A 57,671-nucleotide genomic window follows, 5' to 3' on the forward strand; every position below is an offset into this window, starting at 1 on the left:
AGCTGGGGCAAAACCACGACCTATGGCAGGACGGCCATTGACACGGTCGTGAATGGAACAAACTCGGTCACCATCAATAATGAAATTAAATTATAGAAAAATATGTTAATAGTTTTTTAACGATTGAATATTTATAAAAAATTAGATAGTTTTGTCATTAAAATGATATGAAAATTAATGGAAATAAGTTAATAAGTTATTATACAAAACGTATAATATATATTATGCCAACTCATTTTATAAAAAATATATATTTTTATCAATTAGTTCTTTAAAATTTTAAATATGACTCCAACCTAATTTCCTTAATTTGATTTCATTATCATATTCATCCAAAATGTGTATTTGACCATTGTTATATTCTGTGCAATAACCAATTTTTGTTAATTTGATACCAACACGTTTAGATTCTTCAAGTGCTTTATTTTCTTTGTTAACAGGTATTGTAAAAATAAGTTCATAATCATCACCGCCTGTAATATACGTTTGAAAATAATCCTTTTGAAATTTTTTAGCCTCATTTGATAATGGTATTGAATTGGTATATATAACTGCGTCAACCCTACTTTCTCGAGTTAAGTGACTAAGATCCTGTACAAGACCATCTGAAATATCCATGGCCGCTGATGCAATTTGATTTAATGATAATTCAATCCTGGGTTGAGGTATATGATAACGATCAATAAAATACTGATTGGTAGATATTTTACCATCCAAAGCTAATAAACCCATGGCAGCATCACCAATGGTTCCTGTTACCCAAATCCCGTCAGTTGGTTTAGCGGTATTTCGACGTATTGCTTGACCTTTTCTAACTTTTCCTAACATTGTTACTGATAAGGTCATATTATTCAAATTTTTTGTTGTATCTCCTCCAAATAGAGAAAGACCATATTTCTTTTGATCATGGGCCAATCCTTTTGTGAAAAGATTCATCCACTGGTGATTAAAATATTGATCTGGAAGTGATAATGCCAATAAATATCCATATGGTTTTGCCCCCATTGCAGCTATATCAGAAATATTACATCTCAACAATTTGCGAGCAATAAGATCAGCTGGATCATTTTTGAAAAAATGGACACCTTCAGACATAGCATCCATAGTCAAAACAATTTCTTCATTTTGATTCAAAGATACTATTGCAGCATCATCTGTGAGATCAAGAGCTTCAGGGCCACTTAATTTTTTAAAATATTGATCAATGATCTGAAATTCGGGGGGCAACTCCATAAATTAGGCCTTGTTTTCCATTTCTTTCCTTAAACGGTTGGCAAGATTATTAAGAATTCCATTAATCAATACAGATTCATCACCATTACTAAACGCATGTGAAACATCGATATATTCATTGATAATAACTTTTTTTGGTGGTTCAATATTATCAAGTAAAAGTTCTGTAACTGCAGCTCTTAATATGGCTCTAATAATAGGATCCAACCGTTGAAAAGGCCATTCATTTGGTAACGATGATTTAATTATTGTATCAATTTCTGGAGATCGATGTACAAATCCCTGAACAACAGAAGTAAAAAGTGGAATGTTAGGGATATGGGTTTTACCATCAATATAAGTTTCATCATGAAAATCAGGTGAAATACGATAAATCAGAAATTGCTCTATCAATAAATTTGCAGCTTTTTCAATACCCTGTTCCCATTGAAAAATAGCCTGGACAGCTGCAATTCGGGTTAACGTTCTTGGCCTCTTCATTATATTTTTTTGGTCGCTCATTATCATCCTAAAATTAAAAAACTTATATTAATTATAATTTACTATTTTTCATGATGTTCAAGGGTAGGAAGAAGTTCGGCAAAATCTTCAATAACCTGAAAATCACAGTAAACACTGGCAAAACGTATATAGGCAACCTTGTCAATTTTTTTCAGCATTTCCATGGTTGCAGCACCTATAGATTCAGATGAAATAACATTGTCACCTAAATCAACAAATTGTTTTTCTAGTTTATTGGCAATCTGATCAATATCTGTAGCTCTAAAAGGACGTTTACGCATTGCAAGTTCGATTGAACGCACAAGCTTTTCTTTATCAAACGGAACTCTTTGTCCATTTCGTTTCAAAACCATCAAGTCTCTTGGTTGAATTCGTTCAATAGTTGTAAAACGCTGATTGCATTTAATACAAATGCGTCTACGTCGGATGGCAGTCCCGTCCTCTGTGGAGCGGCTATCCTTGACCTGGGTATCTTCATTTCCACAAAATGGACAGAACATTTTTTAACCTATATCCCTAATAAAATAATGAATGTAATAATATTTTATTAATAATAACAATAACGGATTAAAATACGGATATTGATATTCAATTTAGCTTTAACTTAATAAAGTACATTGAAATCAAATATCAAGGTTTGCAACGGTCAACGCATTATCAACAATAAAATCTCTTCTTGGTTCCACAACATCACCCATCAATGTTGTGAAAATTTCATCTGCATTTTCAAGGTCCCCCACTTTTACCTGCAATAAAGTCCGTGTAGCAGGATCAAGAGTTGTATTCCAAAGCTGATCATCATTCATTTCACCAAGCCCTTTAAAGCGATTAATGGCCAAACCTTTTTTTCCGTTATTCATTAGCAATTCATATACTGAAGATGGACCGCTCACTTTTTCATCTCTTTTATCAATGGACAAGTTTGCAGGTTCATTAAAATCAGTAATCAATTTTTGCCTGTGCTGATTAATCCAAGCAGCATTTTTACTTTTAATAATGGATAAAGGTATAGAATAAGATTCCTTGACACCTCTCACTACACGATGAATTTTCATTCCATCTTCAACACTGATTTGCCATCCTCTTTCTGATTTTGCGGATAAACTGTCAAGTCGATCTTGTAATTCCTGGCGACATTTTGAATCATTCATATTATCTTCGTTTAAAACACCGCACATGACCGCTTGTTCGAGAATCCATAAAGGTGCATATTTTTCAAAAAATCTCAAACGATGAAGTATAGATGAATAATCTTTTACATGATTTTCAAGCTCGTTTTCTCTAAGCTCTGTTCCATCGGCCAAGTACAAAGCTGTATTATTTATCGCTTTTTTCAATAGATAATCTTCAAGCGCTTCATCATTTTTTAAATATCGTTCGTCATTACCTCTTTTTGCTCTGTATAGTGGGGGTTGCGCAATATAAACGTATCCCTTTTCAATCAGTTCAGGCATCTGACGGAAAAAGAAAGTTAATAATAATGTACGTATATGTGATCCATCCACATCCGCATCTGTCATAATAACAATCTTGTGGTATCTTAACTTTTCAAGAGAAAAGCCACCTTGTTCAACGTCTCCTCTACCAATACCTGTTCCAAGGGCTGTTATAAGCGTACCAATTTCAGCAGAATTTAACATTCTGTCAAATCGTGCACGTTCAACATTCAAGATTTTGCCTTTTAGTGGCAAAATTGCTTGAAAACGGCGATCCCTTCCCTGTTTTGCAGTACCACCAGCTGAATCACCCTCAACAATAAAGATTTCCGATTGTGCAGGATCTTTTTCCTGACAGTCAGCTAATTTACCGGGTAAGGAAGAAACGTCCAAAACGCCTTTTCTTCGGGTAAGCTCTCTGGCTTTACGTGCTGCTTCACGAGCTGAAGCAGCATCAAACGCTTTGGAAATGATTAGTTTTGCTTCTTTTGGATGGGTTTCAAACCAATGGCCAAGCATATCGGATATTGAATTCTGAACAGCGGGTTGAACTTCCGAGGATACAAGTTTATCTTTTGTTTGAGATGAAAATTTAGGATCAGGAACTTTTACAGATAATATGGCGGTCAATCCCTCACGCATATCATCTCCTATTAATCCAAGGGATCCTTTTTTATTATTATTTAAAACTTCATCCGCATATTTTCCCACTATACGTGTTAGGGATTGACGAAAACCTGCGAGATGAGTTCCACCATCCTTTTGGGGAATATTGTTTGTGAAACATAATACATGTTCATTATAGGTATCATTCCATACCAAGGAACATTCCACTTTAATGTTGGTTTTTTCGTTATAGAAACTACCGGTAATGGGATCAATAAGGTTATTTTTCGATTTAGTTAACCATTTGACAAATTCACTTAGACCACCCTCGTAATGGAATTCTTCCTTTACAACTTCATCTTCACGTTCATCTGTAACGATTATTTCCATACCTGAATTCAAAAAGGCCAGTTCACGTAGGCGGCGAGTTAATATTCCAAATTCAAATACAATATGCGTAAAAATTTCTTTACTTGGTTTAAAGGTGACTTCAGTACCAGTCGGTTCTTCACTTGATCCTTTTTCCGTTAAAGATTGAACTGTTTCACCATTTTCGAAACGAATAAAATATTCCTTACCATTTCGCCAGATACGTACTTCCATCCATTCAGACAACGCATTGACAACTGCTGCACCCACCCCATGGAGCCCACCTGAAACCTTATAGGAATTCTGATTGAATTTTCCCCCTGCATGCAATTTTGTCAACACTACCTCAGCAGCACTTATTCCCTCTTCAGGATGAATATCAATGGGTATGCCACGACCGTTATCCCTGACTCTTATGCTGCCATCTTTACATAACGTTAATATACACTGATCGGCAAATCCGGCTTGGGCTTCATCAACGGCATTGTCAACGATTTCAAATACCATATGATGCAATCCGGATCCATCATCTGTATCTCCAATATACATGCCGGGTCTTTTCCTAACTGCCTCCAACCCTTTTAATACAGAAATTGAAGAGGCATCATATTCATTATCACTATCATTATTTAAATGAGATGAATGAATTGAATTATCGTTAGTATTAACCATGTTCAATGGGGCTCCAGAAATAATTAAATTTATATTTATTTTTATTAAACAACAGATGGGTAATAATGCGCATAAAAGAACATTTATTTTACCAGAAAGAATAAATAATCATACTATTTTTCCATGATTCAAGTTTAAAAAATCGTAGTTTTTCTCAAAATCATAAAAATCAGATATCTCGTTCCCTGTGATAATAACAAAACTATCAATATCAAGAAGACTGGAAAGTAGAATTTTCCTATGATAGGAATCAAGATGCGTGAGTGGTTCGTCCAAAAGTAACAAAGGTTGAATTTTCTTATTTATTTTAATTAATTCAAGCAGTTTTAATATAACACTAATTAAAATCGCTTTTTGCTGACCTGTACTCGCCATCTGCGCAGAAATATTACTTTTATTTTCAAAAAAGACAACATCCATCCGATGGCAACCTAAAGCAGTTGATCTATTCTCCGCATCTTGATCTCGATTGATTTTCCATTTCTGTTTCAGATAGTCTTCCGTTACCAAGGCAGGATGTTTCATAAGATAATCTGCAATGGAACAATTTAATTTTAACAGGGTTTCAGGAAAAGCTTTTTGTATAATATTTATTTGATTTAATTGCTGGATAAAATTAATTCTCGCTGCAGTTATAGCCACGGCATGTCTTGCCATTGATTCTTCAACTGCTTTCAGCCAATTATGATCCAACACATTTGCTGAAAGTAATTTATTTCTTTGAAAAAGTGATTTTTCATAAGCTGCCAATTCTTTGGCATAATATCCCTCCAGACTAATTATAAGTTGATCAAGAAACCGTCTTCGACCAGATGGACCTTCTAAAAATAGTCGATCCATTTGAGGTGTTAACCAAACAGCCGCAAGATAGTGGGTAATTTCATTCTGATTTTGAATTATATTGCCGTTAATCCTGTATTGTCGTTTTGATGAAAAAGGAAAACAGCCCGTAGAAAGTGTAAAATTGCTATCATATTGCTGATTTGAAAATTCACCTACTATCCCCCATCCCTGAGTTTGATTATTATTATTGGCCAAATCTTCAATTCTTGCTTTACGTAATCCTCTACCAGGAACCAACAAGGACAACGATTCTAATAAATTTGTTTTACCACTTGCATTTGGACCGTAAGCCACGATTTTTTGGCTTGGAACAGTCCAAACAAGTCGTTCAAAATTACGGAAATTTGTTAAAGTAAGACGTTCTAGCTTCGTCATACTCATTATATAAGCATCTAAATAAGAATATTAAACCCGCATTGGCATTAATACATATAATGCAGAAGGATCATCAACATCACGAACAATTGTCGGGGCTGAATTGTCAGCAAGAATAAATTCTACCTGATTGTCAATCTGGTCGGTTATGTCATTTAAATATCGTGCTTGAAATCCAATTTCCAACGGCGTGGATTCATATTGAACTTGTGAACCGTCAAGTTCTTCCTTTGCATTGCCTTGGTCAACGCTGCTCGCAGATAAAACAAGGGAATTGTTATCCAAAGACAATTTGACTGGACGGGATCTTTCCATACTAATTGCAGCCACTCTTGCCACAGCTGTAGCAAAATCTTGTTTTCCAACCCGTAAAACCTTTGTATTGTTTTTGGGAATGACCCTTTCATATTCCGGAAATGTACCATCAATTAACTTGGACGTTAATGTGACACTTCCAAAATTTAACTGAATACGGGTATCGGATAACATGATCTGGATATTTTCTTCCGCTTCTTCCAGCAATTTATATATTTCATATATAGTCTTGCGGGGTATTATTATACCAGGTATGTTTTTTGCACCTTCAGGCATTGTACATTCGACCTTGGCTAGACGATGACCATCAGTTGCGACAGCGCATAATTTATTTTCGTTTTCACTGTTTGTAATATGAAAATATATGCCGTTTAAATAGTAGCGCGTTTCTTCAGTTGAAATAGCAAATCTTGTCTGTTCAATAAGTTTTCTGAGCACCTCAGTTGAAATCTGAAAATTATGGGGAAAATCACCAGACGTCATGGAAGGAAATTCTTCTACATCCAATACATTCAGGCTCGTTACATACTTACCCGCCCTTAGCGATAATGGCATATCAATACTTGTATGGGTCAGTTCGATTATAGCACTGTCAGGCAGCTTGCGTACAATTTCATATAAAACCGAAGCCGGTGCCGTAACAGCGCCATTTTCCAATGATTCTGCTTGAATGGTTTCAACAATTGCGATTTCCATATCTGTCGCAGTTAATGTCATTTGTCCATCCTGAACCTCAATTAAAACATTGGCAAGAATGGGAATAGTATTACGTTTTTCAGCCACACTTTGAATATGCGCCAGGGCCTTAAGTAATATTGTACGATCAACCTTTAGTTTCATTAACTAAAACCTATTCAAGATATATATAAACAATATAAAATGCTATAAATTATAATGTTTAGCAGTATTCTAAAACAAATACCACAGGAAAATGTCTTAAGTTTCCAACATTCTGCGAAGTAACTCCACATCTTCAGCAAATGAAGAATCTTTTTCCATCAATTCAGCCACTCTACTAATGGCATGCATCACGGTAGTATGATCCCTGTTCCCGAATTTTCTGCCAATTTCAGGTAATGACCTGCTTGTTAATTGTTTCGCCAAATACATTGCGATCTGTCTTGGTCGTGCAACTGCACGGGCTCGTCGGGCAGATGTCATGTCCGTTTGACGAATATTGCAGTGTTCAGCAACCTTTCTTTGAATTTCCTCAATTGTAACACGTCGTTCATGGGATTTTAAGATATCATGAAGAACTTCTTGGGTTGCTTCCAGTGTTATGGGACGTCCGAAAAGATTTGCATGTGCGATTAAACGGTTTAGAGCCCCTTCAAGCTCTCTTACATTTGTAGTAATTTTATGAGCCAGAAATTCCATTACTTTTGGTGAGATAACTACCTTGGCGGATGCCGCCTTAGCTTCTAGAATGGAAATTCTTAATTCATAAGTTGTAGCATGAATATCAGCAACCATTCCGCACCCTAATCGTGTACGCAAACGATCTTCAAGCCCCGATAAATCAGAAGGTGATTTATCGGCAGATACGATGATTTGGCGACCCGCATCAATCAAGGCATTGAATGTATGGAAAAATTCCTCTTGTGTATTGTCTTTGCCAATTAAAAACTGTAAATCATCAATCATCAAAACATCAACCGATCGCAATTCTTCCTTAAATTCTATTGTAGATTGAGAACGAATAGAGGCAATAAAACGGTACATAAATTTTTCAGCTGACATATAGGAAATTGAAATATTTCCTGCCTTTGCCAATTCAAATCCGATTGCATGCATTAAATGGGTCTTACCCAATCCTACCCCACCATATAGAAATAATGGATTAAACCCTGTGCTTGAAGGGCATTCAGCCACTCTTCTTGAACACGCATAGGCAAATTCATTTGGTTTACCGACTATAAAATTTTCGAAGGTAAATCGTGGATCTAACTGTAAATGTAAAGGAAGCTTATCTTCTTCTTTTGCCTTATCTCCCAAACTGGTATCATTATTAATAACATTTATAGAATGGGCTTCCTTAACATGATTGAGTTTAGTATCTGATTTTTGTTGGTTTGAGAATTCTGTTTTAATATTATCTATGCCAGAATATTTTTCCGCATCGGAACTGTTTTTATGAGATAAAATTTGATCATTTTCAATTTTTGAAGCCAGTTTTAACTCTACTCGACGAATTTGAGGCAGTTCAGCATGCCATAACTGACTTAACTTGTTGTTGTATTGAGCTCTAACCCAATCTCTTAGAAAACGGGTGGGTAGATATAAGGTCAGTTCATCTTCATCAATTGCGCCAAGCGTTATTTGCTTCAACCATGTACGATATTCCACCTCACCAACTTCAACCTGCAGGCGGCTACAAATACGCCCCCAATGTATTTCCAATATTGATTTAAGCGTATTGGGGTCTGCATCCTGAAGCGATAATTTAAATTCTTGAGATTCGTTTGTGGGTTCGGACATACGTGAAGAAAACTTATTGAATATGAAAAGTAAGCAGATGTTTTATAACGGTTTCTTTAAAATACACCTCTTTTATACTTTTATAAAGTACCAAAATTTTCCTGATTATAATTTATTATTTCAACATTTAAAGTAAAAAAAACCCGATGAATGATATTCATTCGTCGGTTTTCTTTTATAAAGCGAGTTACAGCAAAATGTGTAATTTGCTGTATATATTTAAGCCAATAACTAAGCTGTTTTTAAATTCTTGATCTTTCCTGCCAAGCGAGAAATTTTACGAGCAACAGTATTTTTGTGCATAATACCTTTTGTGCATGCTCTTTGCAATTCTGGCTGTGCATGACGAAGTGCTTCAACAGCGCCTTCTTTGTTTCCTGCCAAAAGAGCTTCTTCAACTTTTTTTACAAAAGTACGAACCCGCGACTTGCGAGCCTTATTACGTTCAGTGCGTTTTAAAGTTTGACGTATACGCTTACGCGCAGATGCGATATTCGCCATGGATTTCCTGTTTGTCTATTTTCGTTTAAATGGATTAATACTACACATTAATGCATGTTATTAATAGCTTACTGTTCATACGTCAAGCGAATTATTCAATGATTTTTTCATTTTTGGCAAATTTCGCAATAAAAACTTGAACGCCCTGCCTGAACCGTTCTTTTTATAACTGTTTTTCTTCCCTTTTGTAAACAGTAATTACACAATTCGCCTTTTTTACCATAAACATTCCATTGCATTTGGAAATAACCTTTTTCACCATTTGAATGAACATAATCACGCATACTAGATCCTCCCGCCTCGATCGCTCTAAGCAAAATGGATTGAATGGATTGAATCAATAATAGAATTTCTTGTCTTTTTAATTCACACGCACTTTGAAAAGGTGAAATTCCAGCAAGAAATAAAGATTCACAAACATAGATATTACCTAACCCAGCAACAACACGTTGATCAAGCATTGTATTTTTAATACATTGTTTTTTAAGTTTAAATTTTTCATGAAGATAATCACATAATATCGCCTGGTGAGAGGAAACGTTAATCCCTGTATCGGGCAAAGGTTCGGGTCCCATCATTTTTAAAAGATTATGTATCGTATTTGTTGGAAACAAATCTATTATTCCAAAACGCCTTGGATCTATAAACTGAAGACATTCACCTTCATGGGTTAATATCGTTAGATGTTCATGTTTTTGTTTTTCATAACCTGATCCAGAAGGTTGCACGATAATTTTTCCAGACATTCCCAAGTGAAATAAAACGGTCAATCCGTTGTTTAATTCCATTAAAATATATTTGCCACGTCTATTAAATTTTACAATTCTGGTATTTGCCAAGCATGTTTCTAATGTTATAGGTATAGATTGACGTAGGTTAATTCGATGGCGTTGAACGCTTTGGATTGTATGATTAGTCAATTTTTTTTCCAATCCACGTCTAATTATTTCTACTTCGGGCAATTCTGGCATAAGTTTTTCTGAAAATTAATCGTATGAAAAATAATAATGATACCGCTTTTCAATCCAACGAACATATTACCGATTTTGGATTTCGACAAGTTAATGATAAAGAAAAACCTTCAATGGTAAAGGCTGTTTTTGATAGTGTCGCACAAAAATATGACATAATGAATGATTTAATGTCATTGGGCATTCATCGGGTTTGGAAACAGATATTTATTCAAGAGCTACATCCCACTCCCAATTTAACATTACTTGATTTGGCTGGAGGTACAGGAGACATAAGTTTTGGTTGGTTAAATCGTGGAGGTGGCACGGTTTTTTTAACAGATGTTAATTACAGTATGCTTCATGTAGGTCAGGAACGTGCACTTGACCGTGGATATGTGGACAATATCCATCTTTTTTGTGTTGATGGGGAGAAAATTTGTTTGCCTGATCGATCTGTTGATCGTGTAACTATTTCATTTGGCTTGAGAAATTGTACACACAAGAATCAAGTTCTAGAAGAGGCAAGACGGGTATTAAAACCGGGGGGGAGATTTTTATGTCTTGAATTTTCTAAATTGATTATTCCCTTTTTACGCCCTCTATATGATGCATGGTCTTTTCAGGCATTGCCACGTATAGGTCAAATTATTGCCAAGGATCGTGATAGCTATCAATATCTGGCAGAAAGCATTCGTACTTTTCCAGATCAGGAAACACTTAAATCTCTGATGGAACAGGCTGGATTGGAACGTGTTACTTATCAAAACCTTTCCGGTGGAATAGCAGCAATCCATTCAGGTTGGCGCATATAATTAGTTACAATTTGAAAAAAATTCCATGGTACCCAAAAACATTTTACTAATCATTTCTGGCGGAATAGCAGCCTATAAAGCTTTAGAACTCATAAGTCTATTTCGCAAAAATCATCATAATGTAAAATGTGTTTTGACGCAATCAGGGGCTGAATTCATTACTCCCCTTTCTTTGCAAACCTTAAGTGGCAATGAAGTTTATCAAGATTTATTTTCATTGACCCAAAATCATAATATTGAACATATTTCATTAACCAGAGAAGCGGATCTTATAATTATCTATCCCGCCTCTGCCAATTTGATTGCAAAAATTGCCTTGGGTATTGCCGATAATCTTGCCAGCACTATTATTTTAGCTGCTCCACCAACTATGCCTGTTCTTATTGCTCCGGCAATGAATGTTCATATGTGGGAAAATCCTATTACACAAAATCATATACAAACACTTAAAGAAAGAAATATGGTCATTGCAGGACCCGCAAAAGGAAAGATGGCCTGTGGAGAGTATGGTTATGGACGCCTTATCTCTCCAGATAAATTTACAGATCATATTCGTAATATCTTGGCGCCTGATCGCCCCTTGGAAGGCAAGAAAGCACTTGTCACAGCTGGTCCAACTTTCGAACCGATTGACCCTATCCGTTTTATAGGTAATTATTCATCAGGCAGACAAGGTTATGCCATTGCAGAAAGCTTACGGGATGCTGGTGCAGAGGTTACCCTGATTTCAGGACCCGTATCACTATCACCACCTGACAATATAAACACCGTAAAAATTAAGACAGCTAATGAAATGCTAGATGTATGTCTTGCACATTTACCTGTAGATATGGCTGTTATGACTGCTGCAGTTTCTGATTGGCGAGTCAGGAATGTTGCCAAACATAAAATCAAAAAGACAGCGGATATTCTCCCACCAATTCTGGAAATGGAAATCAATCCTGATATTCTTGCAAAAATTTCTCAACTAAAAAATAATCGTCCAAAACTTGTTATCGGATTCGCAGCGGAGACTGAAAACCATTTAAAAAATGCAGTTGATAAAAGAATACGTAAAGGTTGCGATTGGATAGTTGTTAACGATGTCCGATCTTCAACAAATATCATGGGGGGCTCAGAAAATGAGGTGACAATTCTGTCATCCTCTGGTAAGCAGCATTTTGAGAGAGCCAGTAAAGAAAAGATTGGATATCTTTTGACGCAGGAAATCATTACATTTTTCAAATCAGAAAATAGGGGGTAATTAACATGTCCTTGGCACCCTTTCCTAGAATTCGAGTAAAAAGGCTGGCACATTCCATAGAACTGCCACTCCCTTCCTATGCAACCATTGGTGCGGCAGGAATGGACTTACTGGCTGCCATTAATGAACCGATTACAATCTTATCGCAAGAAATAGCGCTTATTCCTACAGGGTTACAGATAGCTTTACCCCATAATTATGAGTTGCAAATCCGTCCCAGATCAGGATTGGCCCTGAAACATGGAATATTACTTCCCAATTCTCCCGGTACGATTGATGAAGATTATCGTGGTGAAGTTAAAGTAATTTTATTGAATACAGGGAAAGAATCCTTTGTGGTCGAACGTGGTATGCGCATTGCGCAAGCTATTATAGCCCCAGTTATTCGGGCAGTTTGGGAAGAAACAGATATTCTCGAAGAAACGGAACGATCGTGTGGAGGTTTTGGAAGTACGGGTGTCTGATCATTTTTTATATAATATGATCGAGTTTAGTTAATAATTATCGTTCAATCTAACAATAAAATACAATTAAGAGGACTAGGCGGGCAAATGAAAAAACAGAATATTCCCGCCAGCGTAACTGTTCAATCAAAACCAAATATTTTTGATGCAATCACCATTATATGTGTGATTGCACTAGGGGTATCGATTGCAACAGCTACACGGCACGTTATACAACCCTTGAATATGCCAAATGCGCAAATTATACACCTGGATCCCATCTATTTGCCAGGATATGCCATGCGTACAACTTTACGCATGTTTGCCGCTCTTTTCGCTTCTTTACTTTTTACCTTTGGATATGCAGTCTTGGCAGCCAAAAGTCGTAAGGCGGAAATGCTGCTAATTCCTGTTCTCGATATATTGCAATCTGTGCCCATTTTAGGATTTTTAACCTTTACAGTTGTCTTTTTTATGGGATTATTTCCCGGCAAAATTCTTGGTGCCGAACTGGCTGCAATTTTTACGATTTTTACCAGTCAGGCATGGAATATGGCATTTAGTTTGTATCAATCCCTCAAAACGATACCTCCTGATATGGAAGAAGCCGCACGTTGTTTTGGTTTAACTGGATGGCAACGTTTTTGGAAACTGGAAGTTCCATTCGCTATTCCAGGATTGATCTGGAATATGATGATGTCCATGTCCGGTGGCTGGTTCATGATTGTCTATTCAGAAACAATCACTGTTGGAAATACAAACATTGTTTTGCCTGGAATAGGATCGTATGTTGGAATGGCAATTGAACAAAGAAATCTGGCCGCAATTTTTTATGCAATTGGAGCAATGTTGTTTGTTATTTTGGCATATGACCAATTACTATTCCGTCCCTTGGTTGCATGGTCATCAAAATTTAGATTTGAAACTACACAAAGCGAAACAGACACTGCTCCTTGGTTTTTACGTCTTATACATAAAACCTATTTTATTCGGTGGGTAATGACCTTTATTGGTAAATTAATGCATAAGATTGCCAACCTGCCTCTTGGCAGGAAAAATAATTTCTTCAATGAAAAATTCATTGTAACAAAAACATCAGATGTCATTTATATTTCTGTATTATGTTTTCTGGGCATAATCGCTGGTTTTTACATTTATCACACTGTCCATAACCAATTGACCATTCATGAAATTTTATATGTTATCTGGCTGGGATTTTTAACACTTTTAAGAGTTATAAGCATGATAATTCTGGCAAGTATCATTTGGGTACCTGCAGGAATATGGTTGGGATTACGTCCCAAATGGGCAAAAAGAACACAGGTTATCGCGCAATTCATGGCTGCCTTTCCAGCCAATCTGTTTTTTCCGTTTTTTGTTGTTGGAATTGTTCATTTTCACTTAAGTAGTAATATTTGGTTGACGCCATTGATGATATTGGGAACACAATGGTACATTTTATTTAATGTTGTTGGTGGTGCCTCAAATTTTCCCGGTGATTTGAGAGAGGTGGTAAACAATTTACAAATCCATGGAAAACTATGGTGGTTTAAGGTTATGTTGCCTGCCATTTTTCCCTATTATGTTACAGGAGCACTCACTGCATGTGGAGGAGCTTGGAATGCTTCCATCGCTGCAGAATTAGCAAGTTGGGGCAATACAACCTTGATTGCTGAAGGTTTGGGATCATATATCGCACTTGCAACAGAAATGGGCAATACATTTAAGGTCGGACTTGGCATGGTTGTAATGTCGGCCTTTGTCATTCTTTTCAATCGGATTGTCTGGCACCCTTTATATAGTTTTGCGCAACGACGCTTGTCCTTTATCTAAGGAAAAAACCATGAATCAAAAACAGGATATTTTACTTCAAATCAAGAATTGTCAAAAATCATATAAAAAAGATAATAATTCTGAATTGGTGGTTTTAGATAACGTCAATTTAACCTTGAAACAAGGGGAGATTGTCGGATTATTGGGACGCTCTGGCTCTGGAAAATCCACTTTATTGAGAATTATTGCTGGTTTAACTCCACCAAGCAAAGGAGAGGTAAAATGGAAAAACCAATTATTGTCAGGTCCGGCAAAGGATGTAGCAATGGTTTTTCAATCTTTCGCTCTTTTTCCATGGTTGACTGTACAAGATAATGTTCAGTTGGGACTTGAAGCAAAAAACACCCCACAAAAAAATATGGAACAGTTAAGTGAAGAGGCAATAGATCTTATTGGTTTAGGGGGTTATGAAAAGGCTTATCCAAAAGAGCTTTCGGGTGGAATGCGTCAACGTGTTGGATTGGCAAGAGCGTTGGTAGTGCATCCAGATCTTTTATTGATGGATGAACCTTTTTCTGCCCTTGATGTTCTTACAGCTGAAAATTTAAGAACTGATCTTATTGAACTGTGGGTAGAAAAAAAATTACCAGTAAAATCCATTTTGATTGTTACACATAGTATCGAGGAAGCTGTATTGATGTGTGACCGTTTACTTATATTTTCTTCAAATCCGGGTACAATTGCCCACGAGTTGGAAGTTACGTTTCCTCATCCCCGTAATCGGGAAGATCCGGCTTTTCGACAATTTGTTGACCGGATTTATATTCTCATGACTCATCGTGATCCAATCAATGTCGATCCAAACAATATCGATATGAAACAAGCGGTAAATAATCGTTATGCAGCGCTTCCACGTATGTCAATGAATCTTATGATCGGTATGATGGAAACATTATATACAGAACCCTATTGTGGAAAGGCAGATTTGCCTCAATTGGCCAAGAGTCTGCAAATGGAGCTGGATGATTTACTGCCTATTGGTGAAACCTTGCAAATGCTTGAATTCGCTGATATGGCCGAAGGTGATATCCGCCTAACTGAACTGGGAAAAAAACTTGTTAATTCTGAACTAGAAGAACGTAAGGATATTTTCCGTAAGAGTTTGATAAAGAATGTTTCATTGATTCGTTCGATACGTTCCATTCTGGATGAACGACCCAACCATAGAGCAAGTGCCGAAAGGTTCCGCGATGAATTGACTGATACCATGTCACCAAATTCAGCACGTCAGACTTTGTTAACCATTATTGGTTGGGTCAGATATGCAGAAATTTTTGATTTTGATGAGGAAACTGACCAGTTTTTCCTTGATGAAGATGACAAGAATATTGATAAATCATAATATTATTTTTTTAGGTAGTCGATAAATTTCTGTCGGAATTTTCGGACTTTTGGTTCAATTACAGCCTGACAATAAGCCACTTCAGGATGTAATTCAAAATAATTTTGATGTTCTTTTTCAGCTGGATAGAATTTATCCAGCATTTTAATTTCTGTTACAATTGGATTTTTCCATATTTTTTCATTTTGAATTTCTTTTTTAACTTTATAGGCAATTTTTTCCTGCTCTACAGATGCGGGTAAAATTATTGAACGATATTGCGAACCGATATCTCCACCTTGTCGATCTTTCGTCGTGGGATCGTGAATAACAAAAAATAATTTTAATATGTTATCAAGACTAATAGTATCAGGATCATAAATGATTTTTACCACTTCGGCATGCCCAGTTTGATTGGTGCATACCTCCTTATAAGTTGGGTTTTCAGTATATCCTCCTGAATAACCAGGTATAATAGTATGGATACCCTTAACATTTTTTAAAATTGCTTCTATACACCAAAAACATCCGCCACCCAAAACTATATTGTTTGTTAATTGATTTTTTTCATTTCCATGCATATTTTTTCCTTTATACAAGATAAATTTTTTTGATGAATAATCAATTATAATATTTGTAAATATTTGTACAATTAAAAGGATATTGAATTACCTTTTCAACATCCTTAATAGTTGAAAATTTTACTTTTAATTTAAATGCAATAAAGCGGTTTTAAATCGCTTTTCAGATTTTACCAACTGTTTTAACCGTTCACGATTTTCTTCAACAATTTCAGGTCTTGCCTTACTAAGAAAATTCTGGTTGGATAATTTTTTATTCAGCTGTTCAATTTCCAATGCGATTTTTTCGATTTCCTTTGTTAAGCGTTCTTTTTCTTTCTTTATATCAATAATGCCTTGTAAGGGTAAGACCAAAATTGTATCATCTATAATTGTTTGAATCGAACCAGATGGTATTTCATTCTGTAATTTGGCAATAGATTGCACTCTGGCCATTCTGCCAATGGCATCTGACCATTGTTCAATAATTTGGAAATGTTTTTGATCAATATCTTTAACCAGAACAGGTATTAGTTTTGCTGGCGGGATATTCATTTCAGCTTTTAAAACACGAATTTCAGTTATTAATTTTATTATAAAATCTATTTCATCTTTTGCCTTTTGAGAAATAGCTGTCTCCAATTCATAACTTTTTGGCCATGAAGACGTGATCAGGCTTCCTTTTTTACCAAATCCAAATTCAGCCCAAATAATTTCTGTTACAAACGGAATAACGGGATGTAAAATTTTTAATAAATTCTTTAATACAAAAGCAGTGATTGTTCTAACTTCTTTTACTGTATCGTGGTTATTTTTTTGAAACGACGATTTTGCAAATTCTAAAAACCAATCACAAAATTTATCCCATGTAAAATGATAACAAACAGAAGCATATTCATCATAACGAAAATTATCCAGAGCAGCTGTGGCCTGTCTAATTGTTTTTGATAATTCTGCTAAAATCCATTGACTTAGGGATAACTGAATATCGGATAGTGAAAATTCGGTATTTTCAGTCACTTGATTCATTTCGCAAAATCGCGCAGCATTCCATAACTTGGTGATGAATGTACGATATTCCTCAATACGTTTTTTACCTAGTTTGATATCTCGACCCGGCCCTGTCAAAGCGCAAATAGTGAATCGCATTGCATCAGCACCGAACTCGTCGATTATTTCAATAGGATCGATACCATTCCCTTTGGTTTTGGACATTTTTTGACCTTTTTCGTCACGTACAAGTCCATGTAAATAAATGGTTTTAAAGGGAATATCTTTCATAAAATGCATTCCCATCATCATCATTCTCGCAACCCAAAAGAAAATGATATCAAAACCTGTTATTAACACGTTTCCGGGATAATAACGGTCTAGTTCTATTGTTTCATTTGGCCACCCCAATGTCGAAAATGGCCACAATGCGGATGAAAACCATGTATCCAAAACATCTTCATCTCTTCGTAATTCCTGCTTACATCCATAATATTTTAATGCTTGCTGTTTAGCCTCGTTTTCATCATAGGCTACAAAAACAGTATTATCAGGACCATACCACGCGGGTATTTGATGCCCCCACCATAATTGGCGACTTATACACCAGGGTTGCAGATCCCTCATCCAAGCAAAAAAAGTGTTTTCCCATTGTTTGGGAACGAATTTCATCCTTCCCGATTGTACCGCCCTGATAGCAGGTTCAGAAAGCGTTTTTGCGTCACAATACCATTGTGTGGTTAATCTAGGTTCAATAACTGCCCCTCCACGTTCAGCATGAGGAACCTGATGTTTATGCGATTCTATTTTTTCAATATATTCAAGCCTTTTTAATTCTTCGACAATGATTTTACGTGCTTTATCACGAGGTAATGATTGTAAAGAACATATAAAATCTGATTTTTCATTTTCAGATAACTCATTTAGATCAATTGCAGCACTTTCATCCAAAATTGTTATCAATTTCAGGTTGTGACGACGACCTACTTCAAAATCATTAAAATCATGAGCAGGTGTAATTTTCACTGCTCCTGTACCTTTTTCAGGATCTGAATATTCATCGGCAACAATTATAATTTCACGATTAGTTAATGGAACAACAACTTTTTTGCCTATTAGATCTTTATAACGGTCATCTTCTGGATGAACAGCGATTGCTGTATCACCCAACATTGTTTCTGGACGAGTTGTTGCAATAACGATAAATTGAGTATTATCCTCCACTAACGGGTATTTGATATACCAGAGATTTCCCTGTATTTCTCTATTCTCGACTTCAAGATCGGAAACGGCAGATCTGAAAACAGGATCCCAGTTCACCAAACGTTTATCCTGATAAATCAATCCTTCTCGATAAAGCGTGATGAAGACTTTTTTGACAGCTTCAGACAAACCTTCATCCATTGTAAAACGCTCTCTCCTCCAATCAAGAGATGCACCAACCCGTCTCAATTGTTGGGTAATTTGACCACCAGATTCCTCTTTCCATTGCCAGACACGTTCAATAAATTTTTCCCTGCCCAAGGTTTTACGATCAATGCCTTGAGCTGTTAATTGACGATCAACAACTAATTGAGTCGAAATACCGGCATGATCCGTACCTGGTTGCCACAATACATCATATCCCTGCATACGACGAAACCTTACAAGGGTATCCTGTAAGGTCATCGTTAGGGCATGTCCTATGTGCAAGGTACCCGTCACATTTGGTGGCGGGATCATTATGGCAAAAGGTTTTCTTTCATTTATTTCCGGGTTGGCTGAAAAAGAACCATTTTTTTCCCATATATGGTATAAATCGTTTTCACAAGCAGATGGATTAAATTTTTTATCTAACATTTATTATTTTTATTATACTAAAGAAAAATTATTAACGTCCAGGTTGATCCTGTGCGTAGTCACTCATACCCCACCATCTGTTTTTAACAGCATTATAATATGCTGTATAATCATAATGGGGAACATTCAGTTTAAGGTCTTGTGCTGTTAAACGCCCAATGGCTGAAGCAATACTATAAGATGCCGTTACCATTGAGCTTAAATTCTGAATAAGTGTGGTTTGTGAATTTAACAAGGTTTGTTGCTGTTGTAACATTTCCAATGTTGTACTTGTTCCAACAACAGCCTGTTTTTCAACACCAGCTAAAGCAATAATATTTGACGCAATGGCGGCACGGTTGCTTGCTATGGCTGCTTTGGCTGCCATTAATTTTTGCCAGTTTGTAGAGGCAAGTTGCATGGCACTTCTTCGTTGAGAACTGACTTGACGATGTGCAGCCTGAGCTAACTGTTTTGCTTCACGTATTTTAGAATATTCCGCACCACTTTGATAAATGGGAATGTTTAATTGCAACATACCCATTTTTTGATCTGATGTATTTTGTCCTACTCCTTGATTGACCATGCGTTGATAGGATAAAGAAGCATTAAGCTTAGGCATAATTTCCGATATAGCCACATTTACATCATCTTTTTGTGATGCTTCAGTAAACAGGGCTGAAATCACGTCTGGATTGTTTGATGCTGCCTGTGCAATTGCTTCCTGTTCTGTTTTGATCGGTAAAATCAGAGGTTGAGGTGGTTTGAGATTAGGAGCTGGCGCAATCCCCACAACTTGGGTATAGGTTGCCTCAGCACCCCGCAAATCTCCTTCAGTCGTTTGACGCTGTGCTCGTGCTGCGGCTAATGCCGCTTCCGCCTGTGCAGAATCGGTTCGCGTAACTTCTCCAAGATTAAAACGCTGATGTGTGGCCTTGACCTGTTCAGCCAGAATTTTTTCATTGTTAATATTAATCTGTAACAGCTGCTGATATTGTATAACAGCTACATAAGCATCAATAACCTTGCTAAAAACCTTTTGTTCAGTTGATAAAAGTTTTGCCCTTTCAGCCATGACTTTGTTTATTGCTTCATGCGTTTGAGCAGTCGTTTTCCCACCCTGATAAATAGGTTGTGTTATATTAACATTTGCACCATATCCAAGTCGTCCACCTGATTTTTGTTCTGTAGTAGATTTAGGATAATGAACCCCTGCAGCACCTAATGCCGGTTCGGAAACACCTAAGTTATAACCCTCTGTCACAACACCAGTCAAACCTGTCGTGATAGTTGGTCTCCAACCTGCATGTGCAGTCGAAACCTGTTCATCCACGGCTCTCAAGCTGGCACGTTCCTGTTGCAAATCTGGATTGGTTAGATAAGCTGTCGCCAGAGCTTCTTCAAGCGTATGCGGAATAAAACTTGGCATACCTGATCCATCATAATTTTGAGCATATACAGTAGTCGATGCAAAAAATGTTAATAAACTTATTCCAAAATTACGATTGACGATCATGATAATACCTTATTAATAACACTTCAAAATAAAATAGCAGCTAAAAAATATAAATTATTTCATGAATTCTGGTAAATAAGGTAAGGCAGCATAAAAACTTTTTTGTATTACTATACCTTCATCAGTCTTTTTTGCTGTAACTGCATGACCTATATCACCATCTTTTTTTAATACCGTAATAATATGACCATTTTTATTTAATTGATCAATCAGTTTTTTTGAAATTTCCTTAATACAGCCGTCAATTATTATGGCATCATAAAATTTATTTTTTGGATATCCATCCTGTAATATTCCATCACACCATTGCACGTCAGATGCATATTCATTACAGAATTTTTTTCCAATAACAGACAACTTTTCATTTTCTTCCAATGCATATACTTCCGCACCCATTAAGGAAATAATGGCTGAAAGATATCCTGTCCCTGCACCAATAACCAATATTTTTTGCTTTGCCTCAATATTTGCTAGTTGAACAAGTCTGGCAAGCACTCTTGGCTCACTAAGATACCGTTGATCAAAAAGTGAAATATTAATATCTGAATAAGCCATTTCTTTTTGGTTATTCAGAACACAATATTCGCGTGGTAAAACACGCATTATTTCTATTAATTTAACATGACTGACTTCAGCTGGACGTAACTGATTTTCAATCATGTTTTGCCGGGCCTGAACAAAATCAAAATTCGGATGGGTCATTGTTTATAAAATCTCTATATCTATGCTTTCAAAATTAATACCATGAACTACTCAAATATGAAAAGTAAAGTTTTTATACATTTTTTTCTTGACCTTTTTACCAATTTCATTGATATAGGCAATAGCTTGATCAAATGGTCCGGTGGCAGAGTGGCTCATGCAGCGGATTGCAAATCCGTTTACGGGGGTTCAATTCCCTCCCGGACCTCCAGATCTTAAGATTGTTTCACTTTAAGACGAGAGAGAATAAAGTCTTTTAATCTGTTAGGCATAACAAGATCAATCCATTTTAGATAAACAAACAATTTAGGCATAATTAGCTCTGTTTTTCCCTCATCAACCGCTTTAATTATTTTTTGAGTTGCGGTTTCTAATGAAATCATAAAAGGTTTGTTACATTCCAACCTTTGGCTCATGGGTGTATCGACAAATCCAGGAGTGATTAAAGTGATTTTTATATTCCATTTTTTCACGGAAATTCTCAAAGAATCAACAAAACGACTTAAACCGGCTTTTGAACTACTATAGGCAGTTGCAAAAGGCAATGAATGAAATGCAGCAACCGAACCGACAAAGACCAATTGTCCATAAATTCCACGATCAATCATTTGTTGAGCTATTTTATTACCCATGACACATGGTGTTACATAATTCAAATGCATCAGTTTCAATAATAACTCATCACTTTCCAAATTGTTTTTATCCTCCCTTATATCCCCTGAACCGGCAGCCATGATTGCCATATCAATTGTATAATTGATTAATAATGTTTCCAGTTGGCGTAAGCTATTTTTTGAATCTGCAAGATCGATACTAAATATTTGAACCTTTGCCCCTTTGTTTAGACATAATTGTGCCGTTCTATCCAACTTTTCTTGAGAACGACCCCATAAAAAAAGAGTTTTGCCTTTGTTTGCACATGCTATTGCCAACGATTGGCCTATTCCACTGGAAGCCCCGGTAATCAGAATATTTTTTGCAGAATTAAATTGAGTTTTTGGTTGATAATTTAAGGTTTGATTGTTTTTTGATAAATTTATATCTATCAAGACAAAATCCTTTTATATATAAAAGCAGAAAATGCTATTTTATAGTTTACATTGGTAAAATTCAAAAATAATAATTCATAATTTCTATGGTTTTTACATGTCCTTTAATTCTTGCTCCATCAATAATATTGATATTGTTCCTGTTCAAACCAAACAACAGCTTAAACTTTTTATTCAATTGCCACGTCTTCTATATAAAGGTTTATCTGGATATGTCCCTCCCTTGGACTGGCAAGAATCAAGCTTATTAGATCCAAAAAAATCAGCTTTTTTTCGATATGGTTCAGCAAAATATTTCATAGCATATAAAAATCATCAACCTGTTGGACGTATTTCTGCACAAATTGATCCGAATGCGTTAAGACAATGGAAGGAACCTGTCGGTTTGTTCGGTGCATTGGATGCAATTGATGATTTATGCGTCGTAAAAAAATTAATAGACGCCGCAACCAAATGGTTGAAACATAATGGCATGGAAAAAATCAGGGGACCTTATACTCTAAATGCCAATTCTGAAATAGGGATAATGATAACAGGACAAAATGTCTTACCAACCGTTGCCATTCCCTGGCATCCAACCTGGCTTCATCACCATATTGAAGCAGTCGGTCTTGAAAAAGCCATGGATCTACTTTCATATCAGATGAAATTCGGTCCACGAGCTAAACAGGCCCATAAAATACCTGCAGGTTTGAAAATGGGATGTGGAAAATTGGGTAACATTACAACCAGAAAATTAAATACAAAAGAAATTGCGCGGGATGGTGAAATTCTTCGCCAACTTTACAATGATGCATGGCATGATACTTGGGGCTTTGTTCCTCTCACCTCAATCGAGATGTCTGTATTAATTAAAGATTTAAAATCCATGCTAAAACCTGATAATTTTGTTCTGGTTGAACAAAATTATATTCCAGTGGCTGTTGCTTTGGTAATTCCCAATATTTATGATTTAATCATTGATATCGGACCTGATCCATCCCTTTTGGGATATAGTAAATTGATTTATCGAATCTTGCGACACCAATTTCATTCAGCCCGCGTTATTTTGCTTGGTATAAGTGGATCCATAAGAGATACAGCTCTGGGAGCTTTGATGCCATCATTGGTTATATCCGAACTTTTTGAACGTGGAGAAGCCTTACCCTATAAAACAATTGAATTGGGATGGATTTTGGAAACAAATCATGGTATGCGAAACTTAATTGAACGGATTGTTCAAGAACCCAATAAAATTCATCGAATGTATGAAATGAAAATATAAAAAAATTTTAGTACGTATAAAGCTGTTCAAATCGAGCTCTATCTATAGGAGAAAGTAACAGCGTTACCTGAATGATTTTTTCGCTATCATGACGCTCAAGAATTTCTCCATGATCATAAAGCCATGCTAAAGCTGAACCATCAACAATATCAATAGCATATGTCAATTTTTCCATTGAACATTGCAATCTTTGATCAATTTTAGAAATGAGCGAGGGTAGATTTTGTCCTGTCAAGGCAGATACACCGACAATATTATCATTTTTGCCTGTTAATTCAGTATAATCTACGAGGTCGATTTTATTGAGAACTTCAATTGTCGATGACCTCCAGTTTTCACTCAATACATCATCTTTCACCATCATGTCCAATACAGAAGAAACATCTCGTTGTTGTTGACGGGTCTCTGGATGTGAAATGTCTCTTACATGTAATATGATATCCGCTTCGGAAATTTCTTCAAGCGTTGCTCTAAAAGCAGCTATCAATTCGGTTGGGAGGTCGCTAATAAAACCAACTGTATCAGAAAGAATGACTGTTTTTCCTGATGGCAGATCAATCTTGCGCATGGTTGGATCAAGTGTAGCAAAAAGTTGATCCTGAGCATGAACAGAAGCCCCTGTCAAATGATTGAATAAAGTGGATTTTCCTGCATTTGTATAGCCAACTAAGGCAATTATAGGAAAAGGGACTTTTCTTCGAGCCTTACGATGCAATCCTCTTGTCCTTCGAACCTGTTCAAGATCTTTTTTTAAACGAGTAATCCGTTCATCAATCAGCCTTCTATCTGCTTCAATTTGGGTTTCACCGGGCCCCCCCATAAACCCAAACCCTCCTCTCTGCCTTTCTAAATGAGTCCATGATCTAACTAGTCGGCTACGCTGATATTGTAGGTGGGCAAGTTCAACCTGTAACACACCTTCTCTGGTCTGCGCTCTTTCACCAAAAATATCCAGTATTAAGGCTGTTCGATCTATAACCTTGCAATTAAGTTCTTTTTCAAGGTTTCGTTGCTGAATTGGACTTAAACGTGCATCAAAAATAACAACTTGAATCTTTTTCTCAATAATAACAGATTTTAAATTTTCGATATTTCCCCGCCCTATTAAGGTTGAAGAACGGAATGACCGAATATTTATAATCTCTCTATAGACAATATCAATTTTAATAGATGATACTAATCCAACAATCTCTTCAAGCCTAGATTTAGAATTCCTATCATTTTGTTTTAGATTTACATCCCATGGAACAATGACTGCAGCAAAATTTGATGATTTCACTGAATCGGATTCAATCATAAATATAAATTCTCACTTTTCTTCAGATGTTGTGGAAGTTGAAGTCGCTGCAGGTGCATTAAAGGGGAGTTGAACAGGTGACGAGGGCATAATCGTACTTACAGCATGTTTATAAACGAGCTGCGCATGACTTTCTCTACGTAATAATATGGAAAAATTATCAAATCCAGAAATGATTCCCTGTAATTTCACGCCATTCACTAAGAAAACAGTAACTGAAACTTTGGAACGGCGGATCTGATTTAAAAAAACATCTTGAATATTTTGATATGTATCTTTTGACAAAATAAAACCTTTACCAATCACTTTATGAAATTGAAACTTGCATATATTAACAGTTTAATTATTTATATTATTATTATTTCTTTCTTCTGATCCGGTAACTCCTAACTGTTTCAATTTTCTGTGTAAAGCACTTCGTTCCATTCCAACAAAACCAGCAGTCCGACTGATATTGCCACCAAACCGCATTAATTGAGCTTGTAAATATTGCGTTTCAAAAATATCACGAGCCTCTCTTAATGGAAGACTGATGATATCAGTTTGTGTATCGATTTTCAATAAACCCGGTGCGTTTTGACCGACATTTGATGGCAACATATCAGTACGGATGGCTTCATTAACATTTCCAGGCATCATGATTAATAGCCGTTCCATTAAATTGCGTAATTCACGTACGTTTCCTGGCCATTCATAAGTCTGTAAGGTTGTTAGAGCATCTGCTGATAATTCAATGACTGGCACTCCGGTTAATTCAGAATAATGCTTCAAAAAGAAAGTTGCGAGTTCAGGTATATCTTCTCTTCTTTCTTTCAAGCTTGGAATTTTCAAAGGCACAACTGCAAGACGATAATATAAATCCTTGCGGAATCTTCCATTGGCAATTTCCTGGTTTAAATCCTTATTCGTAATGGCAATAACCCTCACATCAACCTTAACGCGGCTGGAACCGCCAACACGTTGAAATGTTTGATCCTGTAATGCTCGAACAATCTTTCCCTGTGTTTCAAGAGGCATATCGGCAACCTCATCTAACACCAGCGTACCTCCATGAGCCTTTTCAAGAACACCGGTACGTCTTTGCAAATTATTTAGTGTATTGCCCTCAATACCAAACAATTCTTCTTCAAATCTTGTTGGGGAAAGGGTTGCGCAATTTAATACAAAAAAAGGCCCCTCTGCTCTTTTGGATAATTTATGTATAGCTCGAGCAGCCACTTCTTTTCCCGTACCCGGCGCACCATAAATTAAAACTCGAGAATTCGTTGGCGCAACACGCTCAATTTGACTTTTGACAGAATTGATAGTTTGACTTTGTCCATTTAATTTAACTTCGTATCCACTTCGGAAACGTAATTCTTCATTTTCCCTTGCCAATTTTGCAGCTTCCAGAGCACGACGGACTACTACTAGCAGATGATCTGTCTTGAAGGGTTTTTCAATAAAATCATATGCACCATGCTGAAGTGCGGAAACAGCAGTTTCTATTGTTCCATGACCTGATATCATGATAGTGGGAACAGCAGGTTTTTCATTTTGTATGAGTTTAAGAATTTCCAAACCATCCATTTTTGACCCTTGCAACCATATATCAAGAATAACTAAGGAAGGTCTTCTTGCATGAAAAGCCTTAATCGCTGAATCCGCATCCCCGGCAAGTCGAGTTTCATACCCCTCATCTTGTAAAATTCCCTCAATGAGTAGTCTAATATCTGGCTCATCATCGACGATTAAAATTTCATGCGTCATATTGTCCTCGTATTTGAAAAGTCAAAATTGATATTGTTCCCCGACCTTCGATCCGATCTTTTAACTGCAATGTCCCATTATGTTCTTCCATAATTTTTTTTACAATAGCGAGACCTAATCCTGTTCCCTTAGGTTTATGGGTTACATAAGGTTCAGTTAATCTTAACCTACCCTCCTGTGGAAGACCAATTCCATCATCTTTTACTGAGATGATAATAGTATTCTTATTTGACTCTAATGTAACCCAAATATTTCCTATGTAATTTTCATGACCGTTACTTTTTTCATTTTTCATATTTATAGCATCTGATGCATTTTGAAACAAGTTAGTCAGAGCCTGACTTATCAATCGCGCATCACAATTCATTTCAATTTTGTCATTGGGCAAATCCGTATGATATCTTATTTCACAATGTGCATTCTGCTGAAGAAATAATGTTTCCCTAATAATGCGTGTCACTTCGTTTGTTTTGATAACAGGTTGGGGAAGTCGAGCAAAAGATGAAAACTCATCCACCATTCTACCTATATCACCAACGTGACGTACAATTGTATCAATACACTGATTATATATATCCTGATCTTTGGATATCTCTTTAAGAAAACGTCTTCGAAGTCGTTCTGCAGAAAGTTGGATAGGTGTTAAGGGGTTTTTGATTTCGTGCGCAATTCGACGGGCGATATCTGCCCAAGCGGCTTTTCTCTGCGCCGCTTGTAAATCCGTTATATCATCAAAGGTAATTACAAATCCCTCAATTTCATTTCCCCTGATTTCTGGCCCAATCTGAGCAAGCAACATTCTACTCCCAGCAGAGGTTTTGATCTGAATTTCCTTTTGAATTAATTTATGATTGTTATTGATGATATCTATTTCTTCGGAAATAATTGATAACAAAGGAGAGAATTCTGGTACAACATCCGTAATTTTATGTCCTATATAATTCATTAAATCAATAGATAGAAGCTGATTTGCTGATCGATTAGGCAATTCAATTACTGCCTGCTTGTCCAACCCAATCACTCCACTGGAAACACCGGATAAAACCGCTTCGGTGAAGCGTCTGCGTTCATCAATTTGCTGATTGGCCTCTATAAGTTCTTTATGCTGGACAGAAAGTTGATTGGTCATTTGATTAAAGGCACGTGCCAAATCGGTTATTTCATCATCCTTACCATATTCAGGTACCCTAACATTTAGGTTACCCTTACTGATTTTTTGTGCGGCTAACGTCAATAACCCGACAGGACGAGCAATTTGATTGGCAATAAAAAGCCCTATCAAAATCGCCACTAAAACAACAAGCAATGCAATCAATGCAAATATAATTACAAACATCACCTGAATTTTTGAACTTTTGTTGTTCAAATCATTATACTGCATAACAACTTTTTCAGTTTTATGCATATGATTAAGAATAACTGGATCAACAGGCCTTATAATCAGTAAAACGAGCGGCGGGGTATCGTTAATAGAAATGGCAGCACGAACTGTTTCCTCATCAGGTGAATCCAAAATTGCCACATCATTATGCGACATCAAGGTCGCTGATCGAGGTAATTGTTTGGCGTATGATGTATTATTGAATAAACCACCCGACGCAATTATTTTTTGGGTAAAAGAGTTGTAGACAAAGGCAGCGTTTAATCCTCTTAATGTTGCTTGAGAATCAAGAATCTGATCGAGGCTATTACCATCATCATATAGATCCTGACCTGCTTGAGCGTAATTGTTTTGAATACCTTGTATATAATTGGCTAAAGAAAAGGCTTCAGTGCGTATATTGTCATTATGTTCCTGTAAATAACCTTTTGAAGCTAGCAAAGCCTCGTTAAGCGCTGTGCTTACCCTGTTATTAAACCAGTTTTGAATGCCAAAATGAAATAAAATTGTCGCAAAAATTCCAACCAAGATGGTTGGAACTATAGCAATAATACTAAATAACACAATTAGCTTGATATGTATTTTTGAACCAACCAAACGTCGTCTATGTTCGGAAATCAAACGAAATATACAAAAGAATAAAGCTAATATCAATAAAACAAGAACAAATCCGTTAATACTTAAGATAACAAATTGTACAGATGATTTATGAGATGTAACAATTCCACCTGAAAGAATAACAAAAGTTATGATTGTAAAAATCAAGGCCAGCACAACCAAGAAAATAGTGGCTTTTCTATTAGAAAATTTTTCAGTAACCTTATTCACTTTCTGTTTATAGATTTTTCCAGACATGTTGAGCCTTTATGTTTTTTACTCAATTCGAGAAGATTAAACATTTTCATTTTTTTACGTAATGTATTTCGATTTATTCCCAGCATCGAAGCCGTTTTTATTTGATTACCCTCAGCTTCCACAAGGGCCATTTCAATCAATGGTCGCTCAACTTCCATTATAATTTTTTCATGTAAATTTGAAATTGGTTGACCTTTATTTTCAATAAAGTAACGGTTTAGATGACTTTCAATCAGTTTTGACAAAGGTTTTAATCTGTCCAACTTGAATGATTTATCAATCATGGAAGAATCATTTAAAATCTTTTTTACAAAATCAACCTCGATTGTTTCATAGGGATATAAAATCAATAAACGAGTTATGATATTTTTTAATTCACGAATATTTCCTGGCCAACTATAAGTCAAAAAATAATCCATAGTTTCGTTAGAAAAATTTATAATATTTTGATCATTTTTTAAAAAATGTTGGATAAGTAAAGGTATATCCTCAATTCTCTCCCTTAAAGGTGGAAGATATAATGGTGCAATATTTAAACAATAAAAGAGATCTTCTCTGAAATGCCCGGTTTTAACCAACTCAAATAAATTGTTTTTTGACGTCGCTATGATACGGTATTTTTTTGTTTTTGAATTATTCGTTGAAAAACAAAAATTTTTTTCAAGAAATTTCAAAAGATGAAATTGAGCAGATAGTGATAACTCACCTATTTCATCCAAAAATATTGTACCATTATAGTTTTTCTCCAGATTGTCTACTTCTTTTTTATTTTCAAGAATAAAAGGAGTATATTTCAAAAGCTCATTTTCAATATCATCATCCTGTAAAATAGCCAAATTTATCGTTATAAATGAATTGTTTTTTCTATTACCATAATTGTGTAAAACTTTTGCAACGAGCTCTTTACCTGTTCCGCTTTCTCCCGTGATAAGAACAGTCAAATCAGATTGAATTAGCCTAGCGATCATACGATACAATTCCTGCATCGCTGTTGACTGACCAATTAAGGGTAAATTTTCTTCATGAATAATTCCGTCAAAATTGTAAAAATTGACCTTTAAGGATTTTAATGCTTTTTGTACCGTTGCAATTAACTTATTAAGGTCAAATGGTTTTGGGAAATATTCAAAAATATTCTTTCTTTCAACCTCTAATGCCGTTGAAAGTGTTGATAATGCACTTATAGCAATAATGGGTATGTCAATATTAAATGATTTAATCCTATCAATAACATCAAAGCCATTTATATCAGGCATCATTATGTCTGTTATGACAAGATCAACTTTATTTTTCTTAACCCAATCCAATCCCAATTCAACTTTTGACGTTGCCATTACATTATATTCTAGTCGTGTAAAGGCCTGACTTAAAACTGTTCTGATCGAGGTATCATCATCCAGAATTAAGATTGTTGATTTTTTTATAACCATTTTTAATTAATTACAACTTAATATCTCAGGTTCGATTTGGATTGTTTGATGGGAAGATATATCTTAAAATCAGTGAATTTCTTATTTCGTTCAACATCAATCATACCTCCATGATTTTGAACAATTTTTTTACATAAAGCTAATCCGATTCCCAATCCATTTTCCTTGTCACTAATAAACGGATTAAAAAGATGATCTTTTATTTTTTCAGATACGCCTGCTCCAGTATCTCTAATAACAATCAATAATGGTAAAAAATTATAGTGATGACACGCCTCTTTTATCATCAAATCTGATTGATATTTAGTTATTATACTTATTTCATCTTGATTATCAAAATTTTGCAATGCTTCTGAAGCATTTTTGATAAGATTAAGAAATAATTGTATTAATGCATCTTTATCGCCCATTATTAAAGGTAGAGATGGATCGTATAATGCATTGATTCTGATATCTTTAGCAAAACCGTTTTTTGCGATTTGAATAACATGATTCAAAATAGCATGAATATTCAACTTCGAATATTTGATATGTTTATGCGTTTCATCAATATATCTATCAAGCATATTACTTATCCGCTCAACTTCTGTACAAATTAAGCCGGTTAGCTTTTTATCTTCATTTGCAACAGTTTGTTGCAGCAATTGTGCCGCACCACGAATACCCGATAATGGATTTTTTATTTCATGCGAAAGCGTTAGTGCCAGGTTTTTTTCAATCTGATTGAAATCAGTTGTTTCCCGTGAATTCCTGATTATATTGAGTAAGGAATGATCATGAAATGTAACGATATATAAATCATCATTATTTTCAACTGGGGCCAGAGAAAGAAAAAATTCTTTATTATTACTACCGTTTTTCAATCTTAATTTCATTCCGTATTGCGTAACAATACGTCTATTTTCTTTTACTTGCGAAAACAATGTTGAAAAAGATATATTTTCCAGAAAAAAATCATTCAATTCACAACAATGGGCAGATTTTCTGGAAATATTCAAAAACAATTCTGCCTGATGATTCAGATAAACAATTTTTCCGAATTGATTGATAATCACCAATGGAAAAGGTAAAGCCTCAATTATCTCATTACTATCTGTAAAAACATGAATATTTTTGCTCATCATAAATTTCAATTAACAAATTCATGCCTTATTAAAAATTCATCACTATGGATATCATAAAATTCGTTAATTGCATAAATTACATCCCTGGCGTTGTCCATTTTATTAATTGACGCTCTGAATGAAGCGGAATCAGGTAAGCCCGCACAATACCATGATAAATGTTTACGGGCCAATCTTAATCCAGAATATTCCCCATAATAGGTTAACATGGAATCATAATGAGATAGAACGATCTCTTTTTCTTCCTGCAAGGTTATAGGTGCTGGAATATCCTTGCATTGCAGGTAATGGATAATCTTGGATAAAAGCCAGGGTTTTCCGTAAACACCCCGTCCAATCATAATTCCGTCAGCCTTTGATTGTTGCAAAGCAATCACAGAAGTATTGAAATCAACAATATCACCGTTAACGATTACTGGAATTTTAACAGCTTCCTTAACATACTTCACAAAAGACCAATCTGCTTTCCCCTTATATAATTGCTGTCGTGTTCTGCCATGCACTGTAATCATTTTAATCCCACATTCTTCAGCAATTCTGGCCAATTGCGGGGCATTTAGGGATTGATGATCCCATCCCATACGCATTTTAAGCGTAACCGGAACATCAACAGCTTTAACCACTGCTTCCAATATAATTGATGCTTTTGATTCATCCTTCATCAGGGCTGAGCCAGCTTGTTGACCCACAGCCACTTTCTTGACGGGGCAGCCAAAATTAATATCAATAATATCAGCGCCTTTATCAACAGCGATTCGTGCCGCCTCAGCCATGGCTTGAGGATCTGAACCGGCCAATTGGGTAGAGTTCAAGCCCTTTGTAATGGGTTCAGCCATTTGCAACGTTGTCTTGTTTTCACGAATCATGGCCCATGAAGCTATCATTTCGGAAACAACCAGACCCGCACCGAATTTCTTGACCAATTGTCTGAATGGAAAATCTGTCACTCCTGCCATAGGTGCCAGAATAACAGGATAGTTGATTATTTTATCCCCAGCAAGGCAAATCGGTTTCAAATAAGGAATGTCTTTAGCGGTATCTGTAATCATTTTCGGTATTTTTTTCAATTTGATTTAGTAAAATTTATCACAATTGATTTATTATTTAAAACATGATTAATAAAGCCTTTTACTTTAATTATAGTTTAACAAAAATATCTTTTTTTATACAATTCAGTTATTATGCGCATCGCCCTTATTCTTCTATCTGCCGGTTCAGGTAAACGGTTCAATCAAAATGGAACGTTACCAAAACAGTATGTTCAATTGCTGGGTCATCCTGTCATCTTTCATGCCGCCAAAGCATTTTTACCTCATGTTGATCTTGTACAGCCCGTAGGTGATGCCTCATTGCTGTCTCCAGTTTTAAATGATCTAAAAAGTAATAAGATTTTACCAATCATTCAAGGGGGGGAAGAACGACAGGATAGTGTAAAGGCCGGTCTGGAAGCATTGTCAAAACTTCCCGAACCTGAACAGCCTGATATTGTTCTAATACATGATGGAGCAAGACCGAATGTATCATCTGAGATTATTACAAAGGTAATTGACGCTCTTAAACAATATCCTGCAGCTATTCCCGCCATTCCTGTTGCTGAAACACTTAAAAAATCTAAACAAAATATTATTGAGTATACAGTTTCGAGAGATGATTTATATCGTGCACAAACACCTCAAGGATTTAATTTTCGCCAATTACTTAAAATTCATCGCGGTTCATTCTCCAAAGGAGCGACAGACGATGCAGCGCTTTTTGAACAGGCGGGATTACCCGTTATGTTGGTCATGGGTGATGAAAACAATATTAAATTAACCTACAAAAATGATTTGAAACGATTGGAATGCCTTATGACTAAAGTGATGATTCCGAGAATAGGTTCCGGTTTTGACGTGCATGCTTTTGAAAAAGATCGTCCATTGATCCTGTGCGGTATTAATATACCCTATGAACATGGATTGGCAGGTCATTCAGATGCCGATGTTGCTCTGCATGCTTTATGTGATGCTATCTATGGTGCTTTGGCTGAAGGGGATATCGGCAGTCATTTTCCTCCCTCTGATCCTCAATGGAAAAATGCGGATAGCCAAAAATTTATTGTTCATGCCGGAAAACGCATAATAGAACGTGGTGGTAAAATAAGTAATCTGGATATTACCCTGATTTGTGAAAAACCGAAAATGCGTCCGTATATCGATTCAATGAGGCAAAAGATCTCAGAATTGTTGCAACTCAAACTTTCAGCTATATCCGTTAAAGCGACAACTACCGAAAAACTGGGATTTACAGGCCGCCAGGAAGGTATTGCCTGTCAAGCGGTAATATGTTTGCTTATGCCAGAAGAGGAAACTTGGTCTAAAATTTAACTTTCAATATATTTTTGAGGTTTGATAATCAATTTATTTAAACCTCAATTATTGATATATTCAAGATAATCTACACATTCATTGATTTCTTTCTGTATAAGGTTTAATCTTTGTTGTTGTTCTGCATCATAACCCCAAATTTGAGATTGAATATGTTCATCCAGATAAGCATACTCAAATCCTTCTTGTGCTGATAACTTTCTTTCAAAAATGGCAATTGATAATACAACACTTCCCAATAATGGTATAATTACAGCAAAAAAAGTCAATTCTTCATCAGAAAGCCTCATAATATATGTTTTTATCTTATTGATTGTTTGTTTATCCTGCACAATAGGCATAACCCCTTTTGTCACCCTAAAGGTTATATGTAAAAACTCTTCAATCCATTGCAAAATAGGTTGCCATAGCTGATTTTGTTTATTTACTAATTGTTTAGGTTTTTCCGCACGATAGCAAAGCAATTCACCATTTACATAGGGAAGAAGGACATCAATATATTTCTTACGATCAGGTTTGATTTTTTCAATAAGAGTACTGATTATTCGCGTAATGGGTAAAGAATCAAATGAAAAAATATCTCCTTTTTTACAACCGGCATTTTGCCATTCATCTACTATTCTTTTTGCTAGCGTTTCGTTAGATACTTTTAGTATCGATTTCTGCGGAAGACGTAATAATTGTTTATCAAGATATATCCTAAAACCATCATCATCTTTGATATAAGTTGCCTTATCCCAAAAACGGCGCAATTTTAATGGTTTGTTCATATAATTTTTCCAATATCAGGTATTTATAATTATTGTGCTCTAGCTTTTGATAAGGAATCTGAACAATAATCGGTGCGTTCAAGCATTTTTTTTATCGTATTAATACTTAGGGTAAAAACCTTATCTTTATTTTTTTCAAAGTTTATAATCGGTTTGTCAAGATTGCCTTTAATAATGATTGGCACGGAGGCACTGAATGAACCCAATGAAATATCGGGAACAATATGAAAATCAATTTGATGTGCGGGTATAAAATAATACCCTGTTCCATTCAGGGCAAATTTTTTAGCCTGAAGTGTAAATGTATCAAAATATAATTGATCATTTTTCAGGTTAAGATGTACCGCCAAGCATTGCGTTGAAAGATTTTTTTTCAATGGCAAAGTATCAGCCGCTTTACCTAGATAATGTCTTAATCCTTCAGCCTTGACGATTCCTCCAATTCCGGCCATTCCAACGCGTCCAACCATTGAATGAATCCACTGATCATAATTTGAACCTTTAGCTGAAATATTTCCAGTCACTTCAATAGGACCACTATACAATTCTGCCAACTTATATCTTTGTTCCAGCCACTCCATCGGAAAAACGGATGGATGGATCGTAACATACAGTTTTTGATCATCATTGTTATGATTATAGGAGATATCAAGATTAAGATGATTTTGTTTATTAATGAACTGTGCATTGTTAATTTTTAACTGATTGTTATTCCAATTAAAATATCCTGAAAAATTATTAAAATTATATTGATTAAATTGAAGATTTTTACCGTTTATATTACCTTCTGCACCCAAATTGTGCAAAATTTCATCACGAATATGATTGATTGACTGAATGTCAACTCTAAAAGGCAAATATATTTTACCACTATAAAATATATCATGTGCTTCAACAAAACCATTTTTAGAAGATTGATGGTCAATTTTTAATGCATTTAATTTTATTTTGAGAGATGGATTTTTTCCTCCCACTGTCCCGTGAATCTGTGCTGAATAATTATCTGATGATAAATTTCCCTTTATGGGTATTTCCTTGAGATTATCTGAAAACAATATTTGTTGAAAATTATTCAATGTTCCCAAATCGCCAGCCCAACTGAATATATTGTCATTCACTTTTCCCTTAAACTGGATATTTATATTTTCATTAAACTGATTGGCTATGATTTGGACATTCGTCAAATCGAAATCTTTGTATGATTCCCTAATTGGAATATAACCCATATTTAATTGTAACAGTTTTATTTTTGGTTTTGAATTTTTCTCCGTTTCTGTATCAACATCTTCAAGTAGCGTATTGAAGGTAATATTTTCAACCAATGGTAAATTGGCATGTGGGAATAACAAATTAAGGTTCTGCAGGTTTAGAATCGCGCCTCTTGCCGATATTGAGAAATTTTTCAAATTGATAGAATCTTTTACAGTTCCATTGACATGTATATTTCCGACATTTTGATTTTGAAAATACTCTGTTAAAACCATTTGGAATTTAACAGGAAATGAAGAAACTACATTTCTATGCAATAGCAAAGCATCCGCATGATTGATACGCCCAGATAATGAAAAATTCGCTTGATGATTATGTCCATTAATTTCAAAACGTATCTTATTACCTTCAAACTGATCAATATCAACAGTTTTCAAAAGAAAATGGGCATGTTTATTATTTTTAAAATTATCGTAACATGTCTGAACATGACTGAAATTGATTGTCCTGAAATTAACTGTCCATTTTTTCTTATTTTTTTTCTTATTTTTTTCAGACGGAATATCTGATTTTTTATAGGGATGAAATTCCCAGTTTTTTATACCTTCTTGATTTTCTTCCAAATTTAATTTTACATTTGAAAGTTCCAATGCATGAATATTGATATTTTTTTTTAACAAAGACAATAAATTAATTTTCGCTGAAAATTTCCCTGCATGAATGAAATAATCAGCCTTGCCATCTTTTATATTTGCCAAAGCAATATCTGATGCTTTGATTTCAGGCCAGGGAACCAATTGAAGAGACAAATGATTTAAATGGACTTTTCGTCCTGTTTTTTTTTCAATTATTTCTGATAATTGATCATTGATTTTTTGCCGGTCAATCATGTAATTGATTGCAAGGTTACTTCCCGCTATCAATAATACAGAGGCTCCCAAAACACCAATAAATATCTTTTTCTTTTTTAGCATCATTAATCTTTGGATTCATTTAATAATGGTAAGTTAAAAATATAAACTAATCAGAAATAACATGATGGTTTTTTTATGCAATCATAAAACAAAACTAATTTTTCAAATGAAATATTTTCAATTACATTTTTTATCTTTTATTAACTTTGACACAATTACCGGATGGCATATCAAATCCCAATCTCTTAAATGTTTCTTTCATATGGGATGACAATTCAACTTCAACCTCCAGATATCCACCCTGGGGATGAGGAATGATTATTGCGCGGGCATGAAGATGTAGTAATTCTGGAAAACCTTCGAGTGAGCCATTCACTTGATTATATTTTCTATCCCCCAATATAGGACAATTCATGGCCGAACAATGAACACGAAGTTGATGCATGCGTCCAGTAAGGGGATATAATTCGACCCAGGCAAATTTCCTGGCGGCATAATCTTTAACCATATATTCCGTTACAGCTTTTTGCGCATTTTTACTGTCTTCTGAAACAACGACATATGATTCGCCCGGACGTTCAACTTTCAATAATGGAAGCGTCACCCTACCACTTGATGAAATGGGACGACCTGATGTAATGGCCCAGTATATTTTTTTTACTGCCCTGCCTCTGAACGCAGCAGTTAGTTTTGCTGCAGCAGCTGGATGACGAGCAATCAATAATATACCGGAAGTATCTTTATCCAAACGATGAACCAAACAGGGACGATAGTTACTATTTTCCCTCAATGCTTCAAGCATTCCGTCAATATGATATTTTACATTACTACCTCCCTGAACAGCAATACCGGACGGTTTATTGATAACAAATAAATCACTATCTTCATAAATAATCCAGCTTTTAACTTTTTTTGAAAAATTGTAATCCATGTCATGATTTTTCTTGGAAAATAGAACATCTTTTTCAACAAGAGGAAGCCGAACAACTTTTCCAGTATTCAAATGTGTAGATGCCTGAATTCTTTTTTTATCAACCCTTATTTGACCGGTTCTGCACAATTTTTGAATCATGCCCTGCGTAAATTGAGGATAATTTCTTTTTACCCAACGATCAAGACGCACTTCACCATCTTCATCTTTAACTGTAATATTTAAAATTTTCATATAATCTATTTATTTCTAAGTTTATTCCACTGTTCAAGACGTTTTGAAATGATCTCTTCTGTTCCCCGATGTGTGGGAAAATAAAACTGTTCACGTTTCATACGATCAGGAAAATAGTTTTGTCCAGAAAATCCCTCTTCTGTATCATGATCATACTGATATCCCTTGCCATAACCAAGTTCTTTCATCACTTTGGTTGGCGCGTTCAATATATGGGCTGGTGGCATCAAGCTTCCCGTTTTTTTTGCAACCGCTCTCGCTTTGTTATAGGCTTTATAAACAGCATTGGACTTTGGTGCTGTTGCCAAGTAAACTACCAATTCAGCCAATGCGATTTCCCCTTCAGGTGATCCTAACCGTTCATAACTCTCCCAAGCTGAAATTGCCAGTATCTGAGCATTAGGGGAGGCTAATCCAATATCTTCCGATGCAAAACGGGTCAATCGTCTTGCAATATATCTTGGATCCTCTCCACCCTCCAACATTCTCGCGAACCAGTACAAGGCAGCATCGGGATCCGAACCTCGAAGTGATTTATGCAGGGCTGAAATCAAATTATAATGCCCATCCCTATCCTTATCATACAATACTGCTTTTTGGCTTAGTAATTCATTTAACGCATTTTCATCAATTTTATGATCAAAATTTTGTTTGATTAATTGTTCTACCATATTCAAGAGATAGCGACCATCTCCATCTGCCATGGCAATAAGAACATGTAAGGCTTTATCCGTAAGAGGCAATTTCTTTTCAGTATTAATTTCAACACGCTGAATGAGTTGTTTCAACGCTTCTTCATCAAGACGTTTCAGTACCATCAATTGGCAACGGGATAACAAAGCACCATTTAACACGAAAGATGGATTTTCAGTGGTCGCCCCTATCAGAACAATAGTTCCATCTTCAACAACGGGTAAAAAACTGTCTTGTTGAGTACGGTTGAAACGGTGAATTTCATCCACAAATAATAGGCTACCCTTACCGGTTTGTTGTCTATATTTTCTTGCCTCGTCAAAAATTTTTTTTAATTCTGCCACCCCGGAAAAAATTGCGGATATTTGAACAAATCTCAAATTTGTATACTGGGAAATAATCCGGGCAATCGTCGTTTTCCCTGTTCCAGGATAACCCCACAAAATCAAACTTGATAAAGTACCATGATTAATCATACGGGTAATAATGCCCTTTTTACCAACCAAATGATTTTGTCCGACAACTTCCTCCAATTCCACTGGCCGCAATTGATCAGCCAGAGGAACCTTATTATCAATCATTGACTTCTTATTTGAATTCTCACTAAAAAAGGTGTGATCGGAGGCAAAAAGATCCTTGTCATTCTTTGATGCGGAAAAGATCATGAGGAATTCCGAATTAACTTGTCAATTTTATTTATTTCGCGTGAACATTACCGTAGGAGGGCGCTCCTACACCAGGACAACTGCATGGAGAGCCCAGAGGAACTTGATATGGAGTATGACAGCTATAAATTCCTGCCTTGCAAACAGATCCATAACCAACAGATGATTGTGTTCCTGCCGGAACTGGTGTTTCAGCTGTTCCTGAACATCCATTAAGAAACAGTGCGGATGAAACTAAACAAATACCGATACAAAAAAAATGTTTGATATTATTTATTCTTAAATTTACCATTTTCTTTCCATTCATGTTCTTCAATACTATTTTTATCAACGTTATGATTGAATATTATAATTTTCTATCCAAGGATTGATTTTTATCCGACATAAAGTTATCCACAATTTGGGGGATAAACTTGAGGAATAGTTTGTGTGTTATTATAGGATAATATGCTAAAAAACTGTATAAATATATCATTTATGTTATAAACATATATAATATAAAGGTTTTTATCTAACTTTAACAGCTGGATAACATAAACTTTGCAATTATGAAATCAAGCCTTAACTAGAGACTAAATTGAAAAATAGAACAAGATTTTTAACTTTTATAATCACCCTATTTCCCTTGACTGTTTATGGACAATCAAGTGATGAAAAATCAATCAGTTTTTCATATGAACAATTACAACCTATTTTCAAAATTTTACGAACCCAATCAACAACAATAAGTCCCTCATGTATTGAAACCTTAAAAGATATACATGAATTGAAAAAACAAAAAGCCAATGACAAGTTTGACAATGACAGGGATGTCAACAGTAAAATATTAAGATCCCTATACAACAATGCATTGGAATTTTGCAAAGTGGACGCGAGAAATATATGCAGTCACCAAGTTCCCATTTCCATACGCATGGAATGTAGAAAACTTTTAAACTAACAATCCATACGCTGAAAAACCAAATCAATATATATATTTACAATTTTTTTATTTCCAACGCCAGTTTTTGATTTCTGGCATATCTTCACCATATTGGCGAATATATAATTCATGCTCAACAAGTTTGTCTCTCACAAACTGATCTATATAAGCTATTTTTGATTTGTAACGATCAACCCTGTTCATGATGTTTGATACCAAGTGATAACGATCAAGATTGTTCAATACAACCATATCAAAAGGTGTTGTGGTTGTTCCTTCTTCTCTGAAACCATGAACATGAAAATTTCTTGCGTTGCTTCGTTTATAAATAAGCGAGTGAATTAATCTTGGAAAACCATGATAAGCAAAGATAACTGGTTTGTTGATTGTAAACAAGGCATCAAATTCTTGATTTGATAATCCATGTGGATGCTGATCATCTGTCATAAGAGTCATCAGGTCAACAACATTGATAAAACGAATTTTGAGATCTGGTACATATTCGTTAAGAATTTTGGTCGCCGCCAATGCTTCAAGCGTTGGTACATCACCAGCGCATGCCACAATGACATCGGGTTCTGTTCCTTTATCGTTACTGGCCCATTCCCAAATGCCAAGGCCTTTATAACAATGTTTAATTGCCTCATCCATGGTAAGCCACTGGGGCTCTGGCTGCTTGCCGGCAACAATAACATTGATACGGTCCGAACTTTTTAAACAGTGACTCGTGACCAGCAACAGGGTATTAGCATCTGGTGGCAAATAAACCCTGCTCATTTTAGGTTTTTTCGAAACAACATGATCTATGAAACCGGGATCTTGATGACTGAACCCATTATGATCCTGCCGCCAAACATGAGAAGTCAAAAGGATATTTAAAGACGAAATTGGCCGCCGCCATTCCACCTTGCTCGCCTCGTCCAACCACTTTGCAAATTGATTGACCATTGAGTCGACAATATGGATAAAAGCCTCGTAACAGGAAAACAATCCATGTCTTCCAGTCAATAAATATCCTTCAAGCCAACCCTCAACCGTATGTTCACTTAAAATTTCCATCACCTGTCCCTTATGGGCCAAATGATCATCGTAATCATATATTTCGGCATTCCAGACCCGATCGGTTACTTCAAATACCTTATTCAAACGATTTGAATTATTTTCATCAGGGGAAAGAAGCAAAAATTTTTCAGGATTATTTTTAATGACATCTCTTAAAAACTCCCCCATTATCCTGGTTGATTCAGCAATTACATGACCATGTTTCGTCATTTTTACTGCATATTGTCGATAATCAGGTAACTTCAAGGGTCGTCTGAGCAACCCGCCATTCCCATTCGGATTGGCGCTCATACGTTTATCCCCCTTGGGTGCCAATTCTGCAATTTCTGGAAATATTGCCCCTTTTTCATCAAATAACGCATCAGGATGATAGGATCTCATCCATTTTTCTAATAATTTCAGATGTTTTGGATTGCTCAAATCCCCAAAAGGAACCTGATGTGCACGCCAATAATCCTCCACTTTTTCTCCATCAATGGTTTTCGGACATGTCCAACCTTTTGGGCTTTTAAAAATAATGGCTGGCCATAATGGACGATCGGTATCATTATTTTTGCGTGCATTCTGTTGAATTCGATGAATACGATTGAATGCAGTATTCATGGCTGAAGCCATTTTCTGATGCATTGAATCTGGATCATTGTCTTCAACAAAAATTGGATCATAGCCGTACCCCTTGATTAAATTGATTAATTCCTGATGGGATATACGTGCCAATATAGTCGGGTTTGCAATTTTATAGCCATTCAAATGAAGAATGGGTAAGACAGCACCATCTGTTTTTGGATTAACAAATTTATTACTGTGCCATGATGTTGCCAAGGGTCCTGTTTCTGCCTCACCATCACCTATAACACATGCAACGGTCAGATCAGGATTGTCAAATATTGCCCCATATGCATGTGAAAGCGAATATCCAAGTTCTCCACCCTCATGAATGGATCCTGGTGTTGGTGCACCTGTATGGCTTGGAATGCCGCCGGGAAAGGAAAATTGTTTGAACAATTTCTGCATTCCCACTTCATCCTGTGTAATCTCGGGAAAAAGTTCTGTATAAGTCCCTTCAAGATAGGTTGACGCCACAACCCCAGGAGCCCCATGACCTGGCCCAGCTATAAAAAGAATATCGTTATCTCGTTCTCTGATAATACGGTTGAGATGAAGATAAATGAAATTGAGGCCCGGGGTTGTTCCCCAATGTCCAAGCAATCGTGGTTTGGTATGTTCCAGTTTCAATGGTTCCCTCAATAAAGGGTTATCCATTAGATAGATCTGTCCGATGGATAGATAATTGGCGGCATGCCACCATTTATTAAATAAGTCCACTTCATGTTCAGATAAAAGCTTTTTATCAGTCATTTTTTACTCCTTGATAAATAGCTATTGTTAAACTCAATAAGAGTTATTAAAACCCCGGATTCATGCACGCTGTTTCGAATTTAATAAAAGCTGTTGTATTTCTTTCAATATGATGAACTCCTCATTGGTCGGGATTGTATATACCTTGATATTGCTTTCTGAAGTACTGATCAGTTCATTTCCATCTTTATTTGCCTGTTCATCAATTTCAATCCCTAGCCAGGACAAAGTCTGACAGACCACAGACCGGACATATGTGGCATGTGCACCGATACCAGCTGTAAAAATCAATCCGTCAATCCCTTTTAGACAAACAATTAGCCGACCTATCTCTCCAATCAGTTTATAAATAAACAAATCCAGTGCCTGTTTGGCAAATTTCGATTTTGGTCCATTTTGGGCAATTTCATGAATAAGACCTCGCATATCACTTGAAACCTCGGATACACCTAACAAACCAGATTGTTTCCAGATTATATCCTCAATTTCATCGGGAGACCTTTTTTCTTCACGAGTCATATATAAGACGACATTTGGATCGATCTGTCCAGTACGTGTACCCATCACCAAACCGTCCAAGGGCGTAAAACTCATGGACGTATCAATGGATTTTCCCTTATTTATAGCCGCAACGCTTGAACCATTTCCAAGATGCGCCACAACTATTTTACCCTTGATCAGGGGGGATTTATTTTTTTGCAAATAATGCACGATATAATGATAGGAAAGACCGTGAAACCCATAACGTCTCAATCCACTATCATAATATTTTCTTGGAAGGGCAAAACGTTTAGCTTTATCTGGCATTGTGGCATGAAAAGCGGTATCAAAACAAGCAACCTGAGTAATATCCGGATATTTATCCATTATGACTTTCATGGGAGCTAGGCTGGCCGGTTGATGCAAGGGTACAAATGGTGTCAATGAATCCAGATAACTGTAAATTTTTTGATCAATAACAACAGGACGGTAATATTTCATCCCACCATGAACCACACGGTGACCGATTGCCAGAATTCTATCTTTTTTCATAAAATCGAAAAGCCATTTCAAGACCTGATCCAACAATTCATCCCTAGCATCAAGTTTTGCATATTGACCATCTGTCCATTTTTTTTCATGAATGATTTTATCTTGACGATCGGTTATTTTCAAATGTGGTCCTGATCCAATCCCCTCTAGTAATCCTTTGGAATATAATTCAAAATCTGAATTATTTTGACCCCGATACAGAGAAAATTTTAGACTTGATGAACCCGCATTAATGATTAATACGACCGATGCCATACACGAAACCCTTCTAGAAAAATAACCTATATATCTAGAAAAGCATAAAGTTAAAAAACTGTTTTAATCAATCAATAGCATAAATAATTGTGGATAAATCAATTAATTCATAAATTTATATTCAGTTTCTCTTCAGCCTTTCACATACTTAATGATTAATCGTAATTCTTTTTTTGTCAAAAGGATAATGTTAAAATTTATTCCTTAATAATCTTGCCTGATCACGTTTCCAGTCTCGATCAGCTATTGCCTGACGTTTATCCGCTTTTTTCTTACCCTGACCTAGACCCAGTGTTACCTTGGCTATCCCCCGGCTGTTAAAAAAAATATCCAGTGGAACCAATGTCATACCATTCCTACTTATAGCCCCTAGCAATTTAAAAATTTGTTTTTTATGAAGTAGCAGTTTCCTGGGGGCGCGTGGATCAAATTTTGAAAAAAATCCGCCCTGATATTCAGGAATGTAGCTATTGAAAAGCCATATTTCCCCTTCCCTTTCCCCTGCATGAGCCTCGTTAATCGTGGCCCGTCCTAAACGCAAACTTTTTACTTCCGGACCCTTTAACATTAAACCCGCTTCCACCTTATCAACAATGGAATAGTTGAACGTGGCTTTACGGTTTTTTGCCACGTTTCCAAAAGAGATTAAAGAATTTTTCTTTTTTTCCGCCATTTAACCCAATAATCCCACTTTTTCCAAAGCCTCTTTAACCCTAATCCGCGTTTTCTCCGCAACAGGCGCAAGCGGTAAACGGCAAGTCTCTCCTGCCAACCCCAAAACGGACGCCGCAAATTTAACGGGGCCTGGATTGCTCTCAATAAAAAGGGCATCATGTAAAACAGACAAACGATCCTGCATAGCCATTGCATTGGCAATATGACCATCCTTCCAGGCCTGTTGCATTTCTGCACATAATTTTGGTGCAATATTAGCCGTCACACTGATACAACCATCACCACCAGCGGCCAAAAATGAAATCGCGGTACCATCTTCCCCCGACAACTGGTTAAAATTCTTTTTAACCGCCCGTCTTACCTGAATGGGTCGGACAAGATTAGCCGTCGCATCTTTGACACCAACAATATAGGGATTTTCTGCAAGTCTTGCCATAGTCTCCACAGACATGTCAATTACTGAGCGGGCTGGTATGTTATAGATATAAACAGGAAATTCCGTCGCCTCTACAATTGACATATAATGACAATACAATCCTTCCTGTGTTGGTTTGTTGTAATAAGGTGTTACGACCAAAGCAGCTGTCGCGCCAATTTCTTTTGCAAATTTAACCATTTCAATAGCTTCAGATGTACTATTTGATCCGGCTCCTGCCAAAACTGGAACCCTACCATTTGCAACCTTGATCACCACTTCAACAATTTTCCGATGTTCTTCATGAGATAAAGTTGGACTTTCCCCCGTTGTACCAACGGGAGCCAGTACAGCAGTCCCCTCCTGGATCTGCCAATCCACAAATTTTTCAAAAGTAGGAATATCCAGTGAACCATCCTGTTTCATCGGAGTAATTAATGCCGTGATTGAACCTTCAAACCATATACTCATGTTGTCATTATTCCTTATCAATCATTGATATTCAATTATATATAAATAAGTGTATCAAAATTTTATAAAATTATATATGGACTATACACTCTGACGATATTGTGAAGCAGGATACACCCCCAAAAGAACGTAATCATCTGAATAAAATTTCAGTTCATTCAAGGCCTGATTTAACGGGTCATTGTGAACATGTCCTTCCACATCAACCAAAAATTTGGTTGCAACAAACCCCCCTTTATCCATACAGCTTTCCAAACGTGTCATATTTACATTATTTGTCGCAAAACCTCCCAATGCCTTGTAAAGGGCGGACGGAATATTTTTCGTTTTAAATAAAACAGTCGTCATCATGTTTTCACGTTGCATTGGAATTTTCTTCTCACGTGAAACGATATAAAAGCGGGTTGTATTATAATTTTCATTTTCAACATTGTATCTTAATACATCCAGCCCATTCAATTCTGCCGCAAGTTCCGATGCAATTGCCGCATCTTCCCTGTTATTCATTTTTGCTATAATTTCAGCAGCACCTGCGGTATCAAATTCTGTTATCCGTTCAAGCGACAAATCATTGATTATTTCCGAAACCTGCCCCATTGCCACCGGATGTGTGTGAACCCTTTTGATATCAGAAATTTTTGCATTCTTGATACCTATTAGACAATGTTCAATCCTTTGGAAATGCTCACCAACAATGAAAAGTCCCGAAGAAGGCAAAAGATTATGAATATCAGGCACTCTTCCAACTAAATTATTTTCGCATGGCAACATGGCTTGTTCAGCTTTTCCAGACTGCACAGCTTTTATCGTTTCAATAAAATTTTCACAAGGTAACGTTTCCCATCCCCGCCTTGCCGAACGACAGGCCATATCGGAATAGGCACCTGGTCGACCCTGAAAGGCAATAATTTTGGCAGTCATAAAATAATCCTATTAAATAATTCGTTTTCTTATCCGTTCAAGATCGTCTGGTGTATCAATTCCCAATGGCGCTTCATCTATTACAGCACAACCAATATTCATTCCAGCTTCCAAAGCTCTCAATTGCTCGAGTTTTTCACGTTTCTCAAGTAAAGATTGAGGCAAGTTTATAAAACGGTTAAGAGATTTTCGCGTATATGCATAAATACCGACATGGTGCCATAATGGACCCTTTCCCCATGGAATTGTTGCACGAGAAAAATACAGAGCCTTCGCAAATAATAAATCCTCACTAAAACTGCAAGCCACCTTTACTACGGAAAAAGCCGTCTTTTCAAATTCATTTTTCACGGGAGCTATTAAGGTTCCGATATCTATTCCAGAATATTTCAGCGGTATCAGTGATTTACCAATATCTGATGGATCAATGAGGGGTAAATCGCCCTGAACATTGATAATCGTATCAATGTGATCATATTCCTGCAGTAAGGATAGTGCCTGATAAATTCGGTCTGAACCAGATAAAAGATTTGGATCCGTATCAATTGCCCTGCCCCCGTTCTCCCTGACAATCTCCGAAATTTCCCTGTCACCTGAAGCTACAACCACTGGTCCGATTTTCGTTTTTAAAGCCTGTTCCATCACCCTGACTATCATAGGTTTTCCACCGATATCAACCAAAGGTTTTCGTGGCAGTCTAGTTGAGGCCAATCGTGTTGGAATAAGGATCAAAGCAGGCTTCATCAACAATTCTCTATAAAAAATATATATCAGTTTTTCTTTATGTTGTATTATTAATAATAAGCTTTTATTCTATAATCAATTTAATAATCATAGTTGTTATTCAAGAAACCAAAGAAAAATAAAATGGATAGTTTTGACTGGAACCGTATAGCTGCAGCTTGTGTCATATCCTGTGGAATATTGTTTGGTAGCTGGTTGATAAGTAAGATTTTGATTCCTTACTCACCGCTTACATCATCAGTATATGCTAGTGAAAATCAAGAAACCATTGATCTCAAAACCGCCGATATAGGCAAAGGAAAAATCATTGCCTCACAACAATGCGGAGTATGCCACAGTTTCAGACAGGGTGAACCTGATAAAATAGGGCCTTCACTTTTTAATATCAAAAATAAAAAAATTGCCTCCAGTCCAAACTTTAATTACTCTTCCTCGCTTAAAATACATGAAAACGAATACTGGACTGTGGAAAATCTAAATAAATGGCTTGCCAAACCACTCGCTTTTGCTCCCGCTACTTTAATGGCTTATGGTGGTCTTTCATCAAATAAGGATCGGGCGGATGTTATTGCATATCTAAATTCTCTGACAGGCAATAATCCTCCATCAGGACAAAAATAAAAAAACTAAAATAAAGAACCATTTGCATATGCAATAAATTGTAACTATGCTTAACCCAAAAAATAATTTTTGAAAAATTATAATATTTTAAATTTTATTGATTTCAAACAATAGGTTTTATAATCTTTATGCTCCAACAATTTTAATGTTAAAATTATAAATCAATTAATTTTTTTACCCTTATCACCTATTGTCTAATCAGGAAAATATAGTGAAGAATTTAAATTCTTATCTTCAGATTGCTGAACATGCCCTTCAAGAGGCACAAAAAGTTATTCGTCCCTATTTTAGACATTCAATTCATGCAGATGACAAATATGATGAATCCCCTGTAACAAAAGCCGATCGTGAAGCCGAACAAACAATCCGACAAATCCTAAAACAAGAAACACCCGATTTTGGAATTATTGGAGAGGAATATGGATCAGATAAAATAAATTCCAAATTTCAATGGGTTATAGATCCAATTGATGGAACCAGGGCTTTTATAACAGGCCGTCCCTTATTTGGAATATTAATCGCCTTATTGTATGAGGGTAATCCTGTATTGGGAATCATTGACCAACCGATACTCAAAGAGCGCTGGATCGGTCTTGAAGGGTATGAAAGCCAATTTATTTCTGAATTTGGTGGTCATATAGGTACAAGAAAATGTATTGACCTTTCCATAGCCGAAGGTTCTTGCACTGCACCTGAAATCCTTGATCATTCTCCAAACACCCGTTGGAAATCATTATGCCAAAAAATCAAGAGAATGAGCTGGGGTGGAGATTGTTACGCATATGGTTTATTGGCATTGGGTCAAATTGACCTCATAATTGAATATGGCAATAAAATTTGGGATTGGGCGGCCTTGGTTCCAATCATAAAAGGAGCCGGAGGATCAATAACCGACTGGAATGGAAATTCCCTATCTCTTCAAAACAATAATAAATCTGTGCTAGCTTTGGGTGATCCGGGCTTAAAACAGGACATTATAAAAATTTTAAATTTTTAGTTTTTATATATTAAAGAGAAAATTAATGAATTCACATCTATCATTACCCAAAGACAAAATTCATATTCTTTTATTAGAAGGTGTTCATCAAAGTGCCGTCGATTTATTAAAAAAGAATGAGTATAACAACATTACCTATCTTAAGACAGCCTTGGAGGGTGATGCTTTAAAAAAAGCGATCAAAGGTGTACATTTAATCGGTATTCGCTCCCGTACACAATTAACCAAAGAAATCTTGGATGAAGCCGATAAACTGATTGCTATTGGATGTTTTTGCATAGGAACAAATCAAGTTGATCTTAATGCTGCACGCAATCTGGGTATTCCTGTTTTTAATGCCCCCTTCAGCAATACCCGTTCGGTGGCGGAATTGGTAATGGGTGAAATCGTCATGCTTTTAAGGCGCATTTTTGTTCGCTCATCCGAATGTCATAAAGGGCTATGGGACAAAAGCAGTATAAACAGCTGGGAGGTAAGAGGAAAAACTTTAGGAATTGTGGGATATGGATCCATCGGATCACAATTATCAATTTTAGCCGAATCTTTTGGATTACAGGTTATATATTATGACATAGTTGATAAGTTAAGTCATGGAAATGCGCGTCCTGTCCAATCATTGAAAGATCTTTTACAGATAAGTGATATTGTTAGCCTGCATGTGCCTCATAATAAAGGCACTATCAATCTGATAGGCGAAAAAGAGATAGCCTTGATGAAACCCGGTTCATTTCTTATCAATAACGCTAGAGGACAGGTTGTTGATATTGATGCCCTTGTACAAGCATTGAAATCCAATCATCTTTTAGGTGCGGCAATTGATGTATTTCCTGTAGAACCCAAAGTTAAAGGTGAGGAATTCACTTCACCATTACGCGGATTGGATAATGTTATCCTAACACCTCATATCGGTGGATCCACAATCGAGGCGCAAGAACGAATTGGTCGGGAAGTAGGAAATAAGTTTATTGAATATTCGGATGTCGGTTCAACCCTAAGTGCCGTAAATTTTCCAGAGGTTCAGTTGCCAATCCGTTTAAAAGGCACACGATATATGCATGTTCATAAAAACATTCCTGGCATCATGCAAAAAATTAACAACATATTTACCAAGGTCAACGCCAATATTTCCGCTCAATATTTACAGACGGATGGTGAAGTGGGTTATGTTGTCATTGAGGCAACAACCGATGGGGATAAGGAAGTTGATATTGAAATTTTGCGAGCCTTACGCAATCTCGAGGGAACGATCAGGGCTCGAATCCTTTATCGTCCAAATGAGTTGTAATTAATTAAAATTTTAAAGGCAGGATCCATATTCTATAATGTCAATAACCAGAATATCAACTTTTGCCTTTTCTGGTATTGATCCTATTTCTGTGGAAATTCAGGTTCAAATCTCTCGAGGCTTACCCGCATTTACAATTGTTGGCCTGGCTGATAAGGCCGTGACTGAATCCCGTGAACGGGTTAAGGCCGCCCTTATTTCAATGGGCATAGCCTTACCACCGAAACGGATTTTGATAAATCTTTCTCCAGCCGATATTATTAAAGAGGGCACTCATTATGATTTGCCTATTGCTTTGGGACTGTTGGTCGCTTTGGATATTATTCCTGAAGAAATGTTATTGAATTATGCAGCTGTTGGCGAATTATCACTTGATGGAAAAATTAGTGCTGTCAACAATGTAATTTCAGCAACTATTGGAGCTGTTTCTCAAGAAAAAGGTTTGATTTGTCCAGCCATACAAGGAAGCGAAGCCTTATTGGGTGGAGATATAGATATACTTGCTGCTCCCGATCTGCTTTCAATCATCCAGCATTTTTTGGGAAAACAGATTTTAACGCCTCCTAAAATGTTACAGTCTCCAAAAACCTCCCATGATTATGATTTGTTTGATATCAAAGGTATGGAAAGTGCAAAACGTGCCCTGGAAATTGCCGCTTCAGGTGGTCATTCAATGTTGATGATTGGGCCGCCAGGATCTGGCAAATCCATGCTTGCAACAAGATTGCCCAGCATTTTACCTGATTTAACCGCACAACAATCTTTAGAGGTTACTCGTATTTATAGTGCTGCGGGATTATTAAACGGTTCTGTCCCTATCAGACAACCTCCCTTTCGAAACCCGCATCATTCTGCCAGTCAAGTTTCATTAACTGGAGGAGGAATAAAAGTAAAACCGGGTGAAATAAGCTTGGCTCATCATGGAATATTATTTTTGGATGAATTTCCTGAATTTACGAGGAACAGTCTTGAAGCATTAAGACAACCGCTTGAAAATGGTAAAATATCTATTGCCAGAGCGATGAATCATATAACTTTCCCTGCGAAATTTCAATTAATTGCCGCAATGAATCCCTGTCGATGTGGATATATGGGCGATACAGAACGTGAGTGTCATCGTGTCCCCCGCTGTGGTGAAGAATATACTCGTAAGATTTCTGGTCCATTATTGGATCGTATCGATATTGTTACCTATATTGAACCGATACCACCACGCGATATCGTTTCCATACCGAATGGTGAAAAAAGTGTAAAGGTTGCAAAACGTGTAAAAAAAGCCAGAGAAAAACAATTTGAAAGACAGAACAATTTAAATTGTGAATTAAATAATAATCAAATATCATTATCTGCCTCGGTGGCGGAAATAGTAGAAAAAGCTTCAATGCAATTACGCCTTTCTGCCCGAGGCATCACAAGATTATTGAGGGTGGCTCTTACAATCGCAGATCTTTCAGAAAAGGATGAAATTGATATTTCCAGTATTACTGAAGCGTTGTCCTATCGAAAACGTAATCTACTTTAACGTTTTATCAAAAGCTTGTTTTAAATCTTCAATCAAATCATTTTCATTTTCTAAACCGATATGAAACCTACAAGCCGAACCAGTTAAAGTTCTGCTTTTATATTTCCTTCTTATTTCTCCATCAGTGAGTAAAACCAGACTTTCATATCCCCCCCAAGAAGCACCAATTGAAAAAATTTTAAGATGATTAATCATTTCAATAACTTTTTGCAAAATAATATTTTTTTTGAAAACCACTCCAAATACACTGCTTGCACCTGTAAAATCTCGTTTCCAAAATTCATGCCCATAACAACTTGGCAATGCAGGATGAAGAACCCGTTCAACATAAGGTTGCCGACTGCACCAGTGTGCAATTTTTAATCCGGTCACTGATTGTTTTTCGAGTCGCGCCGCCATAGTTCTCAACCCACGCAATGTTAACCAGCATACATCTGGCGCTGCCACCTCTCCCATGGCGACAGCATAATCCCTTAAAATATGCCAGTCATCATCACATTTAACTGTAATGGCACCAAGTACTAAATCTGAATGACCATTGGCATATTTTGTTAATGCCTGAACAGATATATCCACTCCATGCTCGAAAGGCTTAAATATACCTATACCCCATGTATTGTCTAATATTAGTTTAGCTCCATATCTATGAGCTATTTCAGCCGTACCGGCAATATTCTGAATTTCAAAACTATGACTACCGGGACTTTCCGTAAATATTAATTTCGTATTGTTTTGAATATAGGTTTCAATTTCATCAAGATTACAATCAGCGGGGTAGTAGCTGATTTCAACTCCAAATTTTTCCAAAACAGTCTCTGCAAACCGTTTGGTTGGCCCATAGATACTGTCAATTATCAAACAATGATCACCTGACGATAAAAAACCTAATAGAGGTATAGTACAAGCTGCCAAACCCGATGATACTACTTGACAATGTGATCCTCCTTCAATTTGGGCAATAACTTGCTCAAGCTGATGCTGATTTGGTGAACCCATTGCTCCATAAAGCGTTTCATGTTCATACTTACCTTTTTCCGAACGACGCATAGCCTCAACTGAAGGATAAATAACTGTCGATCCCCGTGCGAGCGGATCATTTACAAACACACCTTTCTCGGGTAATGAGTAGGTCTGTCTACCTATTTGGACCAAAAATGTTGACAAAATTTTCCATCCATAGGAAACGGCCAATTCTTCAGATGATATATAAGACATGCTTTAACCTTTTTGATAAAAAATCTTTTACTTACTGAAAAATCATTTTATAAAGATTTGTCATATTTTTATATTTAAATACTGTTAGCAATAATTGAAATTCATACTTTATAATATTTGCCAATTAGTAATTGTTATCGATAATTAATTATCCCAAAAATGTTACTAAAATTCTTATATATTGAAACACAAAGATTAATTCTTAAATTTGTTGGATCAGAAATAGGTAGTAATATTAATTATATTATCAGATAACTATCCAAGAATATCAATTCATGACCCTTTCAATTACGCCACATTACAAAATTCCTAACATTCCTAAAATATTTTCTCAAATGAAAATTATCAGCTGGAATTTGTTAAGAAAAATTGGAGCATCTCCATATGACGTTGCTTATTTGATCAATAATCACAAACCTGATTTATTGTTAATGCAGGAAGCAACAGAGGAAATTAATATTTTACCCGATCTTGTTGGTGGTTATTACAGTCGTTTTCCATTACCTGGCAGAATTCATGGTGTTGCTTGCTGGAGTCCTTACCCATTTTTTTCGCCACCCACGATTTGCGATTTACCCCGAGGCACGTTAATCAAACGTGTTGCCCAATTGATTGATTATGGAAATTTCTGGATAGCTAATGTCCACCTATCCCATGGTCAGATATTGAACCGTAAACAATTACAGGCTCTTGCCGGTATTCTACCTGATCACGCTGCAGTTTTAGGTGACTTTAACCAGATTGGTCCCGCATTATTACATGGATTCAGAGATGTTGGGCCCAATGAACCAACACATAAAATGGTCAATCTTGTGCCAATTCGTCTCGATCGTTGCTTGATCAAGGGTATGGAATGTATTGCAAGTCAGGTTTTATCCAGATTTACATCCGATCATCATCCAATAATGGTGATACTACGTCCAGTCTTATAAATATGGAAGCAGCAATCGAGTAGTAGCATCTCTTAATTTTACCAAAAAGAATCTTTTTTCAAGCTCTTTTAATTTTAATAGCTTGTTTTTATGCAATATAATGAAATCGTCAATTTTTTCTGAAAATTTTTCATGATAAACTTCCATATTGATTTCAAAATTCAATCTTAAACTGCGCATGTCAATATTTGAACTACCCACAAAGGACCATAAACGGTCAATTACCATCAGTTTGGAATGATTGAAAGGAGGTTTGGCCAACCAGATTTTACATCCATAACGTAAGGGTAATTTATTGTTTATGTTTCTGGCCCAATCAACCAAAAACTGATTGCTTTGTTCAGGGGTAATTATTTCAATTTCCACCCCTCGAATGGCAGCCATACATAACAATGATAGAAAACGGTCATCTGGCAAAAAGTAAGGGGTCATAATCCTTATTGATTTACGCGCCAAACTTATTGCCTGCATCATTGTATATTTGATTTTTTCCATATCTGAATCAGGACCAGCGGTTATAATACGACATACCATATCTCCTTCCTCTTTCACTTCTGGAAAAAATTTTTTATCATCCAGCTTTTCCGATGTAATAAAAAACCAGTCCTGCAAAAAAGCTTCGGTTAATTCATGAACAATGGCGCCTTTTACTCTAAAATGAGTGTCTGAAACCGGATTTTTAGGGCATTTTGATAACACGTTTACAGCAGCGATATTTAAACCTCCTATAAACCCAATCTTTCCATCTACCACCAAAATCTTCTTATGAGTTCTTAGGTTTATAAACGCCATTTTCCAGGGAAGAAATGTATGCATAAACCTGTCTATACGAACGCCATGAGCTTTTAAATATTTGGCAATGGGACAATAGAAATAACCGCTACCTATTCCATCGACAAGTACACGGACAACAGCGCCCCTTTCATGTGCCCTGATTATTGCATCGGCAAATTTCCTGCCAATATTATCACTTTTAAGAATATAAGAGGATAAGAAAACGCAACTTTTTGCAGAATTTATTGATTCCAGCATAACGGGATAGGCTTCATCCCCATTATGATATATATCAATATTATTTCCCTTTAATAATGCCCTTTGTGTAAAGCTTTCTACAACTTTAGCCAATGGATAAAAATGACCTTGAACTGTATAATTAAAATTGCTTTTGGTAAATTTATGATGCCAAGGCCTGTGTGTGGCCAATTTTTGTGCCTTTCGGGTAACACGATTTATACCAAACATAAAATACAGAATAAAACCCGTAATTGGCATTATCCACGAGAATCCGATCCATCCTATCGCAGCTTTGGTATCTCTCACATGTTTCAAAACATGATATGTAACCACTATTAATAAAAATAATCTTAGAACCGCCATTACCCAATCTTGCTTGACATCAATAAAAAACAGATAAGTATAAAAGGCAGTCATAAAATTCCATTCCAAATAATTAACAACATATATTTTTATTCTATTTTAATTATGTTATGTTTTAATTATGATCAAATTTAGTAATCGTCAAAACGATTTTAATTCTTATTCTTTCACCAATAAAAATTATTCTGCTGGATTATTTGCTGAAGAAAAAGTAGCGAGCTATTTAAAAAAACTTGACTGGAACATATTGAATCAAAGATACCGCTGTCCATTTGGAGAAATTGATTTAATTGCACAACGTGCTGACTATATATTGTTTGTGGAAATAAAAAAAAGAAAAACCTTGCGTAAAGCTCTTTTCGCTCTTACTAATAGACAAAAACAAAGATTGATTAATTCCGCGAATTGTTATCTTAAAACATATAACATGAATAATATCAACAATGTTCAATTTGATTATATTATACTAGATTCTCAAAATCGAATTGAACATCTTGAAAATATTACCGCTTATTAGCTACGATGACGACGAGCTTTAGATTTTTTATGGGATGAAACATTATATAGAGCGTTTCTTACCCTCATTTTTCCTAGATTTTTTTGTCTGTAGGAAATTTTATGAACCAATGATGAATAACTTTTTTTTGAACTCGTGTGATAGGCAACATTCCTTAACATTGGATGTCTTGATTTTCTCACAGTACGTTTGACAGGACGGTAATGATGTACTATAGGTGCAGCCGTAAGGGATGCAAGGGTTAACTTACCAGCTTCCGATTCCGTAACAATATGTTGTGCCTTAACAAAAGAAGGCGTTGAACATCCTAATATTGTAATCCCTAAAACCCAATAAAAAGTTTTTTTTACATTTTTTATCATTATCCCAGACCCTTAAACCAAATACAACCTAGATATCAAGAAACACATTAAAGGATAATTTAGCAAGAATAAAAAGAAATAAAATAGAATTTTTATTCTTGCGTTGTAAAAATTCTACTATTTACTTGCTGATAATATTTTCATCCTGAAAAAGGGTTTTCAATTCGCCAGTGGCATACATCTCGCGAATAATATCACAACCACCGACAAGCTTTCCCTTGACATAAAGCTGAGGAAAAGTTGGCCAACTGGAAAACTCCTTTAATCCCTGCCTTAATTCATCATTTTCAAGAATATTTACATCCTTGAAGGAAACGCCCATATCAGAAAGAATATGAACCACTTTTGCAGAAAAACCGCAACTTGGAAAGTCTGCTGTACCCTTCATGAAAAGAACAACAGGATTGTTATCGATTTCTTTTTGGATTTGTTGAAATAACGGATTACTCATTTATTGTATAATTCCTTGATTAGATTATTTTAATACAGACGTTTGTAAAGCCAAGGCATGTAAATCTTTATCCATATAATTTTCCAATGCCTTATAGACAAGCTGATGTTGCTGAACTTTGCTTAATCCATCAAATTCTTTAGCGCTGATCTTGCAATAGAAATGTCTTCCATCATTTTTCAATGCACCAACATCAATAATAGCATCAGGAAATACTTCGACTAAGCGATCTTTAATTTCTGAAATATTCATCTTTAAACTTTCATTAAATTTTCAAAGAAGGACTTGGACGCAGCTTTCATTCTTGCAATTGTAATCATGGCACCTGATGGCATGACAAGGCTATCCCCACCAGTATACCCTATTAATCTTGCAGCAACACCCTGTTCTTTTGCTTTTGATATAATTAAATCGGCATCAGAAGTCATGACAATATAACGTCCCTGATCTTCACCAAACCAATAGGCTTCTGGTCGCATACCACTTTCAGGAACATCAAGCGTGCAACCGGTATTTCCTGCCATTGCCATTTCAGCAATTGAAATAAGAAGACCACCATCAGATACATCATGACAAGCTGCAACTAGTCCATGGTTAATAATGGTGCGAACAAAATCACCATTGAGACGTTCGGTATTTAAATCAACAGGTGGTGGGTAACCTGCCTCTTGTCCCATAATTTCCCTGAGCCATAGTGTTTGACCCAAATGACCTTCCGTCTTACCGATTAGAACAAGTTTGTAATTTTTCTGTAAAGCGTTACCCACTGATTTTGAAATATCTTCAATAACACCTAAACCACCAATGGCAGGTGTAGGCAATACTGAAACATTTTCATTTTGTGCATTACGTGTTTCATTGTAAAGTGAAACATTTCCACTGACAACAGGAAAATCTAGTGCGTTACAGGCATCTTTCATACCTTCAATAGCAGCAATAATCTGTCCCATTATTTCAGGTTTTTCCGGATTACCAAAATTTAAATTATCGGTTATTGCCAGTGGTTTGGCACCTACTGCGGTGATGTTGCGCCATGCTTCGGCAACAGCCTGTGCTCCACCCTGATATGCATCGGCTTGACAGTAACG

General features: G+C 36.1%; 52 protein-coding genes and 1 tRNA gene (1 of these 53 running past the window's edge). 15 read left to right on the top strand and 38 right to left on the bottom strand.

What is annotated here, in order from left to right:
• Positions 1 to 279 precede the first annotated feature (279 nt).
• From thiL to mutM, 9 genes are all read right to left on the bottom strand, one after another.
• Positions 280 to 1,233, bottom strand: coding sequence for a thiamine-phosphate kinase (thiL, locus tag H3T44_RS00005; RefSeq protein ID WP_198195423.1), 954 nt, complete (start codon positions 1,231 to 1,233; stop codon positions 280 to 282).
• A gap of 3 nt (positions 1,234 to 1,236) precedes the next feature.
• The gene (gene nusB / locus H3T44_RS00010) at positions 1,237 to 1,734 is read right to left on the bottom strand and encodes a transcription antitermination factor NusB (protein WP_198195425.1); all 498 of its coding nucleotides are present in this window, start codon (positions 1,732 to 1,734) and stop codon (positions 1,237 to 1,239) included.
• A gap of 41 nt (positions 1,735 to 1,775) precedes the next feature.
• Positions 1,776 to 2,234 carry a transcriptional regulator NrdR gene (nrdR, locus tag H3T44_RS00015; RefSeq protein ID WP_122123554.1) on the bottom strand — a complete coding sequence of 153 codons (459 nt, stop codon included), beginning with the start codon at positions 2,232 to 2,234 and terminating at the stop codon, positions 1,776 to 1,778.
• Positions 2,235 to 2,357: 123 nt separating this feature from the next.
• Positions 2,358 to 4,817: a DNA topoisomerase (ATP-hydrolyzing) subunit B gene (gene gyrB, locus H3T44_RS00020; protein ID WP_198195427.1), complete on the bottom strand. Its 2,460-nt coding sequence runs from the start codon at positions 4,815 to 4,817 to the stop codon at positions 2,358 to 2,360.
• A gap of 108 nt (positions 4,818 to 4,925) precedes the next feature.
• Complete coding sequence (recF, locus tag H3T44_RS00025) at positions 4,926 to 6,041, bottom strand: DNA replication/repair protein RecF (protein ID WP_198195429.1); 1,116 nt, start codon at positions 6,039 to 6,041, stop codon at positions 4,926 to 4,928.
• A gap of 24 nt (positions 6,042 to 6,065) precedes the next feature.
• Positions 6,066 to 7,190 (bottom strand): DNA polymerase III subunit beta, encoded by a 1,125-nt coding sequence (gene dnaN, locus H3T44_RS00030; RefSeq protein WP_198195431.1) that lies wholly within the window; start codon positions 7,188 to 7,190, stop codon positions 6,066 to 6,068.
• A 96-nt stretch (positions 7,191 to 7,286) separates the two neighbouring features.
• Positions 7,287 to 8,828, bottom strand: coding sequence for a chromosomal replication initiator protein DnaA (gene dnaA, locus H3T44_RS00035; protein ID WP_198185352.1), 1,542 nt, complete (start codon positions 8,826 to 8,828; stop codon positions 7,287 to 7,289).
• A 231-nt stretch (positions 8,829 to 9,059) separates the two neighbouring features.
• On the bottom strand, positions 9,060 to 9,329 hold the full coding sequence (gene rpsT / locus H3T44_RS00040; RefSeq protein WP_110437968.1) for a 30S ribosomal protein S20: 270 nt from the start codon (positions 9,327 to 9,329) through the stop codon (positions 9,060 to 9,062).
• 107 nt (positions 9,330 to 9,436) lie between these two features.
• Positions 9,437 to 10,300, bottom strand: coding sequence for a bifunctional DNA-formamidopyrimidine glycosylase/DNA-(apurinic or apyrimidinic site) lyase (gene mutM / locus H3T44_RS00045; protein WP_198195433.1), 864 nt, complete (start codon positions 10,298 to 10,300; stop codon positions 9,437 to 9,439).
• 23 nt (positions 10,301 to 10,323) lie between these two features.
• Between mutM and H3T44_RS00050 the strand changes: the two genes are divergently transcribed.
• From H3T44_RS00050 to H3T44_RS00070, 5 genes are all read left to right on the top strand, one after another.
• Positions 10,324 to 11,094 (top strand): class I SAM-dependent methyltransferase, encoded by a 771-nt coding sequence (locus H3T44_RS00050; protein WP_110437970.1) that lies wholly within the window; start codon positions 10,324 to 10,326, stop codon positions 11,092 to 11,094.
• 25 nt (positions 11,095 to 11,119) lie between these two features.
• Complete coding sequence (coaBC, locus tag H3T44_RS00055; RefSeq protein ID WP_198195435.1) at positions 11,120 to 12,337, top strand: bifunctional phosphopantothenoylcysteine decarboxylase/phosphopantothenate--cysteine ligase CoaBC; 1,218 nt, start codon at positions 11,120 to 11,122, stop codon at positions 12,335 to 12,337.
• Between the two features lie 5 nt (positions 12,338 to 12,342).
• Positions 12,343 to 12,801, top strand: coding sequence for a dUTP diphosphatase (gene dut, locus H3T44_RS00060; RefSeq protein WP_155568092.1), 459 nt, complete (start codon positions 12,343 to 12,345; stop codon positions 12,799 to 12,801).
• 87 nt (positions 12,802 to 12,888) lie between these two features.
• Positions 12,889 to 14,613 (top strand): ABC transporter permease subunit, encoded by a 1,725-nt coding sequence (locus tag H3T44_RS00065; protein WP_198195436.1) that lies wholly within the window; start codon positions 12,889 to 12,891, stop codon positions 14,611 to 14,613.
• Positions 14,614 to 14,623: 10 nt separating this feature from the next.
• On the top strand, positions 14,624 to 15,955 hold the full coding sequence (locus tag H3T44_RS00070; protein WP_122123563.1) for an AAA-associated domain-containing protein: 1,332 nt from the start codon (positions 14,624 to 14,626) through the stop codon (positions 15,953 to 15,955).
• A 2-nt stretch (positions 15,956 to 15,957) separates the two neighbouring features.
• Here the strand turns inward: H3T44_RS00070 and msrA are convergent, their stop codons facing one another.
• The 4 genes from msrA to H3T44_RS00090 form a co-directional block, all read right to left on the bottom strand.
• Entirely contained in the window at positions 15,958 to 16,515 is a 558-nt protein-coding gene (gene msrA, locus H3T44_RS00075; RefSeq protein WP_198195437.1) for a peptide-methionine (S)-S-oxide reductase MsrA, read from the bottom strand.
• Positions 16,516 to 16,641: 126 nt separating this feature from the next.
• A complete protein-coding gene (locus tag H3T44_RS00080) occupies positions 16,642 to 19,323 on the bottom strand; it encodes a valine--tRNA ligase (protein ID WP_198195438.1) in 2,682 nt (893 codons plus the stop codon).
• 31 nt (positions 19,324 to 19,354) lie between these two features.
• Complete coding sequence (locus tag H3T44_RS00085) at positions 19,355 to 20,818, bottom strand: TolC family outer membrane protein (protein ID WP_110437977.1); 1,464 nt, start codon at positions 20,816 to 20,818, stop codon at positions 19,355 to 19,357.
• Positions 20,819 to 20,872: 54 nt separating this feature from the next.
• On the bottom strand, positions 20,873 to 21,520 hold the full coding sequence (locus H3T44_RS00090) for a protein-L-isoaspartate O-methyltransferase (protein ID WP_122123565.1): 648 nt from the start codon (positions 21,518 to 21,520) through the stop codon (positions 20,873 to 20,875).
• A 136-nt stretch (positions 21,521 to 21,656) separates the two neighbouring features.
• Between H3T44_RS00090 and H3T44_RS00095 the strand changes: the two genes are divergently transcribed.
• Positions 21,657 to 21,731: transfer RNA gene (locus H3T44_RS00095), tRNA-Cys, on the top strand.
• A gap of 4 nt (positions 21,732 to 21,735) precedes the next feature.
• Here H3T44_RS00095 and H3T44_RS00100 read toward each other — a convergent pair.
• Positions 21,736 to 22,569 carry an SDR family oxidoreductase gene (locus H3T44_RS00100; RefSeq protein WP_198194826.1) on the bottom strand — a complete coding sequence of 278 codons (834 nt, stop codon included), beginning with the start codon at positions 22,567 to 22,569 and terminating at the stop codon, positions 21,736 to 21,738.
• A 97-nt stretch (positions 22,570 to 22,666) separates the two neighbouring features.
• On the opposite strand from H3T44_RS00100, the gene H3T44_RS00105 reads away from it, so the two are divergent.
• Positions 22,667 to 23,833 carry a hypothetical protein gene (locus H3T44_RS00105; RefSeq protein ID WP_198195439.1) on the top strand — a complete coding sequence of 389 codons (1,167 nt, stop codon included), beginning with the start codon at positions 22,667 to 22,669 and terminating at the stop codon, positions 23,831 to 23,833.
• Positions 23,834 to 23,840: 7 nt separating this feature from the next.
• On the opposite strand, the gene hflX is transcribed toward H3T44_RS00105, so the two are convergent.
• From hflX to dusB, 7 genes are read right to left on the bottom strand one after another with little or no spacing between them, the layout of a single operon-like run.
• Positions 23,841 to 25,130, bottom strand: coding sequence for a GTPase HflX (gene hflX, locus H3T44_RS00110; protein WP_198195441.1), 1,290 nt, complete (start codon positions 25,128 to 25,130; stop codon positions 23,841 to 23,843).
• A gap of 12 nt (positions 25,131 to 25,142) precedes the next feature.
• Entirely contained in the window at positions 25,143 to 25,415 is a 273-nt protein-coding gene (gene hfq, locus H3T44_RS00115; protein ID WP_122124269.1) for an RNA chaperone Hfq, read from the bottom strand.
• Positions 25,416 to 25,469: 54 nt separating this feature from the next.
• Positions 25,470 to 26,879, bottom strand: a complete 1,410-nt coding sequence (locus H3T44_RS00120; RefSeq protein WP_155565442.1) for a sigma-54 dependent transcriptional regulator — start codon at positions 26,877 to 26,879, stop codon at positions 25,470 to 25,472.
• Positions 26,869 to 29,115 (bottom strand): PAS domain-containing sensor histidine kinase, encoded by a 2,247-nt coding sequence (locus H3T44_RS00125; protein ID WP_198195442.1) that lies wholly within the window; start codon positions 29,113 to 29,115, stop codon positions 26,869 to 26,871. The genes H3T44_RS00120 and H3T44_RS00125 overlap by 11 nt, the downstream gene beginning before the upstream one ends.
• Positions 29,085 to 30,545 carry a sigma-54 dependent transcriptional regulator gene (locus H3T44_RS00130; protein ID WP_198195444.1) on the bottom strand — a complete coding sequence of 487 codons (1,461 nt, stop codon included), beginning with the start codon at positions 30,543 to 30,545 and terminating at the stop codon, positions 29,085 to 29,087. The genes H3T44_RS00125 and H3T44_RS00130 overlap by 31 nt, the downstream gene beginning before the upstream one ends.
• A 17-nt stretch (positions 30,546 to 30,562) precedes the next feature.
• Positions 30,563 to 31,666 (bottom strand): nitrogen regulation protein NR(II), encoded by a 1,104-nt coding sequence (locus tag H3T44_RS00135; protein WP_198195446.1) that lies wholly within the window; start codon positions 31,664 to 31,666, stop codon positions 30,563 to 30,565.
• A gap of 8 nt (positions 31,667 to 31,674) precedes the next feature.
• The gene (gene dusB / locus H3T44_RS00140; RefSeq protein ID WP_198195448.1) at positions 31,675 to 32,718 is read right to left on the bottom strand and encodes a tRNA dihydrouridine synthase DusB; all 1,044 of its coding nucleotides are present in this window, start codon (positions 32,716 to 32,718) and stop codon (positions 31,675 to 31,677) included.
• A 132-nt stretch (positions 32,719 to 32,850) separates the two neighbouring features.
• Between dusB and H3T44_RS00145 the strand changes: the two genes are divergently transcribed.
• Positions 32,851 to 34,032, top strand: coding sequence for a bifunctional 2-C-methyl-D-erythritol 4-phosphate cytidylyltransferase/2-C-methyl-D-erythritol 2,4-cyclodiphosphate synthase (locus H3T44_RS00145; protein ID WP_198195450.1), 1,182 nt, complete (start codon positions 32,851 to 32,853; stop codon positions 34,030 to 34,032).
• Positions 34,033 to 34,076: 44 nt separating this feature from the next.
• Here H3T44_RS00145 and H3T44_RS00150 read toward each other — a convergent pair whose 3' ends face one another.
• The 5 genes from H3T44_RS00150 to H3T44_RS00170 form a co-directional block, all read right to left on the bottom strand.
• The gene (locus tag H3T44_RS00150; protein WP_198195452.1) at positions 34,077 to 34,802 is read right to left on the bottom strand and encodes an ATP12 family chaperone protein; all 726 of its coding nucleotides are present in this window, start codon (positions 34,800 to 34,802) and stop codon (positions 34,077 to 34,079) included.
• A 29-nt stretch (positions 34,803 to 34,831) separates the two neighbouring features.
• Positions 34,832 to 36,988: an AsmA family protein gene (locus tag H3T44_RS00155; protein WP_198195453.1), complete on the bottom strand. Its 2,157-nt coding sequence runs from the start codon at positions 36,986 to 36,988 to the stop codon at positions 34,832 to 34,834.
• 127 nt (positions 36,989 to 37,115) lie between these two features.
• Positions 37,116 to 38,090, bottom strand: a complete 975-nt coding sequence (locus H3T44_RS00160) for an RluA family pseudouridine synthase (protein WP_198195454.1) — start codon at positions 38,088 to 38,090, stop codon at positions 37,116 to 37,118.
• A gap of 5 nt (positions 38,091 to 38,095) precedes the next feature.
• Positions 38,096 to 39,364 carry a replication-associated recombination protein A gene (locus H3T44_RS00165; RefSeq protein WP_232347495.1) on the bottom strand — a complete coding sequence of 423 codons (1,269 nt, stop codon included), beginning with the start codon at positions 39,362 to 39,364 and terminating at the stop codon, positions 38,096 to 38,098.
• Positions 39,365 to 39,479: 115 nt separating this feature from the next.
• Entirely contained in the window at positions 39,480 to 39,740 is a 261-nt protein-coding gene (locus H3T44_RS00170; protein WP_155580410.1) for a hypothetical protein, read from the bottom strand.
• Positions 39,741 to 40,025: 285 nt separating this feature from the next.
• Between H3T44_RS00170 and H3T44_RS00175 the strand changes: the two genes are divergently transcribed.
• Positions 40,026 to 40,388 (top strand): hypothetical protein, encoded by a 363-nt coding sequence (locus H3T44_RS00175; RefSeq protein ID WP_198195456.1) that lies wholly within the window; start codon positions 40,026 to 40,028, stop codon positions 40,386 to 40,388.
• A gap of 48 nt (positions 40,389 to 40,436) precedes the next feature.
• On the opposite strand, the gene H3T44_RS00180 is transcribed toward H3T44_RS00175, so the two are convergent.
• The 6 genes from H3T44_RS00180 to H3T44_RS00205 form a co-directional block, all read right to left on the bottom strand.
• Complete coding sequence (locus tag H3T44_RS00180) at positions 40,437 to 42,791, bottom strand: phosphoketolase (RefSeq protein WP_198195457.1); 2,355 nt, start codon at positions 42,789 to 42,791, stop codon at positions 40,437 to 40,439.
• A 60-nt stretch (positions 42,792 to 42,851) separates the two neighbouring features.
• Complete coding sequence (locus tag H3T44_RS00185) at positions 42,852 to 44,078, bottom strand: acetate/propionate family kinase (RefSeq protein ID WP_198195458.1); 1,227 nt, start codon at positions 44,076 to 44,078, stop codon at positions 42,852 to 42,854.
• A gap of 190 nt (positions 44,079 to 44,268) precedes the next feature.
• Positions 44,269 to 44,751 carry an SsrA-binding protein SmpB gene (smpB, locus tag H3T44_RS00190; RefSeq protein WP_110437994.1) on the bottom strand — a complete coding sequence of 161 codons (483 nt, stop codon included), beginning with the start codon at positions 44,749 to 44,751 and terminating at the stop codon, positions 44,269 to 44,271.
• Positions 44,752 to 45,639 (bottom strand): 4-hydroxy-tetrahydrodipicolinate synthase, encoded by an 888-nt coding sequence (dapA, locus tag H3T44_RS00195; RefSeq protein ID WP_198195460.1) that lies wholly within the window; start codon positions 45,637 to 45,639, stop codon positions 44,752 to 44,754. It lies immediately after the preceding gene.
• Positions 45,640 to 45,720: 81 nt separating this feature from the next.
• On the bottom strand, positions 45,721 to 46,560 hold the full coding sequence (locus H3T44_RS00200; protein WP_198195462.1) for a prephenate dehydratase: 840 nt from the start codon (positions 46,558 to 46,560) through the stop codon (positions 45,721 to 45,723).
• Between the two features lie 12 nt (positions 46,561 to 46,572).
• Complete coding sequence (locus H3T44_RS00205) at positions 46,573 to 47,304, bottom strand: 3-deoxy-manno-octulosonate cytidylyltransferase (RefSeq protein ID WP_155568111.1); 732 nt, start codon at positions 47,302 to 47,304, stop codon at positions 46,573 to 46,575.
• Between the two features lie 123 nt (positions 47,305 to 47,427).
• Between H3T44_RS00205 and H3T44_RS00210 the strand changes: the two genes are divergently transcribed.
• From H3T44_RS00210 to H3T44_RS00225, 4 genes are all read left to right on the top strand, one after another.
• A complete protein-coding gene (locus H3T44_RS00210) occupies positions 47,428 to 47,925 on the top strand; it encodes a cytochrome c family protein (RefSeq protein ID WP_122123584.1) in 498 nt (165 codons plus the stop codon).
• 211 nt (positions 47,926 to 48,136) lie between these two features.
• Positions 48,137 to 48,922, top strand: a complete 786-nt coding sequence (locus H3T44_RS00215) for an inositol monophosphatase family protein (protein WP_370552709.1) — start codon at positions 48,137 to 48,139, stop codon at positions 48,920 to 48,922.
• A 25-nt stretch (positions 48,923 to 48,947) separates the two neighbouring features.
• Positions 48,948 to 50,207, top strand: a complete 1,260-nt coding sequence (gene serA / locus H3T44_RS00220; RefSeq protein ID WP_198195464.1) for a phosphoglycerate dehydrogenase — start codon at positions 48,948 to 48,950, stop codon at positions 50,205 to 50,207.
• Between the two features lie 37 nt (positions 50,208 to 50,244).
• Complete coding sequence (locus H3T44_RS00225; RefSeq protein ID WP_198195466.1) at positions 50,245 to 51,729, top strand: YifB family Mg chelatase-like AAA ATPase; 1,485 nt, start codon at positions 50,245 to 50,247, stop codon at positions 51,727 to 51,729.
• On the opposite strand, the gene metC is transcribed toward H3T44_RS00225, so the two are convergent.
• Positions 51,721 to 52,944: a cystathionine beta-lyase gene (gene metC, locus H3T44_RS00230; RefSeq protein ID WP_198195468.1), complete on the bottom strand. Its 1,224-nt coding sequence runs from the start codon at positions 52,942 to 52,944 to the stop codon at positions 51,721 to 51,723. The two genes, H3T44_RS00225 and metC, sit on opposite strands and share 9 nt — an antisense overlap.
• Before the next feature lie 275 nt (positions 52,945 to 53,219).
• Here metC and H3T44_RS00235 point away from each other — a divergent pair, with 275 nt between their 5' ends.
• Entirely contained in the window at positions 53,220 to 53,876 is a 657-nt protein-coding gene (locus H3T44_RS00235) for an endonuclease/exonuclease/phosphatase family protein (RefSeq protein ID WP_155566812.1), read from the top strand.
• Here H3T44_RS00235 and cls read toward each other — a convergent pair.
• Positions 53,871 to 55,307 carry a cardiolipin synthase gene (cls, locus tag H3T44_RS00240; RefSeq protein ID WP_198195470.1) on the bottom strand — a complete coding sequence of 479 codons (1,437 nt, stop codon included), beginning with the start codon at positions 55,305 to 55,307 and terminating at the stop codon, positions 53,871 to 53,873. The genes H3T44_RS00235 and cls overlap by 6 nt on opposite strands.
• Positions 55,308 to 55,374: 67 nt before the next feature.
• On the opposite strand from cls, the gene H3T44_RS00245 reads away from it, so the two are divergent.
• Complete coding sequence (locus H3T44_RS00245; RefSeq protein WP_198195472.1) at positions 55,375 to 55,770, top strand: YraN family protein; 396 nt, start codon at positions 55,375 to 55,377, stop codon at positions 55,768 to 55,770.
• On the opposite strand, the gene H3T44_RS00250 is transcribed toward H3T44_RS00245, so the two are convergent.
• The 4 genes from H3T44_RS00250 to purL form a co-directional block, all read right to left on the bottom strand.
• Entirely contained in the window at positions 55,767 to 56,132 is a 366-nt protein-coding gene (locus tag H3T44_RS00250; RefSeq protein WP_198195474.1) for a hypothetical protein, read from the bottom strand. The genes H3T44_RS00245 and H3T44_RS00250 overlap by 4 nt on opposite strands.
• 121 nt (positions 56,133 to 56,253) lie before the next feature.
• Positions 56,254 to 56,583, bottom strand: a complete 330-nt coding sequence (gene grxD / locus H3T44_RS00255) for a Grx4 family monothiol glutaredoxin (RefSeq protein ID WP_198195476.1) — start codon at positions 56,581 to 56,583, stop codon at positions 56,254 to 56,256.
• A gap of 24 nt (positions 56,584 to 56,607) precedes the next feature.
• The gene (locus H3T44_RS00260) at positions 56,608 to 56,835 is read right to left on the bottom strand and encodes a BolA/IbaG family iron-sulfur metabolism protein (protein WP_110438007.1); all 228 of its coding nucleotides are present in this window, start codon (positions 56,833 to 56,835) and stop codon (positions 56,608 to 56,610) included.
• Between the two features lie 2 nt (positions 56,836 to 56,837).
• On the bottom strand, positions 56,838 to 57,671 hold the 3' end of the coding sequence (gene purL / locus H3T44_RS00265; RefSeq protein WP_198195478.1) for a phosphoribosylformylglycinamidine synthase subunit PurL. 1,377 nt of this gene lie beyond the right edge of the window; 834 of the gene's 2,211 nt are visible here — the last part of the coding sequence; its start codon lies beyond the right edge, outside the window; the stop codon is at positions 56,838 to 56,840.

Origin of the sequence: Commensalibacter sp. M0355 (assembly GCF_016101365.1) — a bacterium.
GTDB lineage: Bacteria > Pseudomonadota > Alphaproteobacteria > Acetobacterales > Acetobacteraceae > Commensalibacter > Commensalibacter melissae.

What these genes read in the sequence shown, in the direction of transcription:
- thiL (WP_198195423.1), bottom strand. Translation starts at nt 1,233, where the DNA reads ATGGAGTTGCCCCCCGAATTTCAGATCATTGATCAATATTTTAAAAAA.
- nusB (WP_198195425.1), bottom strand. Translation starts at nt 1,734, where the DNA reads ATGAGCGACCAAAAAAATATAATGAAGAGGCCAAGAACGTTAACCCGA.
- nrdR (WP_122123554.1), bottom strand. Translation starts at nt 2,234, where the DNA reads ATGTTCTGTCCATTTTGTGGAAATGAAGATACCCAGGTCAAGGATAGC.
- gyrB (WP_198195427.1), bottom strand. Translation starts at nt 4,817, where the DNA reads ATGGTTAATACTAACGATAATTCAATTCATTCATCTCATTTAAATAAT.
- recF (WP_198195429.1), bottom strand. Translation starts at nt 6,041, where the DNA reads ATGAGTATGACGAAGCTAGAACGTCTTACTTTAACAAATTTCCGTAAT.
- dnaN (WP_198195431.1), bottom strand. Translation starts at nt 7,190, where the DNA reads ATGAAACTAAAGGTTGATCGTACAATATTACTTAAGGCCCTGGCGCAT.
- dnaA (WP_198185352.1), bottom strand. Translation starts at nt 8,828, where the DNA reads ATGTCCGAACCCACAAACGAATCTCAAGAATTTAAATTATCGCTTCAG.
- rpsT (WP_110437968.1), bottom strand. Translation starts at nt 9,329, where the DNA reads ATGGCGAATATCGCATCTGCGCGTAAGCGTATACGTCAAACTTTAAAA.
- mutM (WP_198195433.1), bottom strand. Translation starts at nt 10,300, where the DNA reads ATGCCAGAATTGCCCGAAGTAGAAATAATTAGACGTGGATTGGAAAAA.
- H3T44_RS00050 (WP_110437970.1), top strand. Translation starts at nt 10,324, where the DNA reads ATGAAAAATAATAATGATACCGCTTTTCAATCCAACGAACATATTACC.
- coaBC (WP_198195435.1), top strand. Translation starts at nt 11,120, where the DNA reads ATGGTACCCAAAAACATTTTACTAATCATTTCTGGCGGAATAGCAGCC.
- dut (WP_155568092.1), top strand. Translation starts at nt 12,343, where the DNA reads ATGTCCTTGGCACCCTTTCCTAGAATTCGAGTAAAAAGGCTGGCACAT.
- H3T44_RS00065 (WP_198195436.1), top strand. Translation starts at nt 12,889, where the DNA reads ATGAAAAAACAGAATATTCCCGCCAGCGTAACTGTTCAATCAAAACCA.
- H3T44_RS00070 (WP_122123563.1), top strand. Translation starts at nt 14,624, where the DNA reads ATGAATCAAAAACAGGATATTTTACTTCAAATCAAGAATTGTCAAAAA.
- msrA (WP_198195437.1), bottom strand. Translation starts at nt 16,515, where the DNA reads ATGCATGGAAATGAAAAAAATCAATTAACAAACAATATAGTTTTGGGT.
- H3T44_RS00080 (WP_198195438.1), bottom strand. Translation starts at nt 19,323, where the DNA reads ATGTTAGATAAAAAATTTAATCCATCTGCTTGTGAAAACGATTTATAC.
- H3T44_RS00085 (WP_110437977.1), bottom strand. Translation starts at nt 20,818, where the DNA reads ATGATCGTCAATCGTAATTTTGGAATAAGTTTATTAACATTTTTTGCA.
- H3T44_RS00090 (WP_122123565.1), bottom strand. Translation starts at nt 21,520, where the DNA reads ATGACCCATCCGAATTTTGATTTTGTTCAGGCCCGGCAAAACATGATT.
- H3T44_RS00105 (WP_198195439.1), top strand. Translation starts at nt 22,667, where the DNA reads ATGTCCTTTAATTCTTGCTCCATCAATAATATTGATATTGTTCCTGTT.
- hflX (WP_198195441.1), bottom strand. Translation starts at nt 25,130, where the DNA reads ATGATTGAATCCGATTCAGTGAAATCATCAAATTTTGCTGCAGTCATT.
- H3T44_RS00120 (WP_155565442.1), bottom strand. Translation starts at nt 26,879, where the DNA reads ATGACGCATGAAATTTTAATCGTCGATGATGAGCCAGATATTAGACTA.
- H3T44_RS00125 (WP_198195442.1), bottom strand. Translation starts at nt 29,115, where the DNA reads ATGTCTGGAAAAATCTATAAACAGAAAGTGAATAAGGTTACTGAAAAA.
- H3T44_RS00130 (WP_198195444.1), bottom strand. Translation starts at nt 30,545, where the DNA reads ATGGTTATAAAAAAATCAACAATCTTAATTCTGGATGATGATACCTCG.
- H3T44_RS00135 (WP_198195446.1), bottom strand. Translation starts at nt 31,666, where the DNA reads ATGAGCAAAAATATTCATGTTTTTACAGATAGTAATGAGATAATTGAG.
- dusB (WP_198195448.1), bottom strand. Translation starts at nt 32,718, where the DNA reads ATGATTACAGATACCGCTAAAGACATTCCTTATTTGAAACCGATTTGC.
- H3T44_RS00145 (WP_198195450.1), top strand. Translation starts at nt 32,851, where the DNA reads ATGCGCATCGCCCTTATTCTTCTATCTGCCGGTTCAGGTAAACGGTTC.
- H3T44_RS00150 (WP_198195452.1), bottom strand. Translation starts at nt 34,802, where the DNA reads ATGAACAAACCATTAAAATTGCGCCGTTTTTGGGATAAGGCAACTTAT.
- H3T44_RS00155 (WP_198195453.1), bottom strand. Translation starts at nt 36,988, where the DNA reads ATGATGCTAAAAAAGAAAAAGATATTTATTGGTGTTTTGGGAGCCTCT.
- H3T44_RS00160 (WP_198195454.1), bottom strand. Translation starts at nt 38,090, where the DNA reads ATGAAAATTTTAAATATTACAGTTAAAGATGAAGATGGTGAAGTGCGT.
- H3T44_RS00165 (WP_232347495.1), bottom strand. Translation starts at nt 39,364, where the DNA reads ATGATTGATAATAAGGTTCCTCTGGCTGATCAATTGCGGCCAGTGGAA.
- H3T44_RS00170 (WP_155580410.1), bottom strand. Translation starts at nt 39,740, where the DNA reads ATGGTAAATTTAAGAATAAATAATATCAAACATTTTTTTTGTATCGGT.
- H3T44_RS00180 (WP_198195457.1), bottom strand. Translation starts at nt 42,791, where the DNA reads ATGACTGATAAAAAGCTTTTATCTGAACATGAAGTGGACTTATTTAAT.
- H3T44_RS00185 (WP_198195458.1), bottom strand. Translation starts at nt 44,078, where the DNA reads ATGGCATCGGTCGTATTAATCATTAATGCGGGTTCATCAAGTCTAAAA.
- smpB (WP_110437994.1), bottom strand. Translation starts at nt 44,751, where the DNA reads ATGGCGGAAAAAAAGAAAAATTCTTTAATCTCTTTTGGAAACGTGGCA.
- dapA (WP_198195460.1), bottom strand. Translation starts at nt 45,639, where the DNA reads ATGAGTATATGGTTTGAAGGTTCAATCACGGCATTAATTACTCCGATG.
- H3T44_RS00200 (WP_198195462.1), bottom strand. Translation starts at nt 46,560, where the DNA reads ATGACTGCCAAAATTATTGCCTTTCAGGGTCGACCAGGTGCCTATTCC.
- H3T44_RS00205 (WP_155568111.1), bottom strand. Translation starts at nt 47,304, where the DNA reads ATGAAGCCTGCTTTGATCCTTATTCCAACACGATTGGCCTCAACTAGA.
- H3T44_RS00210 (WP_122123584.1), top strand. Translation starts at nt 47,428, where the DNA reads ATGGATAGTTTTGACTGGAACCGTATAGCTGCAGCTTGTGTCATATCC.
- serA (WP_198195464.1), top strand. Translation starts at nt 48,948, where the DNA reads ATGAATTCACATCTATCATTACCCAAAGACAAAATTCATATTCTTTTA.
- H3T44_RS00225 (WP_198195466.1), top strand. Translation starts at nt 50,245, where the DNA reads ATGTCAATAACCAGAATATCAACTTTTGCCTTTTCTGGTATTGATCCT.
- metC (WP_198195468.1), bottom strand. Translation starts at nt 52,944, where the DNA reads ATGTCTTATATATCATCTGAAGAATTGGCCGTTTCCTATGGATGGAAA.
- H3T44_RS00235 (WP_155566812.1), top strand. Translation starts at nt 53,220, where the DNA reads ATGACCCTTTCAATTACGCCACATTACAAAATTCCTAACATTCCTAAA.
- cls (WP_198195470.1), bottom strand. Translation starts at nt 55,307, where the DNA reads ATGACTGCCTTTTATACTTATCTGTTTTTTATTGATGTCAAGCAAGAT.
- H3T44_RS00245 (WP_198195472.1), top strand. Translation starts at nt 55,375, where the DNA reads ATGATCAAATTTAGTAATCGTCAAAACGATTTTAATTCTTATTCTTTC.
- H3T44_RS00250 (WP_198195474.1), bottom strand. Translation starts at nt 56,132, where the DNA reads ATGATAAAAAATGTAAAAAAAACTTTTTATTGGGTTTTAGGGATTACA.
- grxD (WP_198195476.1), bottom strand. Translation starts at nt 56,583, where the DNA reads ATGAGTAATCCGTTATTTCAACAAATCCAAAAAGAAATCGATAACAAT.
- H3T44_RS00260 (WP_110438007.1), bottom strand. Translation starts at nt 56,835, where the DNA reads ATGAATATTTCAGAAATTAAAGATCGCTTAGTCGAAGTATTTCCTGAT.